General features: G+C 67.2%; 55 protein-coding genes and 1 pseudogene (1 of these 56 running past the window's edge). 18 read left to right on the forward strand and 38 right to left on the reverse strand.

Annotation, left to right across the window (positions count from 1 at the left end; all coding sequences use genetic code 11):
- Positions 1-119: 119 nt before the first annotated feature.
- The 8 genes from IV112_RS21580 to IV112_RS18715 all read right to left on the reverse strand — a co-directional run bounded on the left by IV112_RS21580 (position 120) and on the right by IV112_RS18715 (position 4882).
- The gene (locus tag IV112_RS21580) at positions 120-425 is read right to left on the reverse strand and encodes a DUF6980 family protein (protein WP_438362264.1); all 306 of its coding nucleotides are present in this window, start codon (positions 423-425) and stop codon (positions 120-122) included.
- 54 nt (positions 426-479) lie between these two features.
- The gene (locus tag IV112_RS21535; RefSeq protein ID WP_368500644.1) at positions 480-863 is read right to left on the reverse strand and encodes a pentapeptide repeat-containing protein; all 384 of its coding nucleotides are present in this window, start codon (positions 861-863) and stop codon (positions 480-482) included.
- A 93-nt stretch (positions 864-956) separates the two neighbouring features.
- Complete coding sequence (locus tag IV112_RS18690) at positions 957-1262, reverse strand: hypothetical protein (RefSeq protein WP_304006067.1); 306 nt, start codon at positions 1260-1262, stop codon at positions 957-959.
- Between the two features lie 477 nt (positions 1263-1739).
- Complete coding sequence (locus IV112_RS18695) at positions 1740-2282, reverse strand: hypothetical protein (protein WP_304006070.1); 543 nt, start codon at positions 2280-2282, stop codon at positions 1740-1742.
- Between the two features lie 87 nt (positions 2283-2369).
- Positions 2370-2978, reverse strand: coding sequence for a hypothetical protein (locus IV112_RS18700; RefSeq protein ID WP_304006073.1), 609 nt, complete (start codon positions 2976-2978; stop codon positions 2370-2372).
- Between the two features lie 73 nt (positions 2979-3051).
- Entirely contained in the window at positions 3052-3615 is a 564-nt protein-coding gene (locus IV112_RS18705) for a 3'-5' exoribonuclease domain-containing protein (protein WP_304006075.1), read from the reverse strand.
- A 90-nt stretch (positions 3616-3705) separates the two neighbouring features.
- Positions 3706-4107 carry a DUF5071 domain-containing protein gene (locus tag IV112_RS18710; protein WP_304006077.1) on the reverse strand — a complete coding sequence of 134 codons (402 nt, stop codon included), beginning with the start codon at positions 4105-4107 and terminating at the stop codon, positions 3706-3708.
- 448 nt (positions 4108-4555) lie between these two features.
- A complete protein-coding gene (locus tag IV112_RS18715; RefSeq protein ID WP_304006080.1) occupies positions 4556-4882 on the reverse strand; it encodes a hypothetical protein in 327 nt (108 codons plus the stop codon).
- An 874-nt stretch (positions 4883-5756) separates the two neighbouring features.
- Between IV112_RS18715 and IV112_RS18720 the strand changes: the two genes are divergently transcribed.
- On the forward strand, positions 5757-6764 hold the full coding sequence (locus IV112_RS18720) for an integron integrase (RefSeq protein WP_304006082.1): 1008 nt from the start codon (positions 5757-5759) through the stop codon (positions 6762-6764).
- A 47-nt stretch (positions 6765-6811) separates the two neighbouring features.
- Here the strand turns inward: IV112_RS18720 and gatB are convergent, their stop codons facing one another.
- The 5 genes from gatB to gatC are packed head-to-tail and all read right to left on the reverse strand — an operon-like array spanning position 6812 to position 10870.
- Positions 6812-8281, reverse strand: a complete 1470-nt coding sequence (gatB, locus tag IV112_RS18725; RefSeq protein WP_304006085.1) for an Asp-tRNA(Asn)/Glu-tRNA(Gln) amidotransferase subunit GatB — start codon at positions 8279-8281, stop codon at positions 6812-6814.
- A gap of 19 nt (positions 8282-8300) precedes the next feature.
- Complete coding sequence (locus IV112_RS18730) at positions 8301-8807, reverse strand: hypothetical protein (RefSeq protein ID WP_304006087.1); 507 nt, start codon at positions 8805-8807, stop codon at positions 8301-8303.
- Positions 8804-9115 carry a hypothetical protein gene (locus tag IV112_RS18735; protein ID WP_020162874.1) on the reverse strand — a complete coding sequence of 104 codons (312 nt, stop codon included), beginning with the start codon at positions 9113-9115 and terminating at the stop codon, positions 8804-8806. Before IV112_RS18735 ends, IV112_RS18730 begins: the two co-directional genes overlap by 4 nt.
- A 4-nt stretch (positions 9116-9119) precedes the next feature.
- Positions 9120-10574, reverse strand: a complete 1455-nt coding sequence (gatA, locus tag IV112_RS18740; RefSeq protein ID WP_296807550.1) for an Asp-tRNA(Asn)/Glu-tRNA(Gln) amidotransferase subunit GatA — start codon at positions 10572-10574, stop codon at positions 9120-9122.
- An 8-nt stretch (positions 10575-10582) separates the two neighbouring features.
- On the reverse strand, positions 10583-10870 hold the full coding sequence (gatC, locus tag IV112_RS18745; protein WP_020162876.1) for an Asp-tRNA(Asn)/Glu-tRNA(Gln) amidotransferase subunit GatC: 288 nt from the start codon (positions 10868-10870) through the stop codon (positions 10583-10585).
- Positions 10871-11131: 261 nt separating this feature from the next.
- On the opposite strand from gatC, the gene IV112_RS18750 reads away from it, so the two are divergent.
- The 6 genes from IV112_RS18750 to IV112_RS18775 all read left to right on the forward strand — a co-directional run bounded on the left by IV112_RS18750 (position 11132) and on the right by IV112_RS18775 (position 18057).
- The gene (locus IV112_RS18750) at positions 11132-12175 is read left to right on the forward strand and encodes a rod shape-determining protein (protein ID WP_019915967.1); all 1044 of its coding nucleotides are present in this window, start codon (positions 11132-11134) and stop codon (positions 12173-12175) included.
- A gap of 103 nt (positions 12176-12278) precedes the next feature.
- A complete protein-coding gene (mreC, locus tag IV112_RS18755) occupies positions 12279-13181 on the forward strand; it encodes a rod shape-determining protein MreC (RefSeq protein WP_020162877.1) in 903 nt (300 codons plus the stop codon).
- Positions 13178-13702 carry a rod shape-determining protein MreD gene (gene mreD / locus IV112_RS18760; RefSeq protein ID WP_020162878.1) on the forward strand — a complete coding sequence of 175 codons (525 nt, stop codon included), beginning with the start codon at positions 13178-13180 and terminating at the stop codon, positions 13700-13702. Before mreC ends, mreD begins: the two co-directional genes overlap by 4 nt.
- Before the next feature lie 326 nt (positions 13703-14028).
- Positions 14029-15918 carry a penicillin-binding protein 2 gene (gene mrdA / locus IV112_RS18765; RefSeq protein ID WP_304006095.1) on the forward strand — a complete coding sequence of 630 codons (1890 nt, stop codon included), beginning with the start codon at positions 14029-14031 and terminating at the stop codon, positions 15916-15918.
- On the forward strand, positions 15899-17062 hold the full coding sequence (gene rodA, locus IV112_RS18770) for a rod shape-determining protein RodA (protein WP_029143896.1): 1164 nt from the start codon (positions 15899-15901) through the stop codon (positions 17060-17062). Before mrdA ends, rodA begins: the two co-directional genes overlap by 20 nt.
- A 2-nt stretch (positions 17063-17064) precedes the next feature.
- The gene (locus IV112_RS18775; RefSeq protein WP_304006098.1) at positions 17065-18057 is read left to right on the forward strand and encodes a septal ring lytic transglycosylase RlpA family protein; all 993 of its coding nucleotides are present in this window, start codon (positions 17065-17067) and stop codon (positions 18055-18057) included.
- On the opposite strand, the gene IV112_RS18780 is transcribed toward IV112_RS18775, so the two are convergent.
- From IV112_RS18780 to IV112_RS18790, 3 genes and pseudogenes are all read right to left on the reverse strand, one after another.
- Positions 18044-18568: a hypothetical protein gene (locus IV112_RS18780; protein ID WP_304006251.1), complete on the reverse strand. Its 525-nt coding sequence runs from the start codon at positions 18566-18568 to the stop codon at positions 18044-18046. The genes IV112_RS18775 and IV112_RS18780 overlap by 14 nt on opposite strands.
- 255 nt (positions 18569-18823) lie before the next feature.
- Positions 18824-18916: pseudogene (locus IV112_RS18785) on the reverse strand (hypothetical protein); the annotation flags it as partial.
- A gap of 1125 nt (positions 18917-20041) precedes the next feature.
- Positions 20042-20926, reverse strand: a complete 885-nt coding sequence (locus IV112_RS18790) for a ChaN family lipoprotein (RefSeq protein WP_304006101.1) — start codon at positions 20924-20926, stop codon at positions 20042-20044.
- A 125-nt stretch (positions 20927-21051) separates the two neighbouring features.
- On the opposite strand from IV112_RS18790, the gene IV112_RS18795 reads away from it, so the two are divergent.
- Genes IV112_RS18795 through IV112_RS18805 form a run of 3 tightly spaced genes read left to right on the forward strand, consistent with a single transcriptional unit; the run spans position 21052 to position 25969 of the window.
- Positions 21052-24021: an ATP-binding protein gene (locus IV112_RS18795; RefSeq protein ID WP_304006103.1), complete on the forward strand. Its 2970-nt coding sequence runs from the start codon at positions 21052-21054 to the stop codon at positions 24019-24021.
- Positions 24018-24386 carry a response regulator gene (locus IV112_RS18800; protein WP_020162885.1) on the forward strand — a complete coding sequence of 123 codons (369 nt, stop codon included), beginning with the start codon at positions 24018-24020 and terminating at the stop codon, positions 24384-24386. Before IV112_RS18795 ends, IV112_RS18800 begins: the two co-directional genes overlap by 4 nt.
- On the forward strand, positions 24386-25969 hold the full coding sequence (locus IV112_RS18805; protein ID WP_304006108.1) for a sensor histidine kinase: 1584 nt from the start codon (positions 24386-24388) through the stop codon (positions 25967-25969). The genes IV112_RS18800 and IV112_RS18805 overlap by 1 nt, the downstream gene beginning before the upstream one ends.
- A gap of 3 nt (positions 25970-25972) precedes the next feature.
- On the opposite strand, the gene IV112_RS18810 is transcribed toward IV112_RS18805, so the two are convergent.
- From IV112_RS18810 to IV112_RS18835, 6 genes are all read right to left on the reverse strand, one after another.
- The gene (locus IV112_RS18810) at positions 25973-27874 is read right to left on the reverse strand and encodes a M48 family metallopeptidase (protein WP_304006110.1); all 1902 of its coding nucleotides are present in this window, start codon (positions 27872-27874) and stop codon (positions 25973-25975) included.
- 70 nt (positions 27875-27944) lie between these two features.
- A complete protein-coding gene (locus IV112_RS18815) occupies positions 27945-28838 on the reverse strand; it encodes a DMT family transporter (RefSeq protein WP_304006113.1) in 894 nt (297 codons plus the stop codon).
- A gap of 2 nt (positions 28839-28840) precedes the next feature.
- On the reverse strand, positions 28841-30352 hold the full coding sequence (locus IV112_RS18820) for a helicase HerA-like C-terminal domain-containing protein (RefSeq protein WP_304006116.1): 1512 nt from the start codon (positions 30350-30352) through the stop codon (positions 28841-28843).
- A 68-nt stretch (positions 30353-30420) separates the two neighbouring features.
- Positions 30421-32040, reverse strand: coding sequence for a diguanylate cyclase domain-containing protein (locus tag IV112_RS18825; protein WP_304006119.1), 1620 nt, complete (start codon positions 32038-32040; stop codon positions 30421-30423).
- A complete protein-coding gene (locus IV112_RS18830; RefSeq protein ID WP_304006122.1) occupies positions 32030-32464 on the reverse strand; it encodes a hypothetical protein in 435 nt (144 codons plus the stop codon). The genes IV112_RS18825 and IV112_RS18830 overlap by 11 nt, the downstream gene beginning before the upstream one ends.
- Positions 32464-33681 (reverse strand): signal protein, encoded by a 1218-nt coding sequence (locus IV112_RS18835; RefSeq protein ID WP_304006125.1) that lies wholly within the window; start codon positions 33679-33681, stop codon positions 32464-32466. The genes IV112_RS18830 and IV112_RS18835 overlap by 1 nt, the downstream gene beginning before the upstream one ends.
- 140 nt (positions 33682-33821) lie before the next feature.
- Between IV112_RS18835 and IV112_RS18840 the strand changes: the two genes are divergently transcribed.
- The 4 genes from IV112_RS18840 (at position 33822) to metW (ending at position 36882) form a co-directional block, all read left to right on the forward strand.
- Positions 33822-34550, forward strand: a complete 729-nt coding sequence (locus IV112_RS18840; protein ID WP_304006128.1) for a YebC/PmpR family DNA-binding transcriptional regulator — start codon at positions 33822-33824, stop codon at positions 34548-34550.
- 67 nt (positions 34551-34617) lie between these two features.
- Positions 34618-34935 carry a heavy metal-binding domain-containing protein gene (locus tag IV112_RS18845; protein ID WP_304006131.1) on the forward strand — a complete coding sequence of 106 codons (318 nt, stop codon included), beginning with the start codon at positions 34618-34620 and terminating at the stop codon, positions 34933-34935.
- 188 nt (positions 34936-35123) lie between these two features.
- Positions 35124-36266: a homoserine O-succinyltransferase MetX gene (gene metX, locus IV112_RS18850; RefSeq protein WP_304006133.1), complete on the forward strand. Its 1143-nt coding sequence runs from the start codon at positions 35124-35126 to the stop codon at positions 36264-36266.
- A 13-nt stretch (positions 36267-36279) separates the two neighbouring features.
- Positions 36280-36882, forward strand: coding sequence for a methionine biosynthesis protein MetW (gene metW / locus IV112_RS18855; RefSeq protein ID WP_304006136.1), 603 nt, complete (start codon positions 36280-36282; stop codon positions 36880-36882).
- 50 nt (positions 36883-36932) lie between these two features.
- Here metW and IV112_RS18860 read toward each other — a convergent pair whose 3' ends face one another.
- The 7 genes from IV112_RS18860 to IV112_RS18890 form a co-directional block, all read right to left on the reverse strand.
- Positions 36933-38324 (reverse strand): AmpG family muropeptide MFS transporter, encoded by a 1392-nt coding sequence (locus IV112_RS18860; RefSeq protein WP_304006138.1) that lies wholly within the window; start codon positions 38322-38324, stop codon positions 36933-36935.
- Positions 38325-38419: 95 nt separating this feature from the next.
- Positions 38420-39277 carry an HDOD domain-containing protein gene (locus IV112_RS18865; protein ID WP_304006141.1) on the reverse strand — a complete coding sequence of 286 codons (858 nt, stop codon included), beginning with the start codon at positions 39275-39277 and terminating at the stop codon, positions 38420-38422.
- Between the two features lie 71 nt (positions 39278-39348).
- Entirely contained in the window at positions 39349-39639 is a 291-nt protein-coding gene (locus IV112_RS18870; protein ID WP_304006144.1) for a YqjK family protein, read from the reverse strand.
- Positions 39636-40016 (reverse strand): phage holin family protein, encoded by a 381-nt coding sequence (locus IV112_RS18875; protein WP_304006147.1) that lies wholly within the window; start codon positions 40014-40016, stop codon positions 39636-39638. The genes IV112_RS18870 and IV112_RS18875 overlap by 4 nt, the downstream gene beginning before the upstream one ends.
- Before the next feature lie 7 nt (positions 40017-40023).
- A complete protein-coding gene (locus IV112_RS18880) occupies positions 40024-40344 on the reverse strand; it encodes a DUF883 family protein (RefSeq protein WP_304006149.1) in 321 nt (106 codons plus the stop codon).
- A gap of 56 nt (positions 40345-40400) precedes the next feature.
- Positions 40401-41432, reverse strand: coding sequence for an SGNH/GDSL hydrolase family protein (locus IV112_RS18885; protein WP_304006152.1), 1032 nt, complete (start codon positions 41430-41432; stop codon positions 40401-40403).
- A 38-nt stretch (positions 41433-41470) separates the two neighbouring features.
- Entirely contained in the window at positions 41471-42265 is a 795-nt protein-coding gene (locus tag IV112_RS18890; protein ID WP_304006155.1) for an exodeoxyribonuclease III, read from the reverse strand.
- A 53-nt stretch (positions 42266-42318) separates the two neighbouring features.
- Here IV112_RS18890 and pyrE point away from each other — a divergent pair, with 53 nt between their 5' ends.
- Together pyrE and IV112_RS18900 are read left to right on the forward strand one after the other, a co-directional pair.
- Positions 42319-42939: an orotate phosphoribosyltransferase gene (gene pyrE, locus IV112_RS18895; protein ID WP_304006242.1), complete on the forward strand. Its 621-nt coding sequence runs from the start codon at positions 42319-42321 to the stop codon at positions 42937-42939.
- Between the two features lie 2 nt (positions 42940-42941).
- Positions 42942-43568, forward strand: a complete 627-nt coding sequence (locus IV112_RS18900; protein ID WP_304006158.1) for a hypothetical protein — start codon at positions 42942-42944, stop codon at positions 43566-43568.
- A 10-nt stretch (positions 43569-43578) separates the two neighbouring features.
- On the opposite strand, the gene IV112_RS18905 is transcribed toward IV112_RS18900, so the two are convergent.
- From IV112_RS18905 to def, 9 genes are all read right to left on the reverse strand, one after another.
- Positions 43579-45078 (reverse strand): YifB family Mg chelatase-like AAA ATPase, encoded by a 1500-nt coding sequence (locus IV112_RS18905; RefSeq protein WP_304006162.1) that lies wholly within the window; start codon positions 45076-45078, stop codon positions 43579-43581.
- Between the two features lie 796 nt (positions 45079-45874).
- Complete coding sequence (locus IV112_RS18910; protein WP_304006165.1) at positions 45875-47122, reverse strand: sigma-54-dependent transcriptional regulator; 1248 nt, start codon at positions 47120-47122, stop codon at positions 45875-45877.
- A 15-nt stretch (positions 47123-47137) separates the two neighbouring features.
- Positions 47138-49240: a sensor histidine kinase gene (locus tag IV112_RS18915; protein ID WP_304006167.1), complete on the reverse strand. Its 2103-nt coding sequence runs from the start codon at positions 49238-49240 to the stop codon at positions 47138-47140.
- Positions 49237-49848 carry a DUF4390 domain-containing protein gene (locus IV112_RS18920; RefSeq protein WP_304006170.1) on the reverse strand — a complete coding sequence of 204 codons (612 nt, stop codon included), beginning with the start codon at positions 49846-49848 and terminating at the stop codon, positions 49237-49239. The genes IV112_RS18915 and IV112_RS18920 overlap by 4 nt, the downstream gene beginning before the upstream one ends.
- The gene (gene rsmB, locus IV112_RS18925) at positions 49799-51019 is read right to left on the reverse strand and encodes a 16S rRNA (cytosine(967)-C(5))-methyltransferase RsmB (RefSeq protein WP_304006245.1); all 1221 of its coding nucleotides are present in this window, start codon (positions 51017-51019) and stop codon (positions 49799-49801) included. Before rsmB ends, IV112_RS18920 begins: the two co-directional genes overlap by 50 nt.
- A gap of 139 nt (positions 51020-51158) precedes the next feature.
- Positions 51159-51548 carry a DUF2237 family protein gene (locus IV112_RS18930; protein WP_019915928.1) on the reverse strand — a complete coding sequence of 130 codons (390 nt, stop codon included), beginning with the start codon at positions 51546-51548 and terminating at the stop codon, positions 51159-51161.
- Positions 51549-51650: 102 nt separating this feature from the next.
- On the reverse strand, positions 51651-52505 hold the full coding sequence (htpX, locus tag IV112_RS18935) for a zinc metalloprotease HtpX (RefSeq protein WP_304006174.1): 855 nt from the start codon (positions 52503-52505) through the stop codon (positions 51651-51653).
- Between the two features lie 124 nt (positions 52506-52629).
- Positions 52630-53577 (reverse strand): methionyl-tRNA formyltransferase, encoded by a 948-nt coding sequence (gene fmt, locus IV112_RS18940; RefSeq protein WP_304006177.1) that lies wholly within the window; start codon positions 53575-53577, stop codon positions 52630-52632.
- Entirely contained in the window at positions 53577-54080 is a 504-nt protein-coding gene (gene def / locus IV112_RS18945) for a peptide deformylase (protein WP_304006179.1), read from the reverse strand. The genes fmt and def overlap by 1 nt, the downstream gene beginning before the upstream one ends.
- Positions 54081-54302: 222 nt before the next feature.
- Between def and IV112_RS18950 the strand changes: the two genes are divergently transcribed.
- The gene (locus IV112_RS18950) at positions 54303-55319 is read left to right on the forward strand and encodes a LysM peptidoglycan-binding domain-containing protein (protein WP_304006182.1); all 1017 of its coding nucleotides are present in this window, start codon (positions 54303-54305) and stop codon (positions 55317-55319) included.
- A gap of 3 nt (positions 55320-55322) precedes the next feature.
- A protein-coding gene (gene dprA, locus IV112_RS18955) for a DNA-processing protein DprA (RefSeq protein ID WP_304006185.1) crosses the window boundary here: on the forward strand, positions 55323-55817 show its beginning. Its footprint extends 588 nt past the window's final position; only the first 495 of its 1083 coding nucleotides appear in the window; it begins with the start codon at positions 55323-55325; its stop codon lies beyond the right edge, outside the window.

The following is a 55817-nucleotide window of genomic DNA, read 5'->3' on the forward strand; positions in this document are numbered from 1 at the left end:
ACAACGGCATGTGAACGGGCGAGGGTGGGAAGGGGGTTTTTCTACAGCCTCAACGTAGAGCTAACCGGCCGCCGCTTGCGGCAGTCCAGCGACCGAAGGGAGCGAGGTTGATCGCCATGTTAGATGCTATACCACTCGTTGGTTTTGTATTTCATCGGAATGTCCTGCTCGAACGGGTTGTCGAAGCCGAGTGATTCAAGCTCATCAAACCAACGGTCGCGGAGCGATTCGGGTAGCCGCGCCCCACACCAGGGACACCATTCTATGGAGATGGAACTTGAGCCCCCATCATGAATGATCAATCCGTATTCATTAAACACGGGGGAGTAATCGACCAGACAATCAGCGCATTCATAGGGCGATGAGTGCTCACTGCATTTGTTGTCAATTTGCTTTCGCATTTGGTCGCAGCAGTGGTTTGGCATGACATCTAACGTAAAGGTCAGCGGCCGCCGCAGGCGGTCCGATGGAACGACAAGTTAAAGCGCATTGGCCGTCTCCTGCTCTAAACCTACGGTTCCTTGCTGTGAACACGCGTACCACCGCGAACCGCTGAACGAGCAGCCCTTGCCAAAGCTGTCGACCGCGAACTCGCAGTTCTCAAACTCACATTCGACAAAACGACAGTCGGCGAATGTGCAGCCCCGGAACTTCGTGTTCCTGAACTTGACACTGATAAAGACAGCCAAGTTGAACAAGCCCCAGTAGAAGTCGCAGTCAACGAAGCTGCAATCAAGGAACATGGAATCTACATGGGGGCCGTCGTCTTCGATTTGGACGAACTCGCAGTAGCGAAAGGCGTTTTCCGACCATCCAGGGCTACTAGGAATTCTGCCTCGGAAAGTCTCGGAGTCGACTTGCATGCGCTTTAACGTGGAGCTAACCGGCCGCCGGAGCGCGCAGCGCGAAGGGAACCCAAAAGCGCAGCTTTTGGGCGGTCCGTGTTGAGCGCCAGGTTATGCAGCAAGTGCAAAACCCAATGCAAAAGAGCCGCTGACCAAGAGAAGAAGAAAGATTTCAAACTTCAAGAACCTCGATTCACGAAAAAAGCGTCGTGCGCCGACGCGCGGCCATTGATTGAACACGAGAACCCACTGCATCAGTAGGCAAGTTGCACCAAGCGTCCAAGGGATGGGCTTCGGTTGAGCAAGGAGAGCGGGCACCCACCACAATGCCGCGATACCACCGACAACAAGCCAAATGAGAACCAAAAAGACATAGCCGGCACGGGCGTAAGCAGTCCAGAGTGCGTCCATATTCATGAATTCGGCATCCCTCTCTCGTTCAGCGCGTCGGGGTTTGCGGCATAACGTCGTAGTTGTGCGGACGCCGGAGCGGCGCAGCCGCGCAGGGAACCCAAAGCGCAGCTTTGGGCGGTCCGCTCGAACGCAGTGTTGGACGGCACCGAGACCGTCAGCGAAGGCACGTTGCGCATGACGAAGCCCTTGCCCCTCACAATTGATTTGAACTGAACCAGGCAAGCGGCGCCCGCTACGGCCTGCTACCCTCAATGCCCCGAAACACTAGCACAAGGGCATGGCGCAACAAGGGGCGAGCTCACTCAAGCTCGGAGTGCCGCGCCGGCACTTTGCAACGATCGTGGCAGGTGCCTGCTCGGGCGCGGAACGTCGACTTGGACCGCCCGCCTGAAACCTAAAGAACCGGTGACGTTCAACGTTTGACATGAGAGGCCAGGCCCGGCTTGCCGGGACTGGTCCTCTCGATGGAAGGGTTGGGCGTCATTGCAGAAGCGCCACAGACTCGTTCTTGATCTTGAACCAGTTTGCAAAGCCTCCGATGTGCTCGTAGTCGAAGGGCTGACCGTGCAAGGAACTCAGATCGATTGAAAACTGTGAGCCCTGCAGCGCGAGCGAGACGATGCGCGCGTACTCTGGCCCTCTTGCCTCCCAGAGAGGTAGCGCCGGATTGTGAGCAAACGCGCAGCGGACCATATAGACCAACGTACGCAGCTCATCGGCAGGTAGCCTCGACTTTGGTTTGCGTGACAGGCCAGCTACCGCGAACGCAGCTTCGAGCACCATTGCCGATGTTCCGAAGGCCATGCCGATAAGTGCCTGGCTGGCGGGAATGACAGCCTCGTTCGAGCTGAAATGTTTCGTAGGGAAGCCCACGTTCTCTGTCTTCAGAAGGATCGTGGTATCTGCGTCAAAGGTCTCGAGATCGAGGTGGCCACCTTCGCAGTAGCACATCAACTTGATGGCGAATTCAAGGTGGCGAAAAGCGTGTTCGACGTCGGCAAGTGCTTCAGCGATCGTGTTCATGACGCTCAACGTGGAAGTGAGGGGCAGCCGGAGCGAAGCGGAGGGAACCACAAGCGCAGCTTGTGGCTGTCCCGCTCGACTGCAGGGTTAGACAATGGATGGCTCATTGTGGAACTTGGTGTATTCGTTGAAGTAAACCTTGCCGGACTTCACCGAAAAGGTGGTTTTCCTCTGGGCCGGAAGAGTCGATGCATCTTCGCCAAGCCATGAAGGAAGAGTGCAATCAACAAAAGTGCAGTCTTTGAAACCGGCCGTGAATGCGTCGACGTTCAAACTGCAGTTGCTAAAAGTGCAGTCTTCGAAGTTACCAACAAACATAGCGCCAGAGAAGTCAGTACTCTCGAACGTGCAAGAGACAAACAGACCTGTGACGTGGCTTTTCTTGGCGCGAATCTTGATGAAATTGCAGTTCTCGAACGAACCTCCCAGCCGCGAGAATGGCCCTGACGAATCAAACAGAGAGCGCCGAATAACGCTGCTGGAGATAGTGATGCCCGTGCCTCTCTCCATGCTTGAAGAATTGGAAAAGTCGGCATCTTCAATCAGAACTCGGGTGAGCGCACTAAACCTGCAGTTTCTGAAGTCAAGCCTGTTGCTTGACGTCTTGGCCAAACTCTCTGTGGGGAGCGTGCGAACCCGGTAGTCCCCTTTTGGAGGAGGATACAGAGCCCGTAGAAGTTCGGCGTTTGTGCCCATTCGCGATGCTGTCTAACGTTTGACATGAGAGGCCCGACCCGGCTTGCCGGGGCGGGTCCTCTCAATGGAAGGGTTAGGCGCCGCTCTTCGCATGATTTGCTTTGAGCATGTTGCAGAACAATGCTCCTTGTTCAATCGCATCATCAAGCGCAACGTGCGTGTGAGGAAACTTGTCGAACCACTGTTTTGGCATGTTGCGCTTGGTACTTTCTCGATACTCAGTCTTCAGCACTGCCATTGCATAGGACTTCATATCTAGCGCTGAGTGGCTGAACGGGCTCTCCCCGACAAAGCGAATGAGATACCAGTAGACGAATAGGAAGTCGAAGCCCGCCGGATAGGCGACAAATACAGGCTTTCCTTTAAGCGACTTGATCCAGTCGACGTAGGCGCGCATTGCACTTTCTGGTTTCTGCAAGTCCTTTCTGCATGCTGCCCATGCCTCTGGTTGCGTGGCCCACCATTCGGCTGTCTTTGGATGAGGCGTTGCTCCATCCAGTGTTTCGAGGTTCGCGGAGAACGTTGAGACGAGCTTCTTGTCTGCCGTATACGCAGCAGAGCCGAAGCTCAACATGGAATGAGGACCTGGGATTGGCCCGTCAGTCTCAACGTCGGTACTTATGTAGATCTCACTCATGTAGATGTAGTTGTTGTTGTGATTGGCGGCGCCTAACGTGGAAATAACCGGACTGCGCGGCTTTTCGCGCAGGTCCGGTTGATTGCAGGGTTATGCGTCTTCGCTGCCATGGCGCATGATTATTTCATGGGCATGAATATTCAACTCTTCTTCACGTTCGCCTGCAGTTGGAAACGACACAAGTCTCTGGAGTTCTGAACTAAGCTCGTCGGCAAGAGGGGCAGACTCGGCCACTATGCCGGCAAGAAGCGAATATTTCCAGGTGTCATCGTTTGTTTGAAGGATGCGGCGGATATGTGGTGCAAGCGGAGTGCCGATAGATGCCAAAAACGGACATAGCACGCTTGCCACAGGCCAATTGAGATCTTGGACCCACTCAAGAAGCGACGGAAGGATTGGCTCGACTTCCGGGTAACCCAAAGTGACAATGGCTTCGGCTTTCGCAGTGTCGTGCTTGCCAGCCGGCAGAAGGGAGCTGAGGTCAAGACGCATAACGTCGTAGTTGTGCGGACGCCGGAGCGGCGCAGCCGCGCAGGGCACCCAAAGCGCAGCTTTGGGCGGTCCGCTCGAACGCAGTGTTGGACGACACCGAGACCGTCAGCGAAGGCACGTTGCGCATGACAAAGCCCTTGCCCCTCACAATTGATTTGAACTGAACCAGGCCAGCGGCGCCCGCTAGGGCCTGCTGCCCTCAATGCCCCGAAACACTAGCACAAGGGCATGGCGCGACAAGGGGCGACCTCACGCGTGAGCGGAGTGCGCAGCGACCACTCTCGCTGACCGCTGCAGACGCTGGCTCGGGCGCTGGACGCCGACTTGGACCGCCCGCCAGGAACACGAAGAACCGGTGACGTTCAACGTAGAGCTAACCGGCGCTGCGCGGCTTTATCGCGCAGCGTCCAGCGACCGAAGGGAGCGAGGTTGAGCGCCGGGTTGGGCGTCACCTTGCGACTCCATATTTTTCGCCTAGGTCGAGCATATGATGTCCGAGAACCTGCCGGAGCAACTTGTCGATGACAACGACGAGATATAGGTTGCTTTTGTGCGTTGGAATCAGTACGTGCTGGAACGCGCCGTTGCTCGACTCGTAGATGTGCTTGACGTTCCAGTCGCAGGAACATACCTCTGGGAATTCCTGACGTAGCGCGGGTTCAGCGTAGCCCCACAAATCTATGACTTCTTCAGCGTTGTTAGTTACGTCATTCATGGGCGGAATAAAGGTCGCCCCGAATTCAGACTCACTGAGTGTGCGCGGAGAAGTTGTCATGATGCTCAACGTCGTAGTTGTGCGGACGCCGGAGCGGCGCAGCCGCGCAGGGAACCCAAAGCGCAGCTTTGGGCGGTCCGCTCGAACGCAGTGTTGGACGGCACCGAGACCGTCAGCGAAGGCACGTTGCGCATGACGAAGCCCTTGCCCCTCACAATTGATTTGAACTGAACCAGGCAAGCGGCGCCCGCTACGGCCTGCTACCCTCAATGCCCCGAAACACTAGCACAAGGGCATGGCGCAACAAGGGGCGAGCTCACTCAAGCTCGGAGTGCCGCGCCGGCACTTTGCAACGATCGTGGCAGGTGCCTGCTCGGGCGCGGAACGTCGACTTGGACCGCCCGCCTGAAACCTAAAGAACCGGTGACGTTCAACGTCGTAGTTGTGCGGACGCCGGAGCGGCGCAGCCGCGCAGGGCACCCAAAGCGCAGCTTTGGGCGGTCCGCTCGAACGCAGTGTTGGACGACACCGAGACCGTCAGCGAAGACTCGTTGTGCATGACGAAGCCCTTGCCCCTCATAGTTGATCTGAACTGATCCAGGCCAGCGGCGCTCGCTACGGCCTGCCGCCCTCAATGCCCCGAAACACTAGCACACGGGCATGGCGCGACAAGGGGCGACCTCACGCGTGCTCGGAGTGCGCGGCGACCGCTTTCGCTGACCGCTGCAGTCGCTGGCTCGGGTGACGGACGCCGACTCGGACCGCCCGCCAGAAACACGAAGAACCGGTGACGTTCAACTTTGTTTTCTGGCGCAGTTTTGCGCCATAACTACGGAGGCTGCCGGATAAACAGGCCAGGGTGATGGCAGGGAAACGGCCTTGCCATAACGGTTTCAGCTGCCTATGCTGTATATTCATACAGCATTAAACGGCGATGAAAAACCTCACCCCTTCACTTCCGCCCCTGAAATCGGTTCGCTTGCTCGATCAACTGCGCGAGCGGGTTCGCTATCTTCATTACACCATAAGCACCGAAAAGACATATGTGTATTGGGTGAGGGCCTTCATCAGGTTTCACCGGCTGCGTCACCCGGCCACGATGGGGCGGGTCGAGATCGAGGCTTTTCTGTCCTGGCTGGCCAATGAGCGCAGTGTCGCGGTGTCGACGCACAAGCAGGCGCTGTCGGCGCTGCTCTTTCTTTACAGGCATGTACTCGGCATCGACCTGCCGTGGATGAGCGAGATCGGTCGGCCGCGTACGACGCGCCGTTTACCTGTTGTGCTGTCGCCCGAAGAGGTGAAACGCGTCTTCGAGCGGCTGGACGGCGAGCACCGCCTGTTTGCGCAGTTGCTCTATGGGACCGGCATGCGGCTGACGGAGGGCCTGTGCCTGCGGGTGAAGGATGTCGATTTCGAACGCCTCACGCTCATCGTGCGTGAGGGCAAGGGGCGGAAGGACCGCGCACTGATGCTGCCGCAGTCGCTGGTGCAGCCCCTGCGTGACCAGATGGCGCGTGCCCGGTTGCTGTGGGACGACGACAGACGCGCTGGGCGCGCCGGCGTCGATATGCCGGACGCGATTGCCCGCAAGTATCCGCGTGCAGATGCGTCCTGGGCCTGGTTCTGGGTGTTTCCTCAGGCGGACCATGCGGTGGATCCGCGCAGTGGCGTGGTCCGCCGTCACCACATGTACGACCAGACCTTCCAGCGGGCCTTTCAGCGCGCGGCGCAAAGGTCAGGGCTGCACAAGCCGGCGACGCCGCACACTTTGCGGCACTCCTTCGCCACTGCCCTGCTGCAGTCCGGCTACGACATCCGCACGGTTCAGGATCTGCTCGGCCATGCGGACGTGTCGACCACCATGATCTACACGCATGTGCTCAAGGTCGGGGGCGGCGGCGTGCGCAGCCCTCTGGACGCGCTGCTGGCACCGTCCGCCTGACCGGGCAGGCAGCGGGGCGCGGCTTGCGCGCCCTGGTGTACCCGATGTCAGCCGCCCAGCTTCTTCTTCAGCAGCTCGTTCACCTGCGCCGGGCTGGCCTTGCCTCGGCTGGCTTTCATCACCTGGCCGACTAGGGCGTTGAAGGCCTTTTCCTTGCCGGCGCGGTATTCCTCGACCGACTTCGGGTTGGCGGCCAGCACTTCGTCGATGATGGGTTCGATGGCCGAGGCGTCGGTCACCTGCTTCAGGCCCTGCGCGTCGATGATGGCGTCGGCATCCGGGCCTTCGCCGTTCCACAGCGCGTCGAACACCTTCTTGCCGATGCTGTTCGAGATCGTGTTGTCGGCGATGCGGGCGACCAGGCCGGCGAGCTGGGCCGGGCTGACCGGGCTTTGCGCGATGTCGCGCTCTTCGCGGTTCAGGCGTGCGGCCAGTTCGCCCATGACCCAGTTGGCGAGCGGTTTAGCCAACTGAGTGGCCTGCGCAGCGCCGGCGATGGCGAGCGCGTCGGTGAAGTACTGGGCGGTTTCGCGGCTGGCGGTGATGCCGGCGGCGTCGTAGGCGGACAGGCCGTAGTCCGATTGCAGGCGCGCGGCCAGCGCGGCCGGCAGTTCCGGCATGGCGCGGCGCACTTCGTCCACCCATTCGGCGGCGATCACCAGCGGCGGCAGGTCGGGGTCGGGGAAGTAGCGGTAGTCGTGCGCGTCTTCCTTGCTGCGCATCATGCGGGTTTCACCGCTGTCCGGGTCGAACAGCACGGTGGCTTGCTGGATCTTGTGGCCGTCCTCGATCTGTTCGATCTGCCACTGGATTTCGTAGTCGATCGCCTGCTGCAGGAAGCGGAAGCTGTTCAGGTTCTTGATTTCACGGCGGGTGCCCAGCGGCTCGCCCGGGCGACGTACGCTCACGTTGGCGTCGCAGCGGAAGCTGCCTTCCTGCATGTTGCCGTCACAGATGTCGACCCAGCGCACCAGCGCATGCAGCGCGCGCGCATAGGCCACCGCCTCGGCGCTGGACGACATGTCGGGCTCGCTGACGATTTCCAGCAGCGGCGTGCCGGCGCGGTTCAGGTCTATGCCCGACATGCCATGGAAATCTTCGTGCAGGCTCTTGCCGGCGTCTTCTTCGAGATGGGCACGGGTGAGCCGTACCACTTTCTCGTAAGCCTTGTCACCCTCGCCGACTCGTATCGTCAGCGTGCCGCCCTGCACCACCGGCAGTTCGTATTGGCTGATCTGATAGCCCTTCGGCAGGTCGGGGTAGAAGTAATTCTTGCGCGCGAACACCGAGCGCGGTGCGACGGTGGCGCCGATGGCGAGGCCGAAGCGGATGGCGCGCTCGACGGCGGCGCGATTCATCACCGGCAGCACGCCGGGCAGCGCCAGGTCGACCGGGCTGGCCTGCGCGTTGGGCGCGGCGCCGAAGGCGGTCGAGCTGCCGGAGAAGATTTTCGAGGCCGTGTTCAGCTGGGTATGTGTTTCCAGACCGATCACGACTTCCCAGTTCGCTCTGCTCATGGTGCTTTCTCTCTGTGCTTTACCGGCAGTTGCCGGTCCTGCGGCTCACCAGCGTGGGCCACAGGTAATCGTGTGCGCCGGGCGTGCAGTACGCGGCGCAGTTGCGGTAGGACACGGTCACTTCGTCCTTCTGTTCCCACATGCTGATGGTGCAGGCACCGGCGACCAGCGTGGGCGTGTGATCGAAACTCGTCTGCCGGAAAGCCGACAGATCGAAGCTGCAGCGACCCTTGCTGCCCATGTTCACGTCGGAGGCGAAACGTTCGACCTTCGAATTCTTCACTTCCAGCTGCAGCCGGCCCTCGGTGCCGATGTCGTCGCGGTAGCTGCAGTCGGCCTTCGCCTGCAGCGGCCGCGCGGGAATCGGCAGCGGCTTGGTGCTCTTGATCGGCGGCTTCGGACGCCCCGCTTCCGGCGTCTGTGCCGGCGGCAGCGGTCGCTGTTGCGCCGGCGGCTGTTGCAGGGGGGCGCAAGCGGCAAGCAGCGCCAGCGCCGCGATCAGCGGCAGCGCGAAACGAAGGGTCAAAGCAGTTCGTCCCGCTTCTTGCGCAGACCGTCCGGCATCTTCAGCGAGGTCTTGTCCCAGCCCTCGATGTCGAGCACGCGGTCGAGCGCCTCTTCGAGCAGCGCGTGTGCGCGGAAAACGGCGTCGGCGATGGTGCGATGGCTGTCGGCCATGTCAGGCATTTCGCTCATGCAGTTCATCTGGTACTGGTGCAGGGTGCGCAGCTCCATCATCTGCGCGGCCAGCTGGGCCGGGCAGGCGCACATGTAGATGCCGGCCTGGTCCAATATCAGTTGCAGCTGCGTGCTGCTGTAGCGAAATGTCTGCATCGTGTCAGTTCTCCGGTGTGCGCAGGTGCCAGTCGGTCGCCTGCTGGAACTGGTGGGCGGCGCCCAGCATGCGCGCCTCGTCGAACCAGCGGCCGACGATCTGCAAGCCGACCGGCAGGCCGTCGGCGCCGAAGCCGGCGGGAATGCTCATGCCCGGCAGGCCGGCCAGATTGATCGACGTCGTGTAGATGTCGCCCAGGTACATGGCCAGCGGGTCTTCGTCGTTCTGGCCGATGCGGTACGCGGTGTTCGGCGTCGTCGGCCCCATGATGAGGTCGCACTGCGCAAAGGCCGCTTCGTAATCTTCGGCGATCAGCCGGCGCACCTTCTGCGCCTGCAGGTAGTAGGCGTCGTAGTAGCCGTGCGACAGCACGTAGGTGCCGATTAGGATGCGCCGCTTCACCTCGGCGCCGAAACCCTGGGCGCGCGTCTTTGCGTACATGTCGTCGAGGTTGCCGTACTCGGGGGCGCGGTAGCCGTAGCGCACGCCGTCGAAGCGGCTGAGGTTGGAGCTGGCTTCCGCCGGCGCGATGACGTAGTAGGCCGGCACCGCCATGCCCGAGCGCGGCAGGCTCACCTCGACGGTGACCGCGCCCAGCGTGCGGAAGGTGGCGAGCGCGGCCTCGACCGCAGCGCGCACGTCGGCCGACATGCCGTCGCCGAAGAATTCCTTCGGCACGCCGATGCGCAGGCCTGCCAGCGGCTGCGCCAGCGCGCGGGTGTAGTCCTCGGCCGGGCGCTGCAGGCTGGTCGAGTCTCGTTCGTCGAAACCGGCGAAGGCGTTCAGCAGCAGCGCGCAGTCTTCGGCGGTGCGCGCCATCGGACCGCCCTGGTCGAGGCTGGAGGCGTAGGCGATCATGCCCCAGCGCGACACGACGCCGTAGGTCGGCTTGATGCCGCTGATGCCGCAGAAGGCAGCCGGCTGGCGGATCGAACCGCCGGTGTCGGTGCCGCTGGCGGCCGGCGCCAGGCCGGCGGCGATGGCCGCGGCCGAACCGCCGCTCGATCCGCCCGGCACGTGATCCGTGTTCCACGGGTTGCGCACTGCGCCGTAGTAGCTCGATTCGTTGGTCGAGCCCATCGCGAACTCGTCCATATTCGTGCGGCCCAGCGTGACCAGGCCGGCGGCGCGCGAGCGCTCGATCAGGCCAGCGTCGTAGGGCGCGGCGAAGCTTTCCAGCATCTTCGAGCCGCAGCGGGCGTGCCAGCCGGTCTGGCAGAAGATGTCCTTGTGCGCGATCGGCACCCCGGTCAGCAGGCCGGCCCGACCTTCGGCGCGCAGCGCGTCGGCGGCGCGGGCTTCGGTCAGCGTCTGTTCGTCGTTCAGTTCGACATAGGCGTTCAGCGCGGCGTTGGCGGCGCGGATGCGCGCCAGGTAGTCCTGCGCCAGCTCGACGGCCGACGCTTCGCCTGCCGCCAGCTTCGCGGCCAGCGACTTCACGGTTTCGGGGCTGCTCATACGATCGCTCATTCGATGACTTTGGGCACGAGATACAGGCCGTCCTCGACCGCCGGGGCCACCGCCTGGTAGGCGGCACGGCGGTCGCTTTCGGTCACGCGGTCCTCGCGCAGGCGCAGCACCAGTTCGGTGGCGTGCGCCATCGGCTCGACGCCGGTGGTGTCGATGGCCTGCAGCTGCTCGATCAGGCCAAGCATGGAATTGAGGTGGCTGCGCGTGCGTTCGAGTTCTGCGTCGGGCAGTTCGATGCGCGCCAGCTTCGCAATGTGGCGGACTTCTTGGTCGGTCAGGGACATGGAATGCAGATCCGGGGTGTCAGGTGCCGGGGCACCCGCAGGCAAAGATGTTTCGGTTCAAGGAGCTTATGCACTGTTGGGTTATCATTATGAACCATTCAGGCTGCCCGCCCGGCAGCTGGCCCGAACGTCCGGCCGCCACTCGCGGCCCGGGTCCGACGAAAGCTGCCGCCGGGTCGCCCGCCGCAACACCGCTGCTGACCACACCCGACCCGATTCCTGTTCCGGCCGCTGAGCGGCCGCTTTCATATAAGACCATCCATGTTCGGTTTCCTGCGTTCCTATTTTTCCAATGATCTGGCCATCGACCTCGGCACCGCCAACACGCTGATCTACGTGCGTGGCCAGGGCATCGTGCTGGACGAACCTTCGGTTGTCGCCATCCGCACCGAAGGCGGCCCCAACGCCAAGAAAACCATCCAGGCCGTGGGTCTGCAGGCCAAGCTGATGCTCGGCAAGACGCCGGGCAACATCACTGCCATCCGGCCGATGAAGGACGGCGTGATCGCCGACTTCACGGTGACCGAGCAGATGCTCAAGCAGTTCATCAAGAAGGTGCACGACTCGCGCCTGTTCTCGCCGTCGCCGCGGATAATCATCTGCGTGCCCTGCGGCTCCACCCAGGTCGAGCGCCGCGCCATCCGTGAATCGGCGCTCGGTGCCGGCGCCAGCCAGGTGTACCTGATCGAGGAACCGATGGCGGCCGCGATCGGCGCCGGTCTGCCGGTGTCGGAAGCGACCGGCTCGATGGTGGTCGATATCGGCGGCGGCACCACCGAAGTCGGCGTGATCTCGCTCGGCGGCATGGTGTACGCCGGCAGCGTGCGCGTCGGCGGCGACAAGTTCGACGAAGCCATCATCAATTACATCCGCCGCAACTACGGCATGCTGATCGGCGAAACCACCGCCGAGGCGATCAAGAAGGAAATCGGCTCCGCCTTCCCCGGCTCCGAGGTGAAGGAGATGGAAGTGAAGGGCCGCAATCTGGCCGAAGGCATCCCGCGCAGCTTCACCATTTCGTCGAACGAAATTCTCGAGGCGCTGACCGAGCCGCTGAACCAGATCGTGTCGGCGGTGAAGAGCGCACTCGAACAGACCCCGCCGGAACTGGGCGCCGACATCGCCGAGCGCGGCATGGTGCTGACCGGCGGTGGCGCGCTGCTGCGCGACCTCTACCGTCTGCTGATGGAAGAGACCGGCCTGCCGGTGGTGGTGGCCGACGACCCGCTCACCTGCGTGGTGCGCGGCTCCGGCACCGCGCTGGAGAAGATGGACCAGCTCGGCAGCATCTTCGCCAACGAGTGATCCAGCCCGTGACGTCCCGCCTGCTCACGCCCGCCTCGCCGCTGGCGCGGCGGGACGCCCGCCGCGCGGTGTGCGCGGCACCTTCGTGACGGTTTCCTGATTCATGGCTTCACCGGTCGCCGGACATTCCCCACCGCCGTTCTTCCGGCGCGGCCCGGCGCCGCTCGTGCGCCTCGTGCTGCTGGCCAGCGCTTCGCTCACGCTTATCGTGGTCGACTACCGGCTGCATTACCTCGAACTGGTGCGCCAGGCGCTGTCGGTGGTGACCACGCCGCTGCAGGTCGCCGCCGGCATGCCGGTGGCCGGCGTCCGTTCGGCCGGTGAGTACTTCGCCGACCTCGCCCGGCTGCAGGCGGAAAACGCGCAGCTCAGGCGCGAACACACCGAACTGGCGACGATACGGCTGCGCCAGGAACAGCTGGACCAGGAGAACACCCGGCTGCGCGCGCTGCTCGACATGCGCGAGCGGGTGAAGGTCGATGCGCGCGTCGCCGAGGTGATCTACGCGGTGCGCGACCCGTTCTCGCGTCGCGTCGTCGTAGACAAGGGCCTCACCCACGGCATCGAGCCGGGCAGTCCGGTGGTGGACGACGTCGGCGTGATCGGCCAGGTCACCCGCGTCTATCCGCTCAACGCCGAGGTCACCCTCATTTCCGACAAGGACCAGGCGCTGCCGGTGCAGGTCGCCCGCACCGGCGTGCGCGCGGTCATGTTCGGCGCCGGCAGCGGCACGCTGGAACTGCGCTACCTGGCGGCCGACGTCGATCTGCGCGAGGGCGACCGCATCGTCACCTCCGGCCTCGACGGGGTGTTCGTGCCCGGTCTGCCGGTGGCGCGCGTGAAGTCGGTCGACCGCGACGGCGAAGGCGGCTTCGTGCGCATCCTCTGCGTGCCGATCGCTGGCGTCGAGGCGCATTCGGCCGTGCTCATCATGGCGCCCGGCAAGCCGGTGCAGCCCGACAGCGTGCTGCCGGCCGCCGCCGCGCCGCAGGAGGCGAAGAAATGAACCAGCCCTCCTTCAGTTCGCGCCGCATCCTGCGCCCAGTCCGTCCGTGGTTCGTCTGGCTGTCGTTGCTGGTCGCCCTGCTGCTGAACCTGATGCCGCTCGGCCGCGCCTTCTGGCTGCCCGACTGGGTGGCGCTGGTGCTGTGCTTCTGGTGCGTGCGCGAGCCGCTGCGCGTAGGCATGGGCAGCGCCTTCGTGATGGGTGTCGTGATGGACGTCGGCTACGGCAGCCTGATGGGTCAGCACGCGCTCGCCTACGTGCTGCTCGCCTACGCGGCGACCACCTTCTCCCGCCGCATCCTGTGGTTCGGCCCGCTGCGCCAGTCGCTGCACGTGCTGCCTATGCTGGTCGGCGCGCAGTGCGTGATGCTGCTGGTGCGGCTGGCCGGCGACGCCGAGTTTCCCGGCCTCGAATACTTCGCCGGCGCGCTGATCGCGACGCTGCTGTGGCATCCGATCAGCTTCGTGCTGCTGCTGCCGCAGTACCGGCCGGAGAACAAGGACGAGAACCGGCCGATATGAGTGCCCCCACGCTCACTTCGTTCGCTCGGGAGGGCCGGCTTTGCACAGCCGACCCGTTCAGCAGGCGCAGCGCATGCGCTGCGAAACCCCTGCTTCACCCCCGCCATGGGGGCTGCGCTCGTTCCACGGTCGGCTTTGCACAGCCGACCGGTTGCGCGGGCGGCGAGCAGTGCTCGCCGAAACCCCCGCTACACCCTTGGGGCGGCCCTGCGCGCGGCGCCTCGGCCTCTACGCTCACGTCGTTTCGTTCGCTCCGGAGTGCCGGCTTTGCACAGCCGGTCCGTTCGCCCGGCACGACGCGTGACTGACAAGGGTCCCTCCTGCGCATGACCGACCTGAACAGCCCGGAACTGCAGCTCGTCCGCTTTCGCCGCCGCGTGTACTTCGCCGGTGCGCTGGTGCTGGTGTGCTTCGCGCTGCTGTTCTCGCGCTTCTTCTGGCTGCAGGTGGTCCGGCACGACTACTACGCCACCCGCGCCGAGGACAACCGCATCGCGCTGTTGCCGGTCACGCCGAATCGCGGCCTCATCATCGACCGCAAGGGCGAGGTGCTGGCGCGCAACTACTCGGCCTACACGCTGGAAATACAGCCCTCGCGCGTGGCCGATCTCGAAACGACGATAGACGAGCTGGCGCAGCTGGTGAATATCGAGGCGCGCGACCGCAAGCGTTTCCGCAAGCTGATGGACGAGTCGCGCAACTTCGATTCGCTGCCGATACGCACCCGGCTGACCGACGAGGAAGTGGCGCGCTTCATCGCCCAGCGCTATCGCTTCCCCGGCGTCGAGGTGAGGGCGCGGCTGTTCCGCCAGTACCCGAACACCGAACTGGCCTCGCACGTGCTCGGCTACATGGGCCGCATCAACCGGCGCGACGCCGAGCGCATAGAAGAGGCGGGCGTGGCCGACAACTACCGCGGCACCGACCACATCGGCAAGAGCGGGTTGGAGCTGTCGTACGAGAGTGATCTGCACGGCGTCACCGGCTTCGAACAGGTCGAGGTGACCGCCGCCGGTCGCGCGGTACGCGTGCTGTCGCGCACGCCGCCGCAGAACGGCAACAACTTGCGGCTGACGCTGGACGCCGGCCTGCAGCGCGTGGTCGAACAGGCCTTCGGCGAGCGGCGCGGTGCGCTGGTGGCGATCGAACCGTCGTCCGGCGGCGTGCTGGCGCTGGTGAGCAAGCCCACCTTCGATCCCAATCTGTTCGTCGATGGCATCGACAGCGCCAATTGGGAGGCGCTGAACACCTCGGCCGACCACCCGCTGCTGAACCGCGCCATCTATTCGGCCTACCCGCCCGGCTCGACCTTCAAGCCCTTCATGGCGCTCGGCGCGCTGACCGCCGGCAAGCGCACGCCGCAGTTCGCCATCGCCGACCCCGGCCACTTCGACTTCGGTGGCCACCGCTTCCGCGACGACAAGGTGGGCGGTCACGGCTCGGTGGACATGCACAAGTCCATCGTCGTGTCGTGCAACACCTATTACTACCGTCTGGCCGCCGACTGGGGCATAGACGGCATCGCCGGCTTCATGGCGCAGATGGGCCTGGGCAGCCGCACCGGCATCGACATCGAGGGCGAGGCGACCGGCGTGCTGCCGTCGCCGGAATGGAAGAAGAAGCGCTTCAAGAAGCCGGAACAGCAGAAGTGGTACGCCGGCGAAACGATTTCGGTCGGCATCGGTCAGGGCTACAACGCCTATACGATGCTGCAGCTGGCGCACGCGGTGTCGATACTGGCGGCCGACGGCGTCGTCTACAAGCCGCATCTGGTGAAGCAGGTCGAGAACGTGCGCACCGGCGCAGTACGCGAGATCGAGCCGCAGCCGACGCGGCGGGTGAACCTGAAGCCGGAGCACATCGCGGTGATCAAGCAGGCGATGGAAGACGTGAACAAGGCCGGCACCGGTGCCCGTGCCTTCGCCGGCGCGCCCTATGTTGCCGCCGGCAAGACCGGCACCGCGCAGGCCTTCTCGCTGCGGGGTGCGCAGTATCGCGGCGGCAAGCTGGCGGAAAAGCTGCGCGACCACGCGCTGTTCATCGCCTATGCGCCGGCCGACGACCCGAAGATCGCGCTCGCGGTCATCGTCGAGAACGCCGGCTTCGGCGCTCAGTCGGCGGCGCCGATCGCGCGCCAGGTGTTCGATTACTACCTGCTGGGCAATACGCCGGCAGGCCCTGCACCGGAGGATGCCGATGCAACTGACAGCGAGTAGATGGTCGGCGCTGCGCGAGCGCATCTTCGGCCTGCTGTCGGCGCTCGATCCGCCGCTGCTGGCGATCACCTTCGTGCTGCTGTCGCTGGCGACGCTGGTGATGGCCAGCGCCACCGCCGACTTCTCCTTCCGCTTCGACGCCCATCTGGTCAATCTCGCGGTCGCCCTCGGCGTCATGCTGGTGGTGGCGCAGATTCCGCCGCTGCGCCTGATGCAGCTGGCGCTGCCCTTCTACGTCGTCGGCGTCGTGCTGCTGATCGGTGTCGAACTGTTCGGCGAAACGTCGAAGGGCGCGCAACGCTGGCTCAACATCGGCTTCACCCGGATACAGCCGTCGGAAATGCTGAAGATTTCGGTGCCGCTGATGCTGGCCTGGTACTTCCACCGGCACGAGGCGCAGTTGCGGCTGCGCGACTTCCTGGTGGCGCTGGTCATCCTGCTGATACCGGTCGGCCTCATCTTCCACCAGCCGGATCTGGGCACTGCCATCCTGGTGCTGGCGGCCGGCGTATTCGTCATCTTCTTCGCCGGCCTGTCGTGGAAGCTCATCATCCCGGTGCTCGCGATCGGCGTGGTCGGCATCGCGACGCTGGCGGTCGAGGGCGACGCGATGTGCGCCGAAGGCGTCGAGTGGCCGGGCTTCAAGGCCTACCAGCGGCAGCGCGTGTGCACGCTGCTCGATCCGACCTCCGACCCGCGCGGCAGCGGCTTCCACATCATCCAGTCCAGCATCGCCATCGGTTCCGGCGGCGTGTTCGGCAAGGGCTGGAAGGAAGGCACGCAGACCCATCTCGAATTCGTGCCCGAGCGCCACACCGACTTCATCTTCGCCGTGATGGCCGAGGAGTTCGGCCTGCTGGGTGCGGTGGTGCTGCTGCTTATCTATATGGCGATGATAGGGCGCGGCCTGATGATCGCCGCCCGCTCGCCACTGCTGTTCGGTCGCCTGCTGGCCGGCGCGATTTCGCTGTCCTGCTTCACCTATGCCTTCGTGAACATGGGCATGGTGACCGGCGTGCTGCCGGTGGTCGGCGTGCCCTTGCCCTTCGTGAGTTACGGCGGCACCGCACTGGTGACGCTGTGCATCGGCCTCGGGCTGCTGATGTCGATCGAGGCGCACCGGCGCCGGCGGCGGGAGCGTTGATCGTGCACATCCGTGGCCTGCTCGCGCTGCTGTCGGCCGCCGCCGTGCTCGCCGGCTGTGCCGGTGCGCCGCCGGTGACCGAGGTCGAGCCGGACCCGGCGCCGGTCGTGCGTACACCGCCGGGCGAGGCGGCGAAGCCGGCGCCACCGCCGGCCGCCCGGCGCGGCGGCGGCTACTATCTGGACGACGGCCCGGGCGACAACGCGCCGGACGCCGCCACGCTGGCCGCCATCCCCGACGCCGTGCCGCGCGACGAACCCTTGCACCGCTTTGCCAACCGGCCATACAGCGCACTTGGCATGCGCTTCGTGCCGATGACCGAAGCGAAGCCTTTCCGTCAGCGGGGCCGGGCGTCCTGGTACGGCCGCAAGTTCCACGGCCAGAAGACCTCCATCGGCGAGGTGTACGACATGTACGCGATGACCGCCGCGCACGCGACACTGCCGATTCCGAGCTACGCCCGCGTCACCCATCTGGCCAGTGGCCGCTCGGTCGTCGTGCGGGTGAATGACCGCGGCCCGTTCAAGCCGGGCCGGGTGATCGACCTGTCGTGGACCGCCGCCGCCAAGCTTGGCTACGTGAACGACGGCAGTGCCGAAGTCGAGGTCGAGGCGGTGTTCGCCGAAGGCAGCCCGGGCGACCTGCTGGCGCGTCGCGCCGCCGGACGGCCGGAAGTGCAGCGCACGCCGCCGGTCGAGCGTGCCGCCGCCGATGCGGACGTGATTGCCGCACTGTCGGCCGAAGCCGCGCCAGCGGCGGCCGACACCGGTCACTGGCTGCAGCTGGGCGCCTTTGCCGGCCTCGACAACGCGCAGGCGCTGAGCCGGCGTGTCGTCGACGGGCTGGCCGAACTGGCCGACCGGGTGCGGGTGAACAGTGACGGCAGCCGCCACCGCGTGCAGGCCGGTCCCTTCGCCAGCCGCGAAGCGGCCGAATCGGCCGCCCGCCTGCTGCGCGACCGGCTGGGTCTGGACGCGCTGCTCATCGCGCGCTGAGCGCGCACACCCGGGTCCACTGCGTCTGCGCCGGCCACTGGCCGCGCGCACTGGCGCGTCCGTCCTTGATCACCACCCAGCCCTGCTGACCGTAGTGCGGCAACGCCCGCCGGGCCGCCGTCAGCGCGTCGGCGTCGCGCGCGGCGACCAGCGCCAGCGTGCCGCCGGCGGCGCTGCGCTGGGCCCAGGCCACCACGTCGCCGTCGCGCGGGCGGGCTGGCAAGCCGTGCTGGGCCAGCCAGCGGTCGAGGTCGGCGCTGCGGCCGATCACCATGCGGGCGCTGCGCCCGGGTGCGGCGTCTGCGCCCAGCCGCGGCGGCGGCGCGTCCAGCCAGTCGCCGACCAGTGCGTCGGCCGCCGCGCCGAAGCGTGCGTCACCGCCGTCGAGCACGGTCAGCGCCAGCGTGCTGTCCAGCGTCGCCTCGCGCAGGATGGGCGGTGCCTCGCCCGGGCGCAGCCGGCGCGCGGTGCGGAAGTCCGGGTCGACCGCCAGCTCGGCGCAGCCCTTCAACGGCAGCGTGAAGGACTGCTGCGGCCGGTCGACCGTCAGCGTTTCGATGCGCAGCGCGCCGCTGTCCGGGTCGCGCAGGTGCAGCGGCAGGCCGGGCGGATAGGGCGGCGCCGGCTGCGCCAGCGTCAGCGTCACGCTGTCGGTACCGGGTCTGACCCCGTCCAGTCGCGGTTCGGCCAGACCGCGGCCCTCTACCCATTCGGCGAAGAAGCGGCGCAGGTCGCGGCCGGACGCCTGCTCGAAAGCGAGGCGCAGATCGTCCCAGCCGGCGCGGCGGTGACGATGGGTGGACCAGAAGGTGCGCAGCGCGCGGTCGAAGGATGCCGTACCCAGCGTGTCGCGCAGCATCAGGAACACCAGGGCCGCCTTGTGATAGCCGATGGCTTGCGACGCGTCGTGCGTGCGGCCGCCGAAGTCGGCCAGGCTGTCGTGCGCTGCCGGCGCCAGCGCCGACAGGCCGCGCAGCCAGTCCAGGCGCAGCGTGCGCCACGTCGTCGCCCTGTGCTTCGCGCTGCGCGTAGTCGGCGACGAAAGTGGTCAGGCCTTCCGACCAGTTGCCGCTGTCCGGCGCCAGATGCACGCCGTTGCCCCACCAGTTGTGCGCGATCTCGTGCGGCAGCGAGGTGTGGCGGATGAAGGGCAGGCGCAGCACGTCGATGCCGAGGTAGGTGAGGCCGGCCATGCCGAAGCCGGTCGGCGTCGGCGACGAGGCGATGCTGAAGCGGCTGTACGGGTAGTCGCCGAAGCGTGCCTCGAACTGCGTCAGTGCCTGCGCCGCGGCGTCGAGATAGCCCTCGGCTTCGGCCGCCAGTTCCGGATGGAACAGCGTGACCAGCGTCAGCGTGCGGCCGTCGCGGGCGCGCAGCGCGCGCGTCGTCTGCTGCCACGGGCCGGCCATCAGGTCGGCGCCCTCGCCGTCCTGGCGCGCGTCGAAGCGCTGACTGCGGCGGCTGTCGCGCACCGTGTCCTGCGTCAGGTCGCCCGGCGCCAGCGCGCGTTGTGTGGCGGGCAGGTCGACGGTGAGCGCGTAGCGGTGCAGCAGCGGGCCAGCGCTGTCATAGGGCAGCGGATACCAGGCGCCGCCGGCCGGCAGGAAGCTGCCTGCTTCGCCGATCTGTGGCGCGAAGGCGGTCAGCGTGTCGCGATGGCGGGCGGCGCTGTCCGGCGCCTGTGCGCGGATCTGCCAGCGCAGTTCGAGCTGGCGTTCGCGCGGGGCAGCGGCGAGGTCGATGCGCCACTGCCCGCCGTCGCGCGCCGCGCTCAGCGGGCGGCCGTCGAGCTGCATCAACTCGATGCGGTGGGCGCCGTCCATGCGCAGCGCCACTGCTTCGCCGGCCGGCAGCACGATGCGGGCGGCGGCGTCCAGCGTGCCGCTGGCCGGCGCCAGCCGGGCGGTGATCGCATACTGCGGTGCGGCCAGCGCGCTGCCGCAGCACAGCGTGCAGGCGACGGCCAGCCGGTGCAGCGCGCGCATCAGTGCCGGGTGTCCTGTACCGCCGGCACGATGCCGAACACGGCGTCGGCAACGCCGGCGACCAGATCGCCGCAGTCGGCGTCGCTGTCCCACGGCAGCAGGCTGCCGACATCGGCCACGCCGAGTGCGCGCAGCTGGTGTTCGACGCCGTGACCGTGGATGACGTGGCCGCTGCCCATCAGGCCGACCACCAGCGCCTGCGGGTGTTCGCGCGCCGCCGCCACCAGCGCCTCGGCCATCGCACGGTCCCACAGCAGCTGGCCCTGCATGAAGCGCACGAACGCCTCGTTCGACGCCGCCTGCGCCTGCGGCATGTGATCGCTCCAGATCTGCTTGAGCCAGTTGCGGTAGTTGTCCGGAGCCTCGGCCGGATCACCGACGCCTTCGCGCCGGGCGGGCGGTACGCCGGCAAGACCCCGCTTCGACACCTCGCGCACCACCTGGCGTTCGATGTTCAGCGCGCGCATCGGCAGCCGGTGCTCGCGCGCGAAGCGGAAGATGCCGGCGTACAGCGCCGGTGGCACGCCCCAGGTGCGCTTCCAGCCGGTGCGCTCGAACAGCGCCGTCTCGTCGAGGTCGCCACGCACCCAGGCGTCGAGCACCGGCTGGGCGTTGCGCGGCAGCATTTCCAGGCCGATCACCATCTGCGGGCGCCGCGCGTGCAGCGCGCGCAGCGTGTCGAGCTGCCAGTCATGGTGAGCGGCGACGTCGTGCGTTTCGCCGAGCAGCAGCACGCTCTGTGCGCTGGCGCGGGCGAGCACGCTGCCGGCGTCGAGTTCACCCTTGCCCGGAGCGATCCAGCGGCCCGGCGGGACGCACTGGGCGGCAAGGGCGGGCTGCAGGAAGGCCACAAGAATGAGGCCGAAGCGGAGCAGGCGTGTCATCGTGGTCGACGAGGGTTAAGGGCTGGGCGGTGGACGTCGCGCCGCGTCCATCGTTCCTTGTGCCGATAGGTCGCGGTGCCGGAAGGACGCTAAGATGCGCCGACCATTCACTGCCGCAGCATATCGTGTCTGCATCTCCGCGCGCCTCGTTGCACCCGCTCCGCTACGTCGCCAGCGCGGCCGCCTGTGCACTGGCGACCCAGGTCGATCCGCTGCTCGGCCTGTCCGACGGCCAGCCGCCGGTTCTGCAGATCGGCCTCGGCGTTGCCTTCGCCGTGGTACTGCTGTTCGGCCTCGCCCACGCGCTGCCGGTCATGCTGGTGACGCTGGTGCAGGGCGTGCTGGCCGGGCAGACGCCGCTGGCAGCGACGCTGAATGCGGCACTGATCGGCGTCCTGGTCTGCGTCGGCACGCAGGTGCTGCGCACCTTCCCGCTGCAGCCCTACCCGCGCATGCGCGCCGACCACTACGCCTGGTTCATCGGCGTTGCGCTGCTGCTGGCCATCGCCCGCGGCGCCAGCGACGCCTGGACGTCGGGCGCCCCCTTCTATCTGTCGGACTGGACGCTGCACGCGGCCGCCCACTTCGCCGGCACGCTGCTGGTGGTGCAGCTGGTCGCCGGCTGGATCGGCCGCCTGCAGCTGCAGCGGCTGATCGCCGACCTGCTGACCGTGCTGCCCTGGCTGCTGCTGACGCTGGGCGTGACGGCCGCCCTCTTCCTGCGCGTGCTCGATGGTCCCGAGCCCTACATGCTCGTGCTGCCGGCGGTTTTGGTGTGGTCGGCGATCCGCCTCAAGGTGCGCTGGATGAGCCTGTTGCTGGTGCTGATGAACGCGGTCGCGCTGTACGGCACGCAGACCGGACTCGGCCCCTTCGGCAGCGAGACGCCGCTGCGCGCGCTTCTGCTGCTGCAGGCCTTCGTCATCACGATGTCGATCGCGCCCTATTCGCTGTCGATCACGCTGAACGAGCGCGCCGCCGCGTCGCGTCGCGCGCGTACCCGTGAGGCGCAGCTGCTCGACCTGTTCGACGGCTCGATCCAGGGCATCCTGATCCATCGCCAGTTCCAGCCGCTGTACGCCAACCGGCGCGCGGCTGAACTGCTCGGCTTCCAGTCGGTAGCCGACCTGATGGGGCAGCACTCGCTGGCCGACATGGTGGTGGCCGACGACCTGCCGGTCATTTCCAGCGACAGCAACCGCCGCCTGCTCGCCTCCGGCCGTGTGCTGCCGATGCAGCTCGACGTCGTGCGCATCGACGGCCAGCGGCGCACGCTGGATTCGGTCATCCGCCAGGTCAGCTGGGACGGCGCCCAGGCCATCCAGGCCACCTTCATCGACGTGACCGACGACCTGCGTGCGCGGCGCGAACAGCGCGCACGGCTCGAACGGCAGGACGGCCAGCTCGCGGCCATCATGCGCCTCAGCGTCGATCATGCACTGTCGGCCGGTGACGACGCTGCGCTCGCGACGCTGACCGAGGTGGTTGCCGACGCGCTGTCGGTGAGCCGCGCCGGCGTGTGGCGGCTGGACGTCGACACCGGCCGGCTGCGCTGCATGGACCTGTACGACCGCCGCCGGATCGACGTTGATCGCGGCCATGTCTCCGGCGCCGTGCTGGCGGCGTCCGCCTTCCCCGACTATTTCGCCGCGTTGCGCAGCGGCCGCACCATCGCTGCCGCCGATGCGCGCCGCGATCCGCAGGTGCACGAATTCACCGGCGGTTACCTCGACGCCGAGGGCGTCAGCGCCATGCTCGACGCGCCGGTCTTTCTCGACGGCCGGTTGGCTGGCGTCGTCTGTCTCGAACATACCGGCGACGTGCGCGAGTGGGCGCACGACGAACAGCGCTTCGCCGGCGAGGTGGCGACCTTGCTCGGCCGCTTCCTGGTCGCGCGCGAGCGGCACCGGGCGCAGGCGGAGCAGGTCAGGCTGTCGGCCATCCTCGACGCGACGCCGGACTACGTGTCCACGGTGGACACCGATCTGCGCATCACCTACCTGAATCTGTCCGCGCGGCGCACGGTCGGCCTGACCGGCTCTGGCCTGCCCGACAAACTGCTGGTGGGCGATCTCTACCCGCCGGATGCCTACCGTCACTACCTCAAGATCGAGCTGCCGGCGGTCATGAAGGACGGCATCTGGGTCGGCGAGACACGGCTGCGAAAGCACGGTGGCGGCAGCGTGCCGATGTCGGCGGTACGCGTCGCCCACCGCGACGCCGATGGCCGGGTGCAGTTCATTTCCAGCGTGCTGCGCGACATCAGCGACATCAAGCGCAACGAACAGGCACTGCGTGTGGCCAACGAAACGCTGGAACAGCGGGTGAGCGAACGCACCGCGGAACTTGCGCAGGCCAACGAGCGACTGAAGGATCTCGACCGGCTGAAATCGATGTTCATTGCTTCGATGTCGCACGAACTGCGCACCCCGCTCAATTCCATCATCGGCTTCACCGGTGTGGTGCTGGCCGGCATGGCGGGCGAGCTGAACACGCGCCAGCACGACCAGCTCACCCGGGTCTATGGCTCGGCCAGGCACCTGCTGGCGCTGATCACCGACGTGATCGACATATCGAAGATCGAAGCCGGCTTCATCGACGTGTTCGAGGAGCGCTTCGAGGTCGAGGCGGTGATCGACGAGGCGGTGCAGTCGGTGACGCCGGCCGCGCGCGAGAAGAAGCTGGACATCGAGGTGCGCGTGCCACCGGGCATCCTGGTCCAGGCGGACCGCCGCCGGCTGCTCCAATGCATACTGAATTTCGTGAGCAACGCGGTAAAGTACACCGTCGAAGGAACCATCACTGTGGAGGCGAGCGTGCGTGGCAGCTGGCTCGACATCAGCGTCGAGGATACGGGCATCGGCATGGACGATACCGGGCTGGCCCGTCTTTTCCAGCCCTTCGAACGCATCGATTCCCACCTGCGCGTGAAGACGCCCGGTACCGGGCTCGGTCTCTACCTGACGCGCAAGATCGCCACCGAACTGCTGTCCGGCAGCGTCGACGTGCAGAGCACGCCGGGCGTGGGCAGCCGCTTCACGCTGCACCTGCCGCGCGAGGGCTCGGGCCGTGCGACGGAGGGCAGCCGTCCGTGAAGACCGCGCTGGTGATCGAGGACAACGAGAACAACCTCGAACTGATCACATTCATCCTGCACGCCGGAGGGTACGGTACGCGCTGCGCGATGACCGGGCTGGAGGGGGTTGCCGAGGCGCTGCGCGAGCGCCCGGATTTCATCCTGCTCGACATCCAGCTGCCGGACATCGACGGTATCGAGGTCGCCCGCCGCATCCGCGCGGCCGAGGGCTGGCCGCCGATTCCGATGATCGCCATCACCTCGTTCGCGATGGCCGGTGACCGCGAGCGCGTGCTGGCCGCCGGCTGCAACGGCTACATCGAAAAACCCATCGACCCGCTGCGGGTGATGAAACAGATCGAAGACGTACTGGCCCGAGCCTGATGGACATCCTGATCGCCGAAGACGACGAGAACTCTCGCCTGATGCTCAGCGCCGCGCTGGAATCGCGCGGCCACGCCGTGCGCACCGCGGCCGACGGGCGCGCCGCGCTCGAACTGGCCAAGGCGCAGCCGCCCGACCTCATCGTGTCCGACATCCTGATGCCGGAACTCGACGGCTACGGCCTGTGCCGCGCGGTGCGTGCTCACCCGCAGCTGGCCGCCATCCCGTTCGCCTTCTACACCGCCACCTTCACCGACCGCCGCGACGAGGAACTGGCCTACCGGCTGGGCGCCGACCGCTTCCTGGTCAAGCCCTGCGAGATCGGCGCCCTGATCGCCGAGCTGGAGGCGCTGGGCAGCCGTGGCCCGCAGCGACCGGTGGTCGGCGATGCCGACGCGCTGTACGCCGAGCGACTGCGCGACAAGCTGGACAAGAAGATCAACGAGCTCGAAGCCGAACGCACGCGGCTGCGCGATTTCGCCGAGGCGGCGGCCGACTGGTTCTGGGAAACCGACGCCGAGCGCACCATTGTGTACACGTCGGACGGCGCCTGGCCGCTGCGCGGCCTGTCGCTGAACGCGTTGTTCGCGATGCGCCGGCCCGGCCCGCAGCGGCACGACGACATCGCGCTGCTGACGCAGGAATTCCGTCCCTTCCGCGACATCGTGATCGACTGGCGACAGCAGGACGGCGGCGTGCGCATCATGGCGCTGTCCGGCCGTCCGTGGCGCGATGCGGCGGGCCAGATCGGCGGCTACCGCGGCAGCGCCCGCGACGTCAGCCGCCAGGTCAAGGCGGAAGAGGATCTGCGCGCGCTCAATCACGAGCTGGACGAGCGCGTGCGCAGCCGCACCTCCAGCCTGAAGGCCGCGTTCGAGGAACTGGAAAGCTTCAGCTACTCGGTGTCGCACGATCTGCGCGGCCCGCTGCGCGCCATTCACGGCTTCGCCAGCGTGCTGGAGTCGGAAATGACACGGCCAGACGTGAGCGGCCTGGGCAAGGCGAGTTTCGACGCGCTGTCGCGCATCCTGCGCGCCGCGTTGCGCATGGAGCATCTGGTCGACGACCTGCTCGAACTGTCGCGCGTGACGCGGATGCCGCTGCAGCGCCAGCCGGTCGACCTCAGCGCGCTGGCGCAGGAGATCGCCGACACGCTGCACGCCAGCGACCCGCGGCGCGACTGCGCCATCGTCATCCAGCCCGGCATGCTGGTGGCTGGCGACGTCGGCCTGCTGCGGATCGCACTCGACAACCTGCTGCGCAACGCGTGGAAGTTCTCGTCGCCGGTGCCGCACGGGAGCATCGAGGTCGGCGCCGAAGGCCGCGGTCAGCAGGCGGTGATCTACATACGCGACAACGGCGTCGGCTTCGACATGGCGCACGCCGACAAGCTGTTCAATCCCTTCATCCGGCTGCATCGCGAGGGTGAGTTCGAAGGCACCGGCATCGGCCTGGCGCTGGTCCAGCGCATCATCCGCCGCCACAACGGCCGCGTCTGGGCGCGGGCCGAGCCCGGCAAGGGCGCCACCTTCTGTTTCACGCTGGGCGAGAGCGACGCCGAACTGCCACCGATCGCCGCCTGAGGTTCAGTTTCCGCTGTCGAGCGGCAGCGCGTCGACGCCCAGCGCGCGGATGCGCTTGCGCCAGCCGCGGAAGGCCTTCGCGCCGAGCGGCACCACGTGCAGCGACACCGGATAGTCCGCCGCCGCCAGCGTCCGCGCCAGCTTGCCGAGCGCTTCTTCGCTGCGCAGCCAGCGCCGTGTCATGTCGAAAGCCAGCACGTAGGCACGCGCCCGCGGGTCGGCGGCGATCGGTCGGCGCAGCAGGAAGACGCGGGCGAGGCGATCGACGTGCGGCAGCACGGCGCGCACGATGTCCGCTTCGGTCTCCGGCGACAGGTCGTGCCGACCGAGTTCGCACTTCGGGTCCAGCGTGTCCATTTCGTGCTGCACGCCGGCGAGATGTGCCTGCAGTCTTTCCCAGCGTTCGCGGTACAGGTCGGCGCGCACCGGGTCGCGCGTGCGCAGCCAGCGCCAGATCGTTTCGCAGCCGGCGAGTATCGCGTCGGCGTGGGCCTGCATCACCGCCTCGATGTCGTCGATGCCGCCGGCGTCATCGGCGTCCAGTTTCAGATCGCCGAGCGCGAAGCGGGCCGCAAGGTGGTCCGGCGCCCGCGCCAGCAGCGCCTCGATGGCCGGCCGCCGGTCGGCATCCGGTTCCAGTTCTGCAGTCAGCTGCAGCAGCGTCCATTCATCCTCGACGCTGCGTTCGCCGTTTTCACGCAGCGCCTGCAACTGCTGCAGGCGTTCGGCCAGATAGCTGTTGCGCTCCTGCCAGCGCGTGCGTACGTCGTCGCGCCAGCGGGCGTCGAGTACGCCGGCCAGCCGTGGCAGCGCGTCGCCCAGCCAGCGCTCGGCCGCGGTCGTGCCGATCGCCGGCAGGACGGGTGACGGCGCTTCGCCCAATGCGCGCAGGCGGTCGTTCAGGCAGGGGTGGGTGTCGCCGTAGCCGGTGCTTTCCTGCAGTACCTCGTCGCGGTAGCGGCAGGCGCGCGCTTCGTCGAGCGACGACAGCGCGCGTCGCCATTCGCCGCTCAGTGCGGAAGGCGGCTCCGCCTGCAGGCGGGCCAGACGGTCTATGCCGGGCCAGAAATCCTGCGCCTCGAAGCGCGCGGCGACGCCCACCCGCTGCAGCGCACGGGCGGCTGCGGCGGCACCGACCAGTTCGGCCGACGAGCGGTCGGCCTGGTATTCGTTGGCGCGCGCCATCACGAACGAGTAGGCGTTGAACCACGGTGCGTACCAGTCGAACAGCCGGGCGACGAGGCGGCTGCCCCAGTCGTCCCATGTCTGCGCCATCGACTGCATCTGTCCCCAGGCGCCACGCAGGCGGTAGATGAAGGCGCCGAAGCGGCCGTGGTCGCCAGCCAGATGACCGTATTCGTGGGCGACCACCGCCAGCGCCTCGTCCTCGTCCAGCGTCTGCAGCAGCGGCAGGCCCAGTATCAGGTAGTGCCGGTTCCAGCCGAACAGGCCGAGCCGCGGATGCTGCACGACGGCCGCGTTGAGCTGATCGACCAGCAGCACGTGATGGAAGACGGGCCCGTTCATCCGTCGCTGCATGTCGTCGAGGCGCTCGAACAGACGGGGCGCATCCTCGCGCTTGATCTCCAGGCCCTCCGGTGCCGGGAAGCGCGCCAGCAGCATGCGGAAGGACGTCTTCAGCAGCAGCCACAGCGGCAGCGCGAGCAGGATGAGGGCCTTGCCCAGCTTCAGCGCGATCAGCGCCACCGCGCCACCGCCCTTGAACAGCATCAGTACGACGCCGGCCAGCGCACCGACCATCAGCAGGGCCATGCCGAGCACGACGGCCAGGATGACGAAGCCGAGCAGCGCCACCGCCGCCACGCGCGCGCGATAGCCCGACGGGTTGCGCGCGGCCACCGCTTCGAGGCGGTGGATCAGCTGTTCGAAACGCGATACGTCCATGCATCCATCCCTGTCCCCGGAAAGGACGATGAAAATAGCATGGCCGTATTCCGCTGCCGTGACGCTTTGCTCAGCGCCGGCCCACCCACAGCACGCCGGCGATCACCAGCACGGTGCCGGCGATCTGCAGCGCCGACACCGGTTCGGCCAGCATCCACCAGGCGAGGAAGACGGTGATGACCGGACCGGTGCTGCCGACCAGCGCGGCGGTCTGCGCGCCCATGCGGCGGATCGCCGCCGACTGCAGGAACACCGGCAGCACGGTCGAGAACAGCGCCATCGCCACCGCCAGCCACAGCACCGGTGCAGGCTGCGCCAGCGCGTCGAGCGGGCGCAGCGCGACGAAGTGCAGGCTGACCGCCACCGTCGACACCAGTGTGGCGAGCGCCGAAAAGCGCGTCGCGCCGAGCTTGCGTATCGGCGCCGCGGCACCGGTCAGGTAGATGGCGAAGCTGAGCGAGGAGCCGAACACCAGCGCGCAGCCCAGTGCAATGACGGCCGCTTCGCCGCTCACTTCGATGTCGTGTACCACGGCCAGCGCGATGCCGGCGTAGCAGAGCAGGCTGGCGACGACTTCGCGCCGCGTGATGCGGCGGCCGTGTGCCATCCAGCCGATCAGCAGCGTCAGCGTCGGGTAGGTGAACAGCACCAGCCGTTCGAGGCCGGCCGATATGTAGAGCAGGCCGTAGAAGTCCAGCATGCTGGCGCCGTAGTAGCCGAACAGGCCGAGCACGGTGACGGTCACCCAGTCGCGTGCGCTGAGCGGCGCGCCGCGCCGGGCTTCGCGCCAGGCGACGACGACGAATACCGGTGCGGCCAGCAGCATGCGCAGCGCCACCAGCGTGACCGGATCGACGCCGTGCGGATAGGCGAGCTTGGCCAGGATGGCCTTCAGCGAAAAGCCGGCCGAAGCGATGACCGCGAGCCAGATGCCGAGGCGCGCGTCGGTGGCCGGTGTCGACATCGCTACTTCCGTCGTCCGCCGAGGATGGAACCGAGCACGCCGCGCACGATTTCGCGCCCGACCGAACTGGCGATGGTGCGCGCCACCGTCTTGGCGGCCATCTGCGCGATGCCGTCGCGCTGACCGCCGCGCGGGCCGGTGGATCCGAACACGATGTCGCCCAGACCGCCGAGCAGGCCGCCGCCCGAGCCGGCCGGCGCTTCGGGCACCGGCTTGCCGGTGGCGGCCGGGTTGGCGTTTACGGCGGCTGCCAGCATTTCGTAGGCGGATTCGCGGTCCAGCGTCTGTTCGTAGCGGCCGCGCATCGGCGAGTGCTGGATCATCGCGCTGCGCTCGTCGGCGGTCAGCGGGCCGAGGCGGGACGCCGGCGGCAGCACGAAGGCGCGCTCGACCATCGACGGCCGGCCCTTCTCGTCGAGGAAGGAAATGAGCGCTTCGCCGGTGCCCAGCTCCATGATGGCCTGTTCGGCGTCGAACTTCGGGTTCTGCCGCATGGTCTGGGCGGCGGTCTTGACCGCCTTCTGGTCGCGCGGCGTGAACGCGCGCAGCGCGTGCTGCACCCGGTTGCCGAGCTGGGCCAGCACGGAATCCGGCACGTCCAGCGGGTTCTGCGTCACGAAATAGACGCCGACGCCCTTGGAGCGGATCAGTCGCACGACCTGTTCGATCTTTTCCAGCAGCGCCGGCGGCGCCTCGTTGAACAGCAGGTGGGCTTCGTCGAAGAAGAACACCAGCTTGGGCTTGTCCATGTCGCCCACTTCCGGCAGCTGTTCGAACAGTTCGGCCAGCAGCCACAGCAGGAAGGTCGAGTAGAGCTTGGGCGAGTTGTACAGGCGGTCGGCGGCCAGGATGTTGATGGTGCCGCGGCCGTGCTCGTCGAAGGTCATCAGGTCGGCGATGTCCAGCATCGGTTCGCCGAAGAAGCGGTCGGCGCCCTGTTCCTCCAGCTGCAGCAGGCCGCGCTGGATGGCGCCGATCGACGCGGTGGAAATGTTGCCGTACTGGGTCTTGAACTGCGCCGCGTTGTCGCCGACATGCTGTACCAGCGCGCGCAGGTCCTTCATGTCGAGCAGCAGCAGGCCGTGGTCGTCGGCCACCTTGAACACGATGGTGAGCACGCCGGCCTGCGTTTCGTTCAGGCCGAGCAGGCGGGCGAGCAGCAGCGGACCCATGTCGCTGACGGTGGCGCGTATCGGGTGACCGGATTCGCCGAACACGTCCCAGAAGCAGACCGGGCTCGGGTAGGGCACGAAATCGCTGATGCCCAGCATGTCGAGGCGCTGCTGCAGCTTCGGGCTGACCGTACCGGCCGCAGCCATGCCCGACAGGTCGCCCTTCACGTCGGCCATGAACACCGGTGTGCCGATGTAGGAGAAGCGTTCGGCCAGCGACTGCAGCGTGACGGTTTTGCCGGTGCCGGTGGCGCCGGTGATGAGCCCGTGGCGGTTGGCCATATTGGGCAGCAGGGCGAGCGAGAGGTCGCCGGCGCGGGCGATGTGGAGCGGTTCGGCCATGGCTTCTGTCCTCGGAGGGGATGGCGCGATGCTACCAGCGCGGCGCCCAAACCGAGCGTGAGCGCGCCCTATGACGCGAAGCGGTACTGCGACTTGCCGGCGCGCTTGGCTTCGTACATTGCGTCGTCGGCACGGCGCATCAATGCGTCCGGTGCGTCTGTCCGGGAGTCGGTGTAGGCGATGCCGACACTGGCGCCGATCTGCACCAGCTGGTTGCCGCCGGCGTCTATCGGCCGCGCCAGTGCGCTGACGATCTTGGCAGCGATGAAGCGCGCGGTGTCCGGGCTTTCCAGCGCGCACAGCACGACGACGAATTCGTCGCCGCCCAGCCGCGCGACCAGATCGGTGCGCCGTACGACCGCTTCCAGCTGTCGCGCGACCCAGCTGAGCACGCGGTCGCCGGCTTCGTGGCCCTGCGTGTCATTCACCTGCTTGAAGCCGTCGAGATCGACCAGCATCAGCGCCAGACCGCTGCCGTGCAGGTTTTCCAGCGCGCTGCTGAGGCGGTGCTCGATGCCGCGCCGGTTCAGCAGACCGGTCAGCGGGTCGCGCTCGGCCATCGCCAGCGCGCTCGCCTCGGCGCGCTTGCGTTCGGTCACGTCGTTGGCGATGCCCTGCAGCAGGCCGTCGGGCAGCGGGTTGAGCACGACGTGCAGCCAGAGCACGCCGGACTCGCCGTACTGCACGCCGAAATCGGCTGAGGTCGGCCGCTGGTCGCTCAGGGCGCGCACCATCAGCGTATCGAGCCGCGATGAGGCGTCGCCGAGCAGGGCGCCCAGCGCGTAGCTGCGATCGCTGCCCTCGCGCGCCGGCAGCCGCAGCTTGGCCGCCAGCCAGGGGTTCCAGTCGTGCAGGCGACCGGCGTTGTCGACGGTGAAGATGCCTGTTTCCGCGCTTTCGAAGATGAGCCTGAACTTGCGCTCGGACGCCTCCAGCTGTGCCCGCGTATCGCGCTCGGTGGCGAGCAGGTCGTCCATCCGCGTGATCAGCGTATTGATGTCGCCGGCCAGCCGGCCGATCTCGTCGCCGGCGTGGCCGGCCGGTACCGAAACGTGCTTGCCAACGCCGATTTCGAGGTGGTGCAGGTCATCCGACAGCTTCTTCACCGGGCGCGTGAATACGTTCAGCACCACCCAGGCCACCGACAGCACGACGAACACCAGTTCGATCAGCAGGATGATGGCGATGAAGCTCGAGTAAGCGCCGGCGTCGTGCGCGATCTTCGAACTGGCCGGCCATACCTTGAGCTCGCCCACCTGCTGGTCGGATGCGAACGGCGAGGTCAGGGGCCGGGCGAGCACCGGCAGCCGCAGTACGCCGGTGTCGTTGTCGGCCTCGCCCACCGACGCCAGCACGTGGTCGCCCTCGGTGATGACGACGCGGGCGACGGCATCGTTGAGCAGCAGGCCGCGGGCCACCTCGTTCGCCAGTTGTTCGTCGCGCGCGAAGGCGGCGACGCTGGCGGTGCGCTCGACGGTGGCCATCAGTTCCGCCAGATGCCGCTGCATCCGTTCGCGCTCTTCACGCCCGACCATGACGGTGCTGGCCAGCGCGACCAGAACGCCGACCAGCCCGCCGAAGAACAGCATCAGCAAAGTGGTCCGCCAGACCACGCTGGTCTGCAGCCGACGCGGCGAGTGCGCGGCGTCGGGCGTGCCGGGCGGGCGGGAAGCCGGTTCAGTACTCAAGGAGCAGCACCACCCGGACGCGCTTGTCCACCCGCGCGGCGTCGACATAGCCGATCGTGCCGCGCTCGGCCGCGACGCGTCGCAGCACCGACTCGGCGTCGTCGATCTGCTCCGGCGGCTGGGTCCGTCCGGAGAATTTCAGGCGCGCCCAGTAGGCGCTGATCTCGTTCATTTCGCGATTGACCAGTGCGCGGTAGAAGTCCGCGCGCAACGATTTCGTATCCAGCACGACGGCGGGCGTGCCGGACGGCAGGTGCTTGATGCGACCGAGGAACAGATGGCTTGCTTCCTCCCTGCTCAGGCTGTCCACCCCGCTCGATGGGTGAACGATGACCGCCAGCGTTTCCGCACGCGCCCATCCGCTCACGAACGCAAGAACGAGCGTGAGCAGGGTTCGTCGGGTGAACAAGTGCATCAGCGGCATCAGAAAACGAAATCCAGCACGACGGTGAACAGCGTCAGACTGGCATCGCGGACCGGCAGGCCGCTGGGGGTGATCAGTATCGACGACGATGAGGCATTGATCTTTTCGATTTGTACCTTCAAGGCGTAATCGGTGGCGAAGTCATAACGCACACCGGCGCCAAAAGTGCGCTGATTCATCGTCAGCCGGTCCACGACGCGGTCATAGACGACCTGCAGCGCAGCCGCCGGCGCCGGCAGCGTCAGCGCACTGTCGTCCGGCTCGAAGGAGATGCGTCCCCAGGTCAGATAGGGCTTCCATGCGCCGATGCGGTAGCCGGCGACCACGCTCGAACCCCAGCCGGAATAGCGCGGAAACTGAGAGAAGGTTTCCCGCGCAAGAATGCCCTGCAGCGACCACGGGCCGTTTTCGTAGCGCGCGCTGAGACCGGCGAAGGTGATGTGGTGCGAAGTCTGGATCTGCGATGCCCGCAACTGTGCCTGCGCCAGCGGTACCGATGCCAGCGCGTCGCGCAGTTCGACCAGCGAACGGTCGCCGCGCGCGTGGATGTCGGCCCAGGCCGCCTTCAGCGTCAGCGTGTCGTTCGCCCATTCGATCGTCGCGCCCACGGTGGTCGCATCGTCCTGCGTCACCCGCTGGCCGTACAGGTAGAAGTCGCCCCGCGATTGACCGCCATACACCTTGACGCTGCCCAGTCCGTCGCCGATCGGCGTGCGCAGCGTGAGGTCGGCGCCATCGAAGCGGTCCTGCGTCACCACGCCGTACACCTCGGTCGGCGGTCGCGCCGCGGTGTAGGCATAGCCGACGTGGCGTGAGTCGCCTTCGAGGTAGATGTCGGCGCCGAGCCGGCCGGCGCGCAGTTCCAGCCAGTCGGTCGGGGCGTAGCGCACGAAGCCCCAGCTCAGGATGGGCGCCCAGTTGCCTTCGCTGTTCAGGCGACTGACCGCCTGTATCGTCGTCGACCAGCGCGGATTGAAGCTGGCGTTCGCCTGCAGGCCGATGCGGGTGTCCAGACGGAAGCCCAGCTTGTCGCCCTCGATGCCGCCAGCCTGCTCCAGGTCACGCCGATAGACGACGTCCTCCTGGCTGTGATAACCGGCGCCCAGCGTTCCGAAGCCGCCGAAGTGCCACAACGGCTCGGTAGCCGGGTCGTCCGCCAGGGCGCCGCTGCTGGCGCTGATGGCCAGCAGAGCGATCAGAAGTCTTGTACTTGTCACGATTGCATTCACCCGCCGGCCACGGGGGTCGGAAAATTCCCATTCGGAATTAACGGAGTCCGGCGCAACGCTCTTGAGCCCGTCATCGGCGCTCTCGATTAAAATCGCGGCTTGCACATTTCCAACGGACGTCTTCTTTCATGGCCGGTCATTCCAAGTGGGCCAACATCCAGCATCGCAAGGGTCGTCAGGACGCCAAGCGGGGCAAGGTGTTCACCAAGCTGATCAAGGAAATCACCGTGGCAGCCCGGATGGGCGGCGGCGACCCCAACTTCAATCCGCGCCTGCGCATGGCGGTTGATAAGGCGAAGGGCGAAAACATGCCCGGCGACAACATCGATCGCGCGGTCAAGCGCGGGACCGGTGAGCTCGACGGCGCAAGCTACGAGGAAATCCGCTACGAAGGGTACGGCATCGGCGGTGCTGCTGTCATGGTCGACTGCCTGACCGACAACCGTACCCGCACCGTGGCCGACGTGCGCCACGCCTTTTCCAAGTATGGCGGCAACCTCGGCACCGACGGCTCGGTGGCTTTCATGTTCAAGCACTGCGGCCAGTTCATCTTCGCGCCCGGCACCTCCGAAGACGCGCTGATGGAAGCGGCGCTGGAAGCCGGCGCCGAGGACGTGCTGACCAACGACGACGGCTCGATCGAAGTGCTGAGCCCGCCAGCCGACTTCGTTGCGGTCAAGGACGCGCTGGAAAAGGCCGGCTTCAAGGCCGAATTCGCCGAAGTGACGATGAAGCCGCTGAACGAAAGCCCGCTGGCCGGCGACGACGCAGTGAAGATGCAGAAACTGCTGGACGTGCTGGACAGTCTGGACGACGTGCAGGAGGTCTACACCACCGCGGTGATGGACGAAGAGTAAAGTCGCCGGGGTAAGGTCGCCAGGGTCTTTCGCCCAGGATGTTTCGCATAGTCACCGGAGAACGCCAATGCTGCTCACCACCACGCCCACGCTCGAAGGCCGGCCCATCCGCCAGTACCACGGCGTGGTGACCGGCGAAGCCATCATCGGCGCCAACATCTTCAAGGACCTGTTCGCCAGCGTCCGCAATGTGGTCGGCGGTCGCGCCGGCGCCTACGAAAGCACACTGGCCGACGCGCGCGAGGCGGCGATGCAGGAAATGAGCGAGGCGGCGGCGAAGCTGGGCGCCAACGCGGTGGTCGGCATCGACATCGACTACGAAGTGCTGGGCGCCGACAACGGCATGCTGATGGTGTGCGTGAGCGGTACCGCGGTCAGCGTGTGACGCGCCGCACGATTGACAAACCCGCCTGATTCGCCAGAATGCAGGCAGTTTCCCCTGTTTCATGGCGCCGATTTGTCTCAGCTTGCGGGCGCCCGGGTTCCTCCGGCGGTGTGCTGCCGGATCTCCCTTACAAATTCGGCTAAAGCGAGGGCGAACCCGGTCCTGGCTTTGGTCAACCGGGTTTTTTCATGGCCAACGAACTATCCATCCCTGAAGACAGCGTCGGCATCGTCAGCCCGCTGTGCGCGCGTTTCGACACGCCGCTGACGCTGAAGAGCGGCGCCGTGCTGCCGGGTTTCGAGCTGATGTACGAAACCTATGGCGAACTGAACGCCGCCCGCTCGAACGCGGTGCTGGTCTGCCCGGCGCTGTCCGGTCACCACCACGCAGCCGGCATCCATGCCGACGCGCCGAAGAACACCGGCTGGTGGGACAACCTGATCGGCCCGGGCAAGCCGCTCGACACGCGCAAGTTCTTCGTCATCAGCGTGAACAATCTTGGCGGCTGTCACGGCTCGACCGGCCCGATGAGCACCAATCCGGAAACCGGCAAGCCCTGGGGGGCGGATTTCCCGGTGGTGACGGTCGAGGACTGGGTGGCGGCGCAGTCCTTGCTGGCCGACAGGTTGGGCATCGACTGCTGGGCGGCCATCATCGGCGGCAGCCTGGGTGGCATGCAGGCGATGGCGTGGTCGATTCACCTGCCGGCGCGCGTGCGCCACGCGCTGGTGATCGCATCGGCACCCAAGCTGACGGCGCAGAACATCGCCTTCAACGAAGTGGCGCGCCAGGCCATCATCACCGACCCGGATTTCCACGGCGGCCACTTCTACGAACACAACACGCTGCCGCGTCGCGGTCTGCGGCTGGCGCGCATGCTGGGCCACATCACCTACCAGTCGGACGACCTGATGGCCGAGAAATTCGGCCGCCGGCTGCGCGAGGGCGGACGCAAGTTCAGTTTCGAGGTCGAGTTCGAGGTCGAGTCCTATCTGCGCTACCAGGGCGACAAGTTCGCCGGCAGCTTCGACGCCAACACCTATCTGCTGGCCACCCGCGCGCTCGACTACTTCGACCCGGCGCACGACGCCGGCGGCGATCTGGCGGCCGCCTTCGCGCCGGCCACTGCCGACTACCTGCTGGTGTCCTTCTCGACCGACTGGCGCTTTGCGCCGTCGCGCTCGCGCGAAATCGTCGATGCGCTGATGCGCAAGGGTCGCAACGTGAGCTACGCCGAAATCGAATCGTCGGCCGGCCACGATTCCTTCCTGCTCGACGACCCGCACTACCATGCAGTGCTGCGTGCGTATTTCGACAACATTACGGTGTGAGGCGGGTACTGACATGACTGCACTGGACGGACGCATAGACTACGACGTGATCGCCGACTGGGTGAGCCCGGGCGCGCGCGTGCTCGACCTCGGCTGCGGCGACGGCGCCTTGCTGCGCCACCTGAAGGACAGCCGCGGCGCCAGCGGCTACGGCGTCGAGATCGATATCGAGCGCGTGATCAGCTGCATGCGCAACGGCATCAACGTGCTGCAGATCGACCTGGAAAAGGGGCTGTACGACTTCGTCGACCAGAGCTTCGATCTGGTCATCATTTCGAACGCGCTGCAGACCCTGCACCGCACCGAAAAGCTGCTGACCGAAATGCTGCGGGTGGGCCGCGAGGCGGTCGTGAGCTTCCCGAATTTCGCGTTCTGGAAGCACCGCATGGCCATCATGGACGGCCACATGCCGGTGTCCGACCGCCTGCCCTACCAGTGGTACGACACGCCCAACGTCCGCTTCTTCACCATCGCCGACTTCGAAGCGCTGTGCGAAAAGCTGGGCATCGAAATCCGCGAGCGCCTGGTGCTCGACGATGCCGGCCAGCCGGTGCAGGAAGAGCCGAACTTTCTTGGCAGTTTTGCGCTGTACAGATTGGGAGGGGCTAGAGGCTAGGGGTCAGGGGCTAGAGGAAGCATGCGGGCGGCTTCTCCGCCCGGAATTCGCTAGCCCCTAGCCTCTCCTCCCGAGTCCCTGCCCCGCGCCCTCCCCGCAAGCACCACCAGTCCCAGCACCGGCACGCCCAGCAGCGCGGTGGCGGTGAAGAAGGCTTCGTAGCCGTGGGCGTCGACATAGACGCCGGAAAAGCCGGCGATGAACTTCGGCAGCAGCAGCATCAGCGAACTGAACAGCGCGTACTGGGTGGCCGAGTAGGCCACGTTCGTCAGCCCCGACAGATAGGCGACAAAGGCCGAAGAGGCGATGCCGGCCGACAGGTTGTCGGCGGAGATCGCGAAGATGAGCCCGTTCACGTCGTGGCCGCGGCCGGCCAGCCAGACGAACAGCAGATTGGTTGCCGACGACAGCGCGGCGCCGAGGAACAGCGTCTTCATGACGCCAATGCGCGCCGTCAGCACGCCGCCGATCACCGCGCCGACGATGGTCATGCCGACGCCGTACACCTTGGCCACGTTGGCCACTTCGTCCTTGGTATAGCCCATGTCCACGTAGAAGGCGTTGGCCATGATGCCCATCACCACGTCGGAAATGCGGTAGGTGCCGATCAGTGCCAGCAGCAGCACCGCGTGCCAGCGATAGCGGCGGATGAAATCGACGAAGGGCGACACCACGGCGCCGTGCACCCAGGCGGCGGTGGCCAGCAGCGGGCCGTGCAGTCCTTCATGCGCCAGCCACTCGCGGGTGCGCGCCTCGCGCTGCACGGTGTCCGCCGACACCGGCGCGTCCGGCTCGCGGATCAGCAAGGTCGTCAGGATGCCGACGCCCATGCTGGCCGCCATGATCAGATAGGCGAAGCGCCAGGGTGCGTGTTCGTAGGCGGTATCGGTCGCATCGACCGAGGCGGCCAGCCACAGCACGCCGGCCGAGGCGGCAATCATCGCGATGCGGTAGCCGCCCTGGTAGGTGGCCGCCATCGCGCCCTGCAGCCGTTGCTCGACCGCCTCGATGCGGTAGGCGTCCAGCGCGATGTCCTGCGTGGCGGAGGCGAAGGCCACCGCCAGCGCGCACCACACCATGCGTTCCAGCGCCTGCGCCGGATCGGTGTTGGCCATGCCGAACAGCGCGCCAGCGATGGCCAGCTGCGACAGCAGCAGCCAGCTGCGCCGCCGCCCGAGCAGCCGGGTCAGGCCGGGCAGCGGCAGGCGGTCTACCAGCGGCGACCATACCCATTTGAAGCCGTAGGCCAGACCTATCCAGCTGAAATAGCCGATGGTCGAGCGGTCGATGCCCGCTTCACGCAGCCAGTAGGACAGCGTGCCGAGCACCAGGATGAGCGGCAGTCCGGCGGAAAAGCCGAGGAAAAGCATGCCGATGACGCGCGGGTGCGCATACACCTTGAGGCTGTCGAGCCAGCCGGCGGCAGGGGAAGTGGGGATCAAGGGCGGACGGAGTGAGACGGCAGGTAAGCGGGAAGATACCAGTGCCCGCGCCTTCCGTCCGGTCTGCGGCGGGTCGTGATGCGCCGATCAGGCGACTACGCGTATTCGGAGAAGAACAGTCCCATCACCGCGGCCAGCGAGCTGCCCGCCTCCGCGCAGGCGCCTTCGAAGGCCTGCGGCTCCAGCCGGGTGATCTGCCAGGCGGCCGGCGAGGCCGAGGCAACGATGCGGGCCGAATCAATCAGCTCCGCGTCGTAGCCGACCGCGTGCCGCGCAAGATGCAGCAGCGACGCTTCGAATTCGTGCGGCGCGCCGTGCGCCGGATCGATCTGGGCGCCAATGGCGACGGCAAAGCTGCGTGGCAGCCGCCATTCGGTCAGCAGCGCTTCGCCCACCGCGGCGTAGTCGCAGCCGACGATCTCGCGTTCCAGATGCTCGATTGGCGCGCCCGATGCACGGCTGTCGACCAGCGCCTGTTCCGACTCCTGCGGCACGTGCATGTACATGACCATGTGGCCGATGTCGGCCAGCATGCCGCCGACGAACAGCCGCTCGGCGTCGAGCAGGCCGCAACTCTTGGCGGCCGCGCGCGACAGCAGGCCGCGCATCGCCGAGGCCCGCCAGAAGCGGGCGACATCCATGCGCTCCGGGCGCATGCCGGCGAATACGGCGGTCACCGTCGTCGCCAGCACGATGTCGTGCACCTGCTGCATGCCGAGCACGCTCACCGCGCGCTGCATCGTTTCGATCTTGCCGGGGAAGCCATAGAACACGCTGTTGACGACGCGCAGCACACGCATCGTGATGCCAGGGTCGGCCGCCACCACCTTGGCCAGTTCGATCACCGAGCCATCCGGGTCGTCGATGACCTGCTTCACCCGATGGTAGATGGCAGGCAGCGTGACCAGTTCGGTCGTTCTGCGCGCCAGTTCCTGTGCGGAGTGTGTGGTCATCGGGGGAGCGGGGATGCGGTGGCAATGAGCTGAATTCGGCGTCCTGCCGGAAAACTTGAGCGTCTGTCCGCTCAGCGGGACGTCAACCGGTGCTGTAGCGTGCCGAGCAGGCGCCAGGCGCCCCACAGCCGCAGGCCCCAGCGCCAGACGCGCCGCGGGCGCACGAGCGCGAAGCCGACCAGCGCAGCCGCCAGCGCCTCCGGGTGACTGCGCACCCAGGCGGCACCGGCGCGGATCTGGTCGCCGACGTTCAGTACCGGGTCGAGCACCGCCGACTGTGCCGCCGCTTCGACGCGCAGCCGACGTGATCGTTCGACCAGCCGCTCGCGCGCAAGGGCCAGACGCAGGCGCCGTTCGTTCATCGGTCCAGCGCGTCGCGGTCGCGCTTCAGTTCGTCCAGCGTGGATGCGAACAGCCGCGTGCCTTCAGCCATGCGCGCGCGGGCGATGACCGCGGCGACCACGCCCAGCGTGATGAACAGCGTCGAAAACAGCGTCAGCACCAGCAGACGGTGGCTGTCCCACAGCAGCACCGTCAGCAGCACCGCCAGGAAGGCGATGCCGAAGGTGAGGAAGGCGATGGCCAGCGCGCCATAGACCAGCAGCTCGGTCAGGCGCAGCGCTTCGTCGCGCGCTTCGACGGTAATCAGTTCCAGCCTGACGTGAACGATCTCGATCAGGCTGGAAACGAATCCCTTCAGCGATACGGCGAGGCGCTCAGGCCGGGGCGATGCGGCCATCGCGAACTCAGCGGCGGCCGATCAGCAGACCGACCAGCAGACCTACGCCAGCGGCGACGCCAATCGACTTCCACGGGTGTTCATGCACGTAGTCGTCGGTGGCGCGGGCCACTTCGCGCGACTTTTCCTTCAGCGCGGCTTCCGCATCGGCCAGCTTGTGACGGGCGGAGGTGAGATTCTCCTGCATGCGCACGCGCAGCTCGCCCACCTTCTCGCCGGCCTGGTTGGCCGTCACACGCAGCAGTTCCTCGGCGTCGGAGATGACCACCTTCAGGTCTGCAACCAGCTTTTCCTTGGTGACGGTGTTCGGATCGATCAGTTCGGACATTGCTCTTCTCCTTTGCGAGTGAAGTCATTTCGGGGCAGACCCCCGAAGTTAGCCGTTCAGGTTGCAGGCCGCAACGCGACGGTGTCGTCGGCCGGGCGCTTCCGCTGTAGGCGGCCGGCTACACCGAGCAGGCTCAGGCCGGCCAGCAGCATGGCCCAGCGCTCTGCCTCCGGAACCAGGGCCGCGGCAAGAAACGCGGTCGCCACGGCCTGATGACCGGCCGTCGTGATGTGGACATCGTCCCAGAACAGATAGCCCGCCGGATTGGCCGGGCAGCCGGCCTGTGTCTGGCAGGGTGTATCTATATTGGTGAAGCCGTACTGACCGGGATCAAGTGCCACTGCATTGAGCAGGCCCGATACGTCGACCGTGCGGAACCGCGCGTCCGCCAGATTCAGGTCCAGCTGGTCGAGCATCAGCGCGAGCGCGGCGTTGTGGGCGGCCGACACCGAACTGGCCAGACCGGCCGCCAGCGGACCTTCCTCGACGAAGGAGGGCGTCAGGCCGAGATCGGGCATGTTGGGAATCAGGAAATCGCGGGCGCCCGCTTCGTACAGCGAGGTGATCGCCGTCTGCAGATTGCTGACCGCATTGCCCACGGTGGCGGGCGTGGTCAGCGAAGCGGGCAGGAAATAGTCGTTCGGGCCGCCCCAGATGAAATAGAGCTTGTCGGCGCCACCGCCGCCTCCGGCCACGTAGTCACCCACCTGCGCGCTGATGCCGGTGCCGTTCAGCCAGCCCGGAGACTTCTGCAAGAGGCCCGCAAGCAGCGTGCCCTGGCTGGTGTCCTCGACGTAGTTGTCGGAGCCGCCGCCGACCGGCGTGCCGGTGCGCGCGCCGCCCACCGCGTGGTTGTCCAGCGGCAGGTTCAGCCAGGCGGCCAGATACTCGACCGCCACCGGGCCGTTGGAAAAACGCCCTGGCGCGTAACCGAAAGCTGCGGACGGGAACAGACCCGATGTCAGCGTCTGGAAGTTGCCGGTGTCCGACAGGCTGTCGCCGAACACGACCAGTTCCTTCCAGTCAGCCGCGGCCGGCAGCGAAAGACTCAGAGCGGCGGCGAGAGCGAGACTGCGCAGAGCTTTCATGACGGTCCTTTCGGCGGTCGGGACGATGACTTCGGAATTCACGCGATATCGACATCGTAGTCGACAATGAGCGGAGCATGATCGCTGAAGCGTACGTCCTTGTAGACACTTGCCGCGCGGGCCTTCGCCGCGATTCCCGGCGTGGCGATCTGGTAGTCGATGCGCCAGCCCACGTTCTTTGCGCGGGCCTGGCCGCGATTGCTCCACCAGGTGTAGCAGTCGTCGGTGGCGTCCGGGTGCAGCGTGCGATAGACGTCGACCCAGCCGCCCGCGCCCAGCAGTGTGGTCATCCACGCGCGCTCCTCGGGCAGGAAGCCGGAGTTCTTCAGATTGCCCTTCCAGTTCTTCAGGTCGATCTCCTGGTGCGCGATGTTCCAGTCGCCGCACACCACGATCTCGCGCCCGCTTGACCGAAGCGCGGCCAGGTGCGGCTGGAAGCGGTCGAGGAAGCGGAATTTGGCCTCCTGCCGCTCGGGCGCGCTGGAGCCGGACGGCAGGTAGAGCGAAATCACCGTCACATCGCCGAAGTCGGCCTCGACGTAGCGGCCCTCGTTGTCGAACTCCTCGACACCGAAACCGGTGATCACCCGCGACGGCTGTCGCCGCGCGTACAGGCCGACGCCGCTGTAGCCCTTCTTCGTGGCGTAATGGAAGTGGCCGTCGCTGCCGCCCATCGCCACCGGTGCGCGCATCGACGCATCGAGGTCGGCTTCCTGCGCCTTCAGTTCCTGCACGCACAGCACGTCCGGCGCCGTGCCGGCGACCCAGTCCCACACCCCCTTGGTGGTGGCCGAGCGGATACCGTTGAGGTTGAGCGACACGATACGTAACATGGCCGGTTTGTCCGTTCTGATTGGAAAAGCCCGTGGATTCTAGACGTGAATTCGTGAAGTTCGCCGTCGATACCGGCGTGCTGCGCTTCGGCAGCTTCACCACCAAGGCGGGGCGCGAATCCCCCTACTTCTTCAACGCCGGGCTGTTCAACAGCGGTGCTTCGGTGCTCAAGCTTTGCAGCTTCTATGCCGATACGATCATGAGTCGTGCGCCGCAGTTCGACATGCTGTTCGGACCGGCCTACAAGGGCATCGTTCTGGCCGCCGGTACCGCGATGCAGATCGCGCAGCGCGGCCGCGACCTGCCCTTTGCGTTCAACCGCAAGGAAGCGAAGGACCACGGCGAGGGCGGCACGCTGATTGGCGCGCCGCTGAAGGGCCGGGTGCTCATCATCGACGACGTGATCAGCGCCGGCACCTCGGTGCGCGAGTCGGTCGAGCTGATCCGCGCGGCCGGCGCCGAACCGGCAGGTGTGGCGATTGCCCTCGACCGCATGGAGCGGGGCACCGGACAATTGTCAGCAGTTCAGGAAGTGGAACGTTCATACGGCATGCCCGTAGTTGCCTGCGCCACGCTCGACGATCTGGTCGGCTATCTGCAGGAAAGTCCGGGCATGCAGGGCAATCTCGACGCGGTGCGTGCCTACCGCGCGAAATACGGAGTAAATGGCTGAAGATGAAATCCGGGAAACTGCGTCACCTCGCGCCGGGCCTGCTTGCGCTGGCCCTGCTGCACGTGCCGGCGAGCGAGGCGCGCGTCTACTGCTGCAAGGACGCGCGCGGCCAGCAGGTGTGCGGTGACGTACTCCCGGCCGCCTGTGCCGACCGTGGCTACCGCGAGCTGAACAGCCAGGGCGCGACGGTCAAGCAGGTCGAGGCGCCGATGACCGACGCCCAGCGCGCCAAGCGCGATGCCGATGCGAAGAAGGCGCGTGAAGAGGAGATGGTGCGCCAGGAGCAGCGACGTCGCGACACCACGCTGCTCAACACCTACACCAGCGAACGCGAGATCGACGTTGCGCGCGACCGGCGCATCGCCGACATCGAAGAACTGCTTTCCCGTCTGCGCGAGCAGCAGCAGACGCTGAGCGAGCGCCAGAAGAAGCTGGAGAAGGACGCCGCCGCATTCACCACCAAGGGCAAGCGCGTGCCGTCCGGAATCAAGGACAGGCTGGACACCAATGGCGAGGATCTGCGGCAGATCGGCGAGAACATCGCACAGAAGGAGCGCGATCTGGTCGATACCCGCAAGCGCTTCGAAGAGGACCGCGCGCGCTTCCGCGAGATCGCCGGCAACCGCTGAGCGTCCGGCCTCAGTTGGCCGGCGCGTCGAGGGCGCGCCGGAACTGCACCGCCTCGGCGACTTCGTTCGCCGCAATCACTTCCCGTCCGTTCAGATCGGCAATCGTCCGCGCCACCTTCAGGCAGCGGTGATAGGCGCGCGCCGACAGCCTGAGCCGATTCATCGCCTGCGCCAGCAAGGCGTGCGCTGCGTCGTCCAGCGGGCAATGGCGGTCGATGTCCGCTGCCTCCAGCCGCTGGTTCGGTTTGCCCTGACGTCGCTGCTGCAGCGCCCGCGCCGCACACACCCGCTGCCTCACTTCGGCGCTGGCCTCACCCGGCCCGGCGCGCAGTTCGTGTTCGGTCAGCGGCGGTACGACGACCGTCAGATCGATGCGGTCGAGCAGCGGCCCGGACAGGCGGCCGCGATAGCGTGCGATCTGGTCCGGCGTGCAGCGACAGCGCGCTGACGGGTGACCGAGATAGCCGCAGGGGCATGGATTCATCGCCGCGATCAGCTGGAAGCGGGCCGGAAACTCGGCCCGGTGGGCGGCGCGGGAAATGGTCACGTGGCCTGTTTCCAGCGGCTCGCGCAGCGCCTCCAGCACGCGGCGGTCGAATTCGGGCAGTTCGTCGAGGAACAGCACGCCGTTGTGCGCCAGCGATATTTCACCCGGCCGCGGGATGGCGCCGCCACCGACCAGTGCCGCCGCACTGGCCGAGTGATGGGGCGCACGGAAGGGGCGGCGGCCGAGCGCAGCCGGGTCGAACAGACCTGCGCCGGACAGCACGGCCGCGGTTTCGAGCGCCTCGGCTTCGTCCATGTCCGGCAGCAGGCCGGTGAAGCGAGCGGCCAGCATCGACTTGCCGGTGCCCGGCGGCCCCGACATCAGCAGCGAATGATTGCCGGCGGCTGCGATCTCCAGTGCGCGGCGGGGGCCGAGTTGCCCGCGCACGTCGGCCAGATCCGCGCAGGCCATCCGATCCGGCACGCTGGCCGGCATCGCGCGCGGCAGCGCCGACTGCCCGCACAGATGCGCACACACGTCGAGCAGCGAGGTCGCGGCGCGCACGTCGATGCCGCCGGCGATCACCGCCTCCGGCGCCGACGAGGCGGGCAGCACGAAGGTGCGGCCGGCGGCGCGGGCGCCGAGCGCCATCGGCAGTGCGCCGCGCACCGGGCGCAGCGCGCCGGTCAGCGACAGTTCGCCGGCGAACTCAATGCCGTCGATGTCGTGCGCGTCGAGCGCGCCCGCGGCGATCAGGATGCCCAGCGCGATCGGCAGATCGAAGCGGCCCGATTCCTTCGGCAGGTCGGCTGGCGCCAGATTGACGGTGATGCGCCGGGTCGGAAAGTCGAAGCCGGAACTGAGGATGGCCGCCCGCACCCGGTCGCGTGCCTCGCGCACTTCGACGTCCGGCAGACCGACCAGCGAGAAGGCGGGCAGGCCGTTCGACACGTGTACTTCGACCGCAACCTCCGGCGCCTGCATGCCGGCAAGCGCACGGCTGCGCAGGATGGCGAGTGACATCTGTATGTCATGGAATGAGACGCCGCGAAGTCTAACTGCAAATCCGCATGGCATGGGGTGTGTGCTGCGAGGGCGGCTGCGGCGGCCAACCGTGATACAGGATCGGGCGCAACTTCTGTACAAGCGGCCTTGGCCGCGACGCGGCCGCTGCGGTCCGCGGGCTTGGGCACAGGCAGTTGTCGGGGTCAGAAGACCCCTCCCACAGAACTCCGCCTCCGGCTCGGGCCGCCGGTGAGGCGCAACCCCTGTGGGAGCGGCCTTGGCCGCGACGCGGCCGCTGCGGTCCGCAGGCTTCGGCACAGACAGCTGTCGGGGTCAGAAGACCCCTCCCACAGAAATCCGCCTCCGGCTCGGGCCGCAGGCCGGGGGCAACCCTTGTGGGAGCGGCCTTGGCCGCGACGGGGCTCTTGCGGTCCGCAGGCTTGGGCACAAGCTGCTGTCGGGGTCAGAAGACCTCTCCCGCAGAACCCTGCCTACGGCTCGGGCCGCCGGTCAGGCGCAACCCCTGTGGGAGCGGCCTTGGCCGCGACGCGGCCGCTGCGGTCCGCGGGCTTCGATACAGGCTGTTGTCGGGGTCAGAAGACCCCTCCCACAGAGCCCGCCCCCCGGCTCCGGTCGCAGGCCGGGCGCAACCCTTGTGGGAGCGGCCTTGGCCGCGACGCGGCCGCTGCAGTCCTCAGGCTTGGGCACAGGCAGCTGTCGGGTCGGAAGACCCCTCCCACAGAAATCCGCCTCCGGCTCCGGTCGCAGCTCAGGCGCAACTATTGTGGGAGCGGCCTTGGCCGCGACGCGCGCCTTACTCGTGGTGTTCGCCGCGCCGTCCGATCGGCAGTCCGAGCTGCTTGAGCTTGCGGTACAGATGGGTGCGCTCCAGTCCGGAGCGTTCCGCCAGGCGGGTCATGTTGCCACCCTCGCGTTCCATGTGGTGCTCGAAGTACATGCGCTCGAAGGCTTCGCGCGCTTCGCGCAGCGGCTGGTCGAGGCCGGGCAGCACCGGTGTGCCGGCCGGCCGCAGCAGCGCGCGCAGCGCGCTCGCGTCCACCTCGTCGTCGAGCGCGGCCAGCGCGGCGGAGCGCAGCACCGACACCAGTTCGCCGTAGCCGCCGGGCCAGCCGTGCTGGCGCAGCAGCGGACGCGCCGACTCGGCCAGTCGACGCGTCGGCACCTCGCCTGCCTCGACCAGGTGTTTCAGCACGTCCTCGGCCAGATCGGCGACTTCGTCGCGCAGCTCGGCCAGCGCCGGCAGCGGCAGCACGATCTCGAACAGCCGCGCCAGCACGGCTTCTTCCCAGCCTGCCGCCTGCAGTTCCGGCGCACCCTGCGCACAGCAGGCGATCAGCCGGGCGTCCAGGCGGTCGAGCCGCTCCAGCGCGAAAGCGAGGTTCTTCTGCTGCATGCGCGACAGGTGAGCGATGTCGCCGGTGTGGATGACGCCGCCGCGCGCGGCATCGAGCTGTTCCTGCGTGATCGGTCCACTGATGGTCGCCAGTTCCAGCCAGCGCCGGCCGGGCGCGGCCAGCGTCCGCGCCGCCAGTTCGCCGAAGCTGGACGGACCGCAGCGCAGCAGGACGACGCGCGAGCGGGCGGCCATCTGCTCAATCTTGCGCCGCAGGTCGCGCAGCACGCCACTGCGTCCGACGGCGCTCAGCGACGGTGCGCTCGGCCGCTGCTCCGGCGAGGCGCCGCGCGCCAGCGCGCGCTTGACCGCGCTCAGCAGCTTGGCCAGCGCGATCGGCTTCTCGAGGAAGTCCATCGCGCCGATGCGCGTCGCCTCGACTGCCGAATCGATGGTGCCGTGGCCGGACATCATGATGACTGGCATCGTCAGCTGTCCGCCCGAAGCCCATTCCTTCAGCAGTGAAATGCCGTCGGTGTCGGGCATCCAGATATCGAGCAGCACCAGATCGGGCCGTTGCGCCGTGCGCGCCGCGCGCGCCGCCGCCGCGTTCTCGGCGAGCGTCACGTCGTGCCCTTCGTCTCTGAGGATTTCCGACAGCAGTTCGCGGATCCCCATTTCGTCATCTACGACCAGTATGCGAGCCATTCTTCCCTGATTCCTTCATGCCGCCAGTGGCAGCGAGATGCGGATTTCCGCGCCATGCGGCGCGACGTTCTCTATTTCTATGCGTCCTTCGTGCTCATCGACGATCTTCTTGACGATGGCCAGTCCGAGTCCGGTGCCACGCGCCTTGGACGTGACATAGGGCTCGAAGGCGCGCGCCAGCACCTGCGGCGGAAAGCCGCTGCCGTTGTCGCGCACCGCCAGTTCCGCTCGCCCCCCACGGCGCCGCGTCTGGATCTGTATGCAGGGTGCGTCGGCCTCGGCCAGCGCGTCCTGCGCGTTCTGCAGCAGATTGTGGATCACTTGCCGCAGCTGTCCGACATCGCCGGCCACGTCGGGCAGGTCCGGCGACAACTGGCGCTCGATGCGGGCGGCCGACGTTTCGTACAGGCCGAGCACTTCGTCGACCAGCCGGTTCAGGTCGAGCGGCGCCAGCGCCGGCGCGGGCAGCCGCGCGTAGTCGCGGAAGGCGTTCACCATGTTCTTCATCGCCTCGACCTGGTCGACGATGGTCGAGGTGGCGCGCGCCAGCATCTTCTGGCCCTCCGCGTCGAGCTTGTCCGACAGCTTGAACTGCAGCCGCTCGGCTGACAGCTGTATCGGCGTCAGCGGGTTCTTGATCTCGTGCGCCAGCCGCCGCGCGACCTCGCCCCAGGCGGCGCTGCGCTGCGCCGAAATGAGCTGCGTGATGTCGTCGAACACGACGACGAAGCCGCCGCCGCCGGCCGCCGGCAGCTGCGAGCCGCGGATCAGCAGCGTCTTGCCCGGACCGAAGGGGTCGGGGATGTCGATCTGCCGGCTCCACGATTCCTGCGCCTCGTCGATCGCGGCGACGATGGTGTCACGCAGTTCGGCGTGCCGCGGCCACTGCGCCAGCGTCAGCGTTTCCCACCCCTCCAGCGTGTCACCGAGGATGGCCATCGCGCCCTGGTTGGCGGCGCGCAGCTTGGTCGACGGGCTGAAGGCCAGCACGCCGGTCGACAGGTTGCCGAGCACGCCTTCGAGATAGGTGCGCGCCGCTTCGGTTTCGGCGCGGCTGCGCTCGGCCTGGGCGCGCGCCTCGTTCAGCTGTTCCGTCATGCGGCGGAAGGACTGGGTCAGCGTGCCCAGTTCGTCGCGCGAGGCGACCGCCGGGATAGGGCTGAAGTCGCCCTGCATCACCGCGTCGGTGCCGCGCGCCAGGATGGACAGCGGCGCCGACATGCGACGGCTGATGACGAAGGCCACCGCCAGCGCCGACAGCAGCGCGAGCAGCAGCGCCAGCGTCAGCGTCAGCGCGAAGATGCGTTTCAGCCCGGCGCGCGCCAGCGACAGCTCTTCGTAGTCGCGGTAGGCGCTCTGCACCGCTTCGGCGTTCTGCGCCAGCGAAGCCGGCAGCGGTTGCGTCAGTTGCAGCACCGGGGCGTCGGAGGCCAGCGCGCCGCTGCCGACGAACACCAGCGCGCGCACCGTCAGTCCGGCGTCGACGTCGCTCTCGACCGCGGCGAAACCGGCGCCCTGTCGCGCCTGCCGCAGTTGCGACGGCGACGGCAGCGGCGGCACCAGCCGGGTGGCCGCCGAGCTGGTCGACAGCACGCGGCCGGCGGACGAGAACAGCGTCGCGCTGGCGGCGCCCGACTGTTCGCGCAGCTCGTCCAGCCGCGCGCTGCGCCGGATCAGCGGCGTGTCGCCCAGTTCGCGCGCCATCGCGCGGGCCTTTTCCAGCAGGTCGGCGGAGACGTAGTCCAGCGTGTTGCGGCCGAGGTTGAGGCCGCCCTCGAGCGCCTGTTCGATGCGCACGTTGAACCAGGAATCGACCGAGCGCGACACGAAGTTCACCGACAGCACGTAGATCAGTGCGCCCGGTGCCACGGCGAGCGCGGCGAAGGCGGCGAACAGCCGCAGCTTCAGACGGGAGCCGAACACTGCGGCGCGGTGCTCGCGCAGCAGCTGCGTCACCAGCCAGGCGACCAATGCCAGCAGGCCGACCGCGACCGTGATGTTCATGCCGAGCAGCAGCGGGTAATTGCGCGCGAACAGCTCGGTGTTCTCGCTGGCCAGCGACAGCAGCAGCAGCAGCACGCCGCTGATCGCCGTGGTGGCGACGATGAAGGCCCTCATCGCGCCTCCCGCGGCTGTGCGGTGAAGCCCCAGCGCTGCCATTCCGATTCCAGCGTCCAGTCGCGGTTGCTCATTGCGCTGAGCTGGAAAGGTTTGGGCAGCTGCGTCACGTCCAGGCGCAGGCGCAGCGAGGCGACATAGCTCTCGCCGGCCTTCAGGCGGTCGTAGTCGACCACGTGCCAGCTGCGCAGGCGGCCGATCAGCTTCAGTGCCTCGTCCAGCGTGTCGAAGCTCTGATGCAGCGCGCCAGTGGACACGCGGTACTGCCGGGTCAGCGCGTGATAGCTGAGACGGTAGGTCTGGCTGCGCTCGACCACGTCCTCGTCCAGCCAGTACCAGCGCGGTCGGCTGATTTCGAACTCGAGCACGAAGTACAGCGCGACGCCGCGCGTGACCGCTTCGGCCAGCCGCGGCGACAGCGCGATCGAAACATCGGTCGACAACTGGTAGCCGTCGTCGCCGTGGTCAAGGCGCACGTCGCGCATCGTGACGCCTGCGGCCGACGCGTGGCCGGCCAGCGTCGCGATCAGCAACGCCAGCAGCAGCGCGCGCGCGCGCTCAGCCAGCGTGCGGAGACTTCTGCAGCAGTGCGTAGTAGAAGCCGTCATGCTCGGCGGTCGGCAGCAGTTGCAGATCGGGCGCACCACATGGGCTCAGACGTAGGCAGTCGGGATGGCGGGCGGTGAAGGCGGTCACCTGATCCTGATTTTCGGCGCGGAACACCGAACAGGTGGCATAGAGCAATTTACCACCCGGAGCGAGCACGCGCCAAAGCGCATCCAGTATTGCGCGCTGCTGGGCGGCGAAGCCGGCGATGTCCTGCGGACGGCGCAGCCATTTGGCGTCCGGGTGGCGACGCACGACGCCGGAGGCGCTGCACGGTACGTCGGCCAGGATGCGGTCGAACGGCGTGCCGTCCCACCAGTCGTCCGGCCGGGCGGCGTCGCCGACCGCGATGCGGCCGCGCAGACCCAGCCGCTCGAAGTTTTCGGCGATGCGTCGGGTACGCGGTTCGCTGTGGTCCAGGGCCAGCAGGTCGAGCTCGGCCCGTTCGAGCAGATGCGACGCCTTGCCGCCCGGTGCGGCGCAGGCGTCGAGCACGCGCTGGCCGGGGGCGACATCGAGCAAGGCAGCCGCGCGCTGGGCGCCGAGGTCCTGTACCGACAGCTCGCCGTCGGCGAAGCCGGGCAGGCGCGACACCGGGCTGGGCTTGTCGAGCAGCAGGCCGTCGTCGCCGCGGATCTGCGCCACGATGCCGGCCGCCTGCAACTGCGCCAGCGCCTGCTGTGGCGTCGTGCGGCGGCGGTTCGCGCGCAGCGCCATCGGCGGGTGGACATTGCCCTGCGCGGCGATGTCCTGCCAGTGATCGGGATGGTCGTGACGCAGCATATCCAGCCACCACTGCGGGTGCTGCAGCCGGGCGGCCGGGTCGGCGGCAACCGCCGCGTCGAGTTCGGCGTGACGGCGCTGCGCGTTGCGCAGCACCGCATTCATCAGCCCGCCGAAGCGATCACCACCAAGTACGCGCGCGGCCTCGACCGCCTGGTTCACCGTGGTGTGCGCCGTGTCGGGTCGCGCTTCGAGCCGGCACAGCGCGACCAGCAGCAATGCGCGGCGGTCGGTTTCGCGCAGCGGCTTGGGTACCAGCACGGCCAGCCGGCGTTCGATGCCGGCGTGAGCGCGCAGGCACTGGTACGCCAGGTCGCGCACGGCGGCACCGTTGGTCGACTGCGCAGCGACGTGGCCGAAGGCGTCGTCGAGCGCCTCACCCTGCAGCACGCCGGCAACGGCGTGTGCGGCGTCGAGCAGCGATGCGGCGAGCGAATCAGCAGGAAGCGTCCTGGGGGGGCGGGAAGTGGAATTCAATCTTGGATGCGGGTGATGGCCGGGCGCGGGAGCGCGATTGTAAGCGCTGCGCTCAGCCGGCCCACGCGTGCGCCTTCAATGCGTCGAGCGGCGCATGCCGCAGGGCCGACTCGTGCGTCGCGACCAGCACCACCTGCGGTGCCTGGCCCGCCTCGTAGGCCTCGCGCCAGCGCATGGCGCACAGGCACCAGCGGTCGCCGGCGCGCAGGCCGGGGAAGTCGTACTCGGGGCGCGGCGTCGACAGGTCGTTGCCGCGCGAGCGGGAAAAGTCGAGAAAGGCGTCGGTCATGACGGCACATACCGTGTGCGAGCCGAAGTCGTTCTCGTCCGTGTTGCAGCAGCCGTCGCGGAAGAAACCGGTGATCGGCTTGAACGAACACGGCTCCAGCGGTCCGCCGAGTACGTTGCGCGCGCCGCCGCCGCCGTTCCAGCCTCGATCCATGTCGGCATCTCCACGTTGTACAGATGAAAGACGAAACCCGCAGCGCGCGCCGCGAAAGCTGCGCACGCTGCGGGCATGATGCCGCAATGGCGGGGGTGTGTGTCAGCGACCGGTGGCGAGTGCGCGCAGCCGCTCGATGCGTTCCTCGGTCGCCGGGTGGGTGCTGAACAGGCCACGCAGGCCGCCGCCGGACAGCGGGTTCATGATCATCATCTGGCCGGTTTCCGGATGCGCTTCGGCAGTCGGCATCGGAATGCCGCGGGCGTAGGCGTCGATCTTGGCCAGCGCGCTGGCCAGTGCCTCCGGGTCGCCCGAGATCGCCGCGCCCTCGCGGTCGGCACCGAACTCGCGGGTGCGCGAGATCGCCATCTGGATCAGCATGGCGGCGATCGGCGCCAGGATGGCGACGGCGATGCTGAGCACCGGATTGGCCGGGCGGCCTTCCGAATCGCGGCCACCGCCGAAGAACATGCCGAACTGCGCCAGCGCCGAAATCGCACCGGACACCGTGGCCGAAATGGTCGAGATCAGGATGTCGCGGTTCTTCACGTGCGCCAGTTCGTGCGCCATCACGCCGCGCAGTTCGCGCGCCGACAGCATCTGGATGATGCCGGTGGTCGCGGCAACCGCGGCGTTTTCCGGATTGCGGCCGGTGGCGAAGGCGTTGGGCTGCGCTTCGTCGATGATGTAGACGCGGGGCATCGGCAGCTGCGCGCGCTGCGCCAGCTCGGCCACCATGTTGTACAGGTAGGGCGAGGAGGCGGCGTCGACTTCGCGCGCGTTGTACATGCGCAGCACCATCTTGTCGGAGAACCAGTAGGCCCACAGATTGGTGGCGCCGCCGAACAGCAGTGCGATCAGCATGCCCTGCTGACCGCCGATGGCTGCACCGACCACGCCGAACAGCGCGACGATGCCCGCCATCAGTATCGAGGTCTTGAGCCAGTTGCCGAACATTCGAATACCTTTCAGTAAGAGAGGAAGCGCACTATAGATCGTGCGCGAAGCAAGAAATTCAAGCGGCGGCGCTGGTGAAAACTGCGCTTACAAGGAAACCCCGGGGCGTCGCGGCGGCGGCGGATCACACCTCGGCCTGCTGGCCGACCGCCAGCGGATGACCGTGCAGGAAGTCGGCGGCCGGCAGCCGCTTGCCGCCTGGTTTCTGCAGCTCGGTCACGCGCAGCGCGCCTTCTCCGCAGGCGATCACGACGCCGTCGTCGCCGACCGCGAGGATGCGCCCGGGCTCGCCGCTCGCCGACTCGACGCGAGCCCGCCACAGCTTGATCGGCGTGCCGTCCACAGTCATCAGCCCGCCGGGGAAGGGGTTGAAGGCGCGGATCGCGCGGTCCAGGTCGACCGCCGGACGGCGGAAGTCCAGCGCCGCCTCTGCCTTGCCGATCTTCGCCGCATAGCAGGCGCCGTCGGCCGGCTGCGGCACCGGTCTGATGCGTCCGGCCAGCAGCGCGGGCAGCGTGTCGATCAGCAGTTGCGCGCCGGTGGCGGCCAGCCGGTCGTGCAGCGTTGCGGTGGTGTCGTCGGCGGCGATGTCGACGGTGCGCTCGGCCAGCATCGGGCCGGTATCCAGTCCCTCGTCCATCTGCATCAGCGTGATGCCGCTGCGGGCGTCGCCCGCCTCGATCGCGCGATGGATGGGCGCGGCGCCGCGCCAGCGTGGCAGCAGCGAGGCGTGGATGTTGATGCAGCCGAGGCGCGGAATGTCGAGCACGGCGCGCGGCAGCAGCAGGCCGTAGGCGACCACGACCAGCAGGTCCGGCGCGGCCTCGACCAGCGGTGCGCGCAGTTCCAGCGTTTTCAAAGTTTCGGGCTGGGCCACGTTCAGGCCGTGCGCCAGTGCGCGCTGCTTGACCGGGCTGGGCATCAGTTTCATGCCGCGCCCGGCCGGACGGTCGGGCTGGGTCAACACCAGCGGGATGTCGCAGTCGAAGCCGGCCAGCGCGTCGAGCGCGCGGGCGGCGAATTCGGGCGTGCCAGCGAAGGCGATGCGTGGGCGGGCGATGCGCGACTGCATCAGGCGGTTTCGCGCGCCTGCTTCGCGAGCTTGGTCTTGATCCGTGTCTGCTTCAGCTGCGACAGGTGGTCGACGAACACCTTGCCCTGCAGGTGATCCATCTCATGCTGGATGCAGACGGCCAGCAGGCCGTGCGCGTCGATGTCCTGCTCGGCGCCGTCCAGGGTCAGCGTGCGCACCTTCACGTGTTCGGCGCGGGTCACCTTGTCGTAGATGCCGGGCACCGACAGGCAGCCTTCTTCATAGACCTGTTCGCCGTCGCGCTCGACGATGCGCGGGTTGATCAGCGTGATCAGGCCGGACTTGTCCTCGCTGATGTCGATCACGATCACCTGCTTGTGCACGTCAACCTGTGTTGCGGCCAGCCCGATGCCCGGCGCGGCGTACATGGTTTCGGCCATGTCGGCGGCGAGCTTGCGGATGGAATCGTCCACCGCGATGACCGGCGCCGCCTTCTTGCGCAGGCGGGGGTCGGGGAATTTCAGAATCGGGAGCAGGGCCATAAAAGTCGTGCTGATTTAATGGATTAGCGGTGAATTTTCATGCAGACTGTCATTACATGACGCCGCTTGCTACACTTCGGCATGCAGTTGGCGTGCCGCCTTGCCAAGTCACCGTTTCGACGGTGCAGGGCATTCAAGGTGGAGCCGGTTCGTAACGATATTGAAAGGCAAACCCCCGGCAGGTTCCTGCATGCGCAGGCGCTGCCCGTGCGAGGCCACACCATGCGCAAGATTATATGCTCCCTGCTGGTCGCCCTTTCAAGCGCGACCGCCTTCGCCCAGTCAGCGCCGCCGGCCCTCGCCGGCAACGCGCCGGACCGGCACGTCGTCAAGCCGGGCGACACGCTGTGGGGCATCGCCGGCCTCTTCCTGAAGGAGCCGTGGCGCTGGCCTGAAGTGTGGCGGCTCAATCGCGAGCAGATCCGCAATCCGCACCTGATCTATCCCGGCCAGATCGTCTATCTCGATGATTTCGGCGGTTCGCCGCGGCTGCGCGTCGGTCAGCCGGTCAAGCTGAGCCCGCGGACCTACGAGGAAGCGGTCAAGGAACCGATCGCGTCGATTCCGCACAAGGCGATCGAGCCCTTCCTGACCCGGCCGATCGCGGTCGAAGCCGGCTTCAACGAAACGGCGCCGCGCGTCGTCGGCACCGAAGAGGGGCGCGTCTATCTGAGTGCCGGCGATACTGCATACGTGAGCGGCGTTACCGAAAACAAGCCGCTGTGGCATGTCTATCGCCCGGCAGCGCCTATCCGCGATCCGGAAACGAAGCAGGTGATCGGCTACGAAGCCGAATACCTCGGCGACGTGAAACTGATGCGCGAAGGCGAACCGGCCACCTTCCAGGTCGTGTCGGCGCAGTTCGAGATCGGTAAGGGCGACCGTCTGGTGCCGGCCCGTCTGCCCGAGGTCGTCGCCTATGCGCCGCGTGCGCCGGAGCAGGACATCCAGGGCAGCGTTGCGCGCATCGTCGGCGGCGTGGCGTCGTCCGGCCGTCACAACGTCGTGCTGCTGAACCGCGGCTCCAACGACGGCGTCGAGATCGGCCATGTCTTTGCCGCCTATCTGGCCGGGACCAAGGTCGACATCCGCCAGGATCAGAAGATCGACACCTACCAGTTGCCGGACGAACGCTCCGGTCTGGTGTTCGTGTTCCGCGTCTACGACAACATTTCCTACGCGCTGGTGATGGACGCCAAGCGTCCGATCACCGTCGGCGACCGCTTCCGCAAGCCGTAAGGCGTGCCGATCGCCAGCGACGCTTCGACCGCAGCCTGGCTGCGGCTGACGCTGACCCGCGGCGTCGGGCTGGAGACGCAGCGCCGTCTGCTGTCGGTGTTCGGCCTGCCCGAACACATCTTCGCGGCGGCCGGCACGGCGGTGCGGGCGGCGGTCGGTGAGCGCGCGGCGCGTGCCCTCGCTGCCTTCGACGGCGACGAACAGGTCGCGCGCACGCTGGCCTGGGCGTCACAGCCGGGCAACCACCTGATCACGCTGGCCGACGCCGCCTACCCGCAAGCCCTGCTCGAAATCGCCGATCCGCCGACGCTGCTCTACGTGAAGGGCCGGCCGGAACTGCTGAACAGCCGCGCGCTGGCCATCGTTGGCGCCCGCAATGCGACCGCGCAGGGCGCGTCCAATGCCGAGCAGTTCGCGCGTGAGCTGTCGCGCGGCGGGCTCACCATCGTCAGCGGACTGGCGCTCGGTTGCGATGCGGCCGCCCACACCGGCGCGCTC

Origin of the sequence: Methyloversatilis discipulorum, assembly GCF_018780585.1 — a bacterium.
GTDB classification, from domain to species: domain Bacteria; phylum Pseudomonadota; class Gammaproteobacteria; order Burkholderiales; family Rhodocyclaceae; genus Methyloversatilis; species Methyloversatilis discipulorum_B.

Excerpts from the sequence above, each read along its gene's own strand:
- IV112_RS18870 (WP_304006144.1), bottom strand. The coding sequence starts at position 39,639 with ATGAACGAACGGCGCCTGCGTCTGGCCCTTGCGCGCGAGCGGCTGGTC.
- IV112_RS18915 (WP_304006167.1), bottom strand. The coding sequence starts at position 49,240 with ATGAGGGCCTTCATCGTCGCCACCACGGCGATCAGCGGCGTGCTGCTG.
- fmt (WP_304006177.1), bottom strand. The coding sequence starts at position 53,577 with ATGCAGTCGCGCATCGCCCGCCCACGCATCGCCTTCGCTGGCACGCCC.
- IV112_RS18920 (WP_304006170.1), bottom strand. The coding sequence starts at position 49,848 with ATGACGGCTTCTACTACGCACTGCTGCAGAAGTCTCCGCACGCTGGCT.
- IV112_RS18845 (WP_304006131.1), top strand. The coding sequence starts at position 34,618 with ATGCTGCTCACCACCACGCCCACGCTCGAAGGCCGGCCCATCCGCCAG.
- IV112_RS18830 (WP_304006122.1), bottom strand. The coding sequence starts at position 32,464 with ATGCCGCTGATGCACTTGTTCACCCGACGAACCCTGCTCACGCTCGTT.
- IV112_RS18720 (WP_304006082.1), top strand. The coding sequence starts at position 5,757 with ATGAAAAACCTCACCCCTTCACTTCCGCCCCTGAAATCGGTTCGCTTG.
- IV112_RS18885 (WP_304006152.1), bottom strand. The coding sequence starts at position 41,432 with ATGAAAGCTCTGCGCAGTCTCGCTCTCGCCGCCGCTCTGAGTCTTTCG.
- IV112_RS18840 (WP_304006128.1), top strand. The coding sequence starts at position 33,822 with ATGGCCGGTCATTCCAAGTGGGCCAACATCCAGCATCGCAAGGGTCGT.
- gatB (WP_304006085.1), bottom strand. The coding sequence starts at position 8,281 with ATGAGCAGAGCGAACTGGGAAGTCGTGATCGGTCTGGAAACACATACC.
- IV112_RS18905 (WP_304006162.1), bottom strand. The coding sequence starts at position 45,078 with ATGTCACTCGCCATCCTGCGCAGCCGTGCGCTTGCCGGCATGCAGGCG.
- IV112_RS18705 (WP_304006075.1), bottom strand. The coding sequence starts at position 3,615 with ATGAGTGAGATCTACATAAGTACCGACGTTGAGACTGACGGGCCAATC.
- def (WP_304006179.1), bottom strand. The coding sequence starts at position 54,080 with ATGGCCCTGCTCCCGATTCTGAAATTCCCCGACCCCCGCCTGCGCAAG.
- IV112_RS18810 (WP_304006110.1), bottom strand. The coding sequence starts at position 27,874 with ATGGACGTATCGCGTTTCGAACAGCTGATCCACCGCCTCGAAGCGGTG.
- IV112_RS18750 (WP_019915967.1), top strand. The coding sequence starts at position 11,132 with ATGTTCGGTTTCCTGCGTTCCTATTTTTCCAATGATCTGGCCATCGAC.
- IV112_RS18695 (WP_304006070.1), bottom strand. The coding sequence starts at position 2,282 with ATGAACACGATCGCTGAAGCACTTGCCGACGTCGAACACGCTTTTCGC.
- htpX (WP_304006174.1), bottom strand. The coding sequence starts at position 52,505 with ATGTTCGGCAACTGGCTCAAGACCTCGATACTGATGGCGGGCATCGTC.
- IV112_RS18890 (WP_304006155.1), bottom strand. The coding sequence starts at position 42,265 with ATGTTACGTATCGTGTCGCTCAACCTCAACGGTATCCGCTCGGCCACC.
- IV112_RS18710 (WP_304006077.1), bottom strand. The coding sequence starts at position 4,107 with ATGCGTCTTGACCTCAGCTCCCTTCTGCCGGCTGGCAAGCACGACACT.
- IV112_RS18735 (WP_020162874.1), bottom strand. The coding sequence starts at position 9,115 with ATGCAGACATTTCGCTACAGCAGCACGCAGCTGCAACTGATATTGGAC.
- IV112_RS18790 (WP_304006101.1), bottom strand. The coding sequence starts at position 20,926 with ATGACACGCCTGCTCCGCTTCGGCCTCATTCTTGTGGCCTTCCTGCAG.
- rodA (WP_029143896.1), top strand. The coding sequence starts at position 15,899 with ATGCAACTGACAGCGAGTAGATGGTCGGCGCTGCGCGAGCGCATCTTC.
- IV112_RS18805 (WP_304006108.1), top strand. The coding sequence starts at position 24,386 with ATGGACATCCTGATCGCCGAAGACGACGAGAACTCTCGCCTGATGCTC.
- IV112_RS21580 (WP_438362264.1), bottom strand. The coding sequence starts at position 425 with ATGCCAAACCACTGCTGCGACCAAATGCGAAAGCAAATTGACAACAAA.
- gatA (WP_296807550.1), bottom strand. The coding sequence starts at position 10,574 with ATGAGCAGCCCCGAAACCGTGAAGTCGCTGGCCGCGAAGCTGGCGGCA.
- gatC (WP_020162876.1), bottom strand. The coding sequence starts at position 10,870 with ATGTCCCTGACCGACCAAGAAGTCCGCCACATTGCGAAGCTGGCGCGC.
- IV112_RS21535 (WP_368500644.1), bottom strand. The coding sequence starts at position 863 with ATGCAAGTCGACTCCGAGACTTTCCGAGGCAGAATTCCTAGTAGCCCT.
- mrdA (WP_304006095.1), top strand. The coding sequence starts at position 14,029 with ATGACCGACCTGAACAGCCCGGAACTGCAGCTCGTCCGCTTTCGCCGC.
- IV112_RS18875 (WP_304006147.1), bottom strand. The coding sequence starts at position 40,016 with ATGGCCGCATCGCCCCGGCCTGAGCGCCTCGCCGTATCGCTGAAGGGA.
- metW (WP_304006136.1), top strand. The coding sequence starts at position 36,280 with ATGACTGCACTGGACGGACGCATAGACTACGACGTGATCGCCGACTGG.
- IV112_RS18715 (WP_304006080.1), bottom strand. The coding sequence starts at position 4,882 with ATGACAACTTCTCCGCGCACACTCAGTGAGTCTGAATTCGGGGCGACC.
- IV112_RS18690 (WP_304006067.1), bottom strand. The coding sequence starts at position 1,262 with ATGAATATGGACGCACTCTGGACTGCTTACGCCCGTGCCGGCTATGTC.
- metX (WP_304006133.1), top strand. The coding sequence starts at position 35,124 with ATGGCCAACGAACTATCCATCCCTGAAGACAGCGTCGGCATCGTCAGC.
- IV112_RS18950 (WP_304006182.1), top strand. The coding sequence starts at position 54,303 with ATGCGCAAGATTATATGCTCCCTGCTGGTCGCCCTTTCAAGCGCGACC.
- IV112_RS18930 (WP_019915928.1), bottom strand. The coding sequence starts at position 51,548 with ATGGATCGAGGCTGGAACGGCGGCGGCGGCGCGCGCAACGTACTCGGC.
- mreC (WP_020162877.1), top strand. The coding sequence starts at position 12,279 with ATGGCTTCACCGGTCGCCGGACATTCCCCACCGCCGTTCTTCCGGCGC.
- IV112_RS18815 (WP_304006113.1), bottom strand. The coding sequence starts at position 28,838 with ATGTCGACACCGGCCACCGACGCGCGCCTCGGCATCTGGCTCGCGGTC.
- IV112_RS18865 (WP_304006141.1), bottom strand. The coding sequence starts at position 39,277 with ATGACCACACACTCCGCACAGGAACTGGCGCGCAGAACGACCGAACTG.
- IV112_RS18880 (WP_304006149.1), bottom strand. The coding sequence starts at position 40,344 with ATGTCCGAACTGATCGATCCGAACACCGTCACCAAGGAAAAGCTGGTT.
- IV112_RS18700 (WP_304006073.1), bottom strand. The coding sequence starts at position 2,978 with ATGGGCACAAACGCCGAACTTCTACGGGCTCTGTATCCTCCTCCAAAA.
- IV112_RS18820 (WP_304006116.1), bottom strand. The coding sequence starts at position 30,352 with ATGGCCGAACCGCTCCACATCGCCCGCGCCGGCGACCTCTCGCTCGCC.
- IV112_RS18910 (WP_304006165.1), bottom strand. The coding sequence starts at position 47,122 with ATGGCTCGCATACTGGTCGTAGATGACGAAATGGGGATCCGCGAACTG.
- IV112_RS18900 (WP_304006158.1), top strand. The coding sequence starts at position 42,942 with ATGAAATCCGGGAAACTGCGTCACCTCGCGCCGGGCCTGCTTGCGCTG.
- mreD (WP_020162878.1), top strand. The coding sequence starts at position 13,178 with ATGAACCAGCCCTCCTTCAGTTCGCGCCGCATCCTGCGCCCAGTCCGT.